Origin of the sequence: Paraburkholderia sp. BR10954, assembly GCF_040965775.1 — a bacterium.
GTDB lineage: Bacteria > Pseudomonadota > Gammaproteobacteria > Burkholderiales > Burkholderiaceae > Paraburkholderia > Paraburkholderia youngii.
Genome location: NZ_JBFRCK010000030.1, coordinates 1 through 57,538, shown reverse-complemented (window position 1 = coordinate 57,538; position 57,538 = coordinate 1). Strand labels below are relative to the sequence as shown.

Sequence of the window (57,538 nt, the reverse complement as noted above, 5' to 3'; positions counted from 1 at the left end):
TGTCTGCTAGTGATTGCAGTTGGCGTCGCAGATTGGCAGATGGGATGGCATGTGGCGGGCCCGGACTGTCGCGCGGTGCAATTGCCGCAGGCAGACGGCAGGCCCTGAAAGGCGCTGTCGTCTGCTGTGCCGCGTTTGCGGCTCAGGGGCGGAAGTTACGCGACGCTCGGGTCAGCTTGCGCCACGTTTAGCTTAGCGGCGGTCGGGAAGGGCCACGGCGGCTGTGCGGTGTGGGGACCTGTAGGCGCCTCAGCGTCGCGAGATGTGTTGTTGAATTCCTGATCGTCGTTGCTGGAACTCGATCCGGCGTCCTCGTCGTCGGCTGTCTCCCCGCCGTCTTCTCCAGCTTCGTCCTCGTCCTCGTCATCCTCGCGGGTAGCCCACGAGGGCATCGCCGGAATCTCGCGGTCGGTGAGGATTTCCGGAACCCATGCAACGTTGGCGAGGCGCAGTTCGGCTGCGGCAGCTGCGTCGGCCTTGTTCATCTTTGTGAGATCGGCGGCGACCTTCTGCGATACGGCAGCGGACACGACTTCCGCAATGCGCGCCTTGCTGACGTGATCAAAATACGTGGCGCGGGTCGGCGTCCAGTACCGGGCCATGTCGAGGTTCAGCGCATCTGTGAGCGCGTTGATCGCATGTGGCGTTTCCTCGCCTTCGATGCCGTCGAGCAGCGTGCCGGTGCAGAACGCGAGTAGCTCGAGCAACGTGGTGTCGAGGTCCTGACGGATCAACCACGGGAGCAGGTCGGATCGTTTCGCCGGCAGTTCCGCAATCCATCGCGCGCGTTGGGTTTCGATGGCGTTCCATGCGGGGCTGGTGGGCAGGTCGTCGGCCGCGTGCAGCAGACTGTCGTGATTGTTCGTGCCGGACAGCCTCAGATAATCGCGCGCCGTCGTAAAGGCAAAGTGCCCGGGCAGTGCGTGCGGGATCAGGTGTTGCAGCAGGGCCGCCAGCGCGACGGTGGGCTGCGTGATCAGTTCCGCATGGATGGCTGCGGTGCGGTGCGCGGTCAGCCGCTGGCAGAGCTTCGCGCTGTGGACGGGCTTTACCCTCGGAGCCAGTGATCCCTTTGTGTCAGGGGTTTCGGCTGCCGGTGTACCGGAAACGGTCGCGCCCGCCGCGTCGAGTGCAGCCGTGTTGTCCCGTCGCACGAGGCCGCGCTCGATAGCCAGTTCGCCCTGTGAACCGACGATCACGTACGCGCCAGCCTCAGCCATCTGTGACGCTTCCCAGACCGTGGCGCGGCCTTCGAGCGCCATGATTTCGGTGTTGATCCGCCCGATTTCGTTGTCGAGGCGTTCGGCTTCCTCATAGGCGCTTTCGTCGTCCTCCGAGAGGGCTTCGAGGCTGTCGGCCAGTTCGTCGTGCTGTGCCGTGAGCGCGTCGACTTCGCGCTGCTCCTCGTCGGTGTACGGGCGCTGGCCCGGGTTCAACTTGCCGAAACGGTTCAGTTCCAGCATGTCGCGCTCGATACGGGTTTCGACCCAGCCCCAGCCCTCGGCGCGGACTTCCTCGGCGGCTGCGTCGAGCTTCTGCGCGACGAGGTGTTGAAGCAGATCGGCATCGGCAATGTAGCCCGCGTTTTCCTCGTCACTGAACAGGTCCCGCCGGACATAACCGCCCGCTGCCTCGTAGGCGGCGAGCCCAACGAAGCGCACGAGACGGCTGCGGCTCGCGTCGATCTCCGCGCGCGTGATCGCCTGCCGCACATAGTGCGGCTGACGCTGCCACTCGTTTGCCTCAAACCAGAGGCGTTCCTGGGTGTCGTGGTCGTCCGCCAGGGCGAGCGCGGCAAGCTGGTCGAGTGTGATTGCGTCCTCGCGCAGCAGCGCCAGCAGTTTGGGAGACACATTGGCGAGCTTCATGCGCCGCTTGACCGTGATGGGCGACGCGGAAAAAAGCGCGGCGATGTAATCGACGCTGTGGCCTTCCTCAGCCAGCATCCGGTAGGCACGCAGCACGTCGAAAGGATCGAGTCCCTCGCGTTCACTGTTCTCGATCAGTGAAATGGCGAGCGCTTCGCCCTCGCGAACCACGCGCACGGGCACCGGATAGTCGGCGCTGATGTGCTTCTGCTCGAACAGCAGGTCGAGCGCGGCTTCCCGTCGCTGGCCCGCGCAAACGCCATATTTGCGCTGTTTCCCCCGCGAACCCTTGATCTCATGGACGACGAGGTTTTGAAGCAACCCTTTCGCGCGGATGTTGGCGGCAAGTCCGGGGATACCTGCCAGAGGTTTGGTGCGGGCGTTCAGTGGCGAGTGCCGCAGGCTGGAGTAAGGCACGGTCAGGACCGGCCGCTCGTTGCCGAAATCGGTCTCGGGTGAGGTTGCGGATTCGACGACGTCAACGGAGACGGTGGCTGCTTCAACAGTTTGGGCTTGCATGATGGACTCCATAAACTTGGAAACAAGGTGCCGGGCCAGTGCTGTGTGAATGCGCGGGGACGTGACCCGGAGGGCGTCGTGGCGCAAGGGCTGGCAACGGGGCGGCGTGTGTGCGTCGCCCCCCGGTCGTCAAGACTTCAGTTGACGCATGGCATCCGCGAGCATCCAGAGGGCGCGGTTGAGCTTCACGTTCTGGTCGATGCCGGTGATGGGTCGCGTGGACATCGCGCGGCCCGAGCGCGAGCTGCCATGGATGCCGCCCTTCGTGAGGTTCTCCTGCACGCGATTGAAAACGGTCCAGAGGTCATCGCGGCGATCCTCGAAGCGTCGTGGGGTGAGCAACTGGCCCTCGGTAATGGGCGCGGGCGCTTCGGCGTCGCTCGGGTCATAACGCAATGCGAGTGCGGAACGGGCGAACGCCTGTTGTTCGTCCCGGTCGAGCGTCGCGGCGCGCATGCCTTCCTTCTGCTCGCGGATCAGGTCGAAGCCGTCGAGCACGTCGAATGCGCCATTGATCACGTTCTGGATGACCTTGCCTTTGTGTGGGACGCGGATGTCGGCGATGTTCTCGCCCGCGACCATGCCGTTCTGGCAGACAAACCGGAATATGCCCGCCAGCATCTGGTAACTGCTGGTGCCGTCGTGCGAGTTCAGCAGCACGATTTCGTCGGCTTCCTCGCCGGAGATCTGGTCGGCATAGCGAAGCCGCAGCATGTGTTTTGTGAATTCGCGCTTGCCCTGATCGCGAACACGAGTTTGGCAGATCATGAACGGCTGAAAGCCTTCGTTGCGCAGGCCGCGCAAAACGTCGATGGTGGGAATGTAGGTGTAGCGTTCGGAACGGCTTTCGTGCTTGCCGTCCGCGAAGATGGAGGGAGCAACCCGGCGAATCTGATCGTCTGAGAGGGGCGAGTCAGCGCGAAGCATCGGGGAGCCGTAATGGAAAGAGGAAGCGAGTTGCATGGCAATCTCCACAGTCAAGGTTGAGGACCTGAACCGGGCGAGGGGAGGTGCCTTGCCATTGCGACTAGACACTTCCCGGTGGAACTCGGGGTTGGCGTTGCGGCCGCCTGGCTCCCGGGTTCCCGCCCGTGCGACTTGAGGAGCCGATAGCGGGCGGGCGTCAAGGAAATAGGCGAGGGAGGGGTGCGGGCAACACGGTCCCTCGCCCCTTGATGCGCGCCCGCTATCGGCTACTGTCGCGGGTCAAGGGCGGGAAGCTGGGAGCCGGGTGCAATGCCATGCCGCGGGTTGAGTGGGGATGCAGGTGCGGTCCTATGGTCGCGGTCGCGTAGGCCCTCCTCGCTAAAAAGCGACGCGGTTGACTGCTGTGCCTGAAGTTGATGACCGACAACCGGCGCCATCAGGTGATTTACAAACGTGCGCGGCGGCAGGCCAGGATGCGACTCGAGTGGCCGGATTGATGGCGGTCGTGCGGCCCGCGACTCCACGGCCGCGCGGCCGCCGGCCTCTCATAGCGAAGGGATTGGGAACTTGCCGACACCGCGACGCGGGGCCGGTTTTCGGCCACAGCTGACGGTCGTGTATCAACGGTGGCATGCCTGCTTACGGCTGGTCACCGGTCGTTCGGCGAGGAGCAGCGACGAACGGCCGCCAGAGAGTTCAGCGTATGCGTGCTGTCGTTTAGGTTTATCCAACGCCTGCCCGCACGCACTGTCGTTCACTCACGAGCCCGCGCTTGAGGGCAGGCATCGAATAAACGCACTCGCCCATTCGCTATCGTCGCTGATCGGCCGCAGTCGCACCTCGTGGTCAGTCAGTTCGCCACGGTCCGCTGAGGAGAGCGGAGCATCGCACTCATGCTTCATGCCGCACCGTACCGGCTATCTTGAGTGGCGGACCATGTGCGGTGGTACTCCGAAGCGCTGACGCGAGGACGCGTGCGCTGTCACGCGGGATTGCGTGTGGCAGCGATGCCGTATCATTTCTGCATCAGGTGCATGTGCAGTATCGTTAGCAGCGGAATGCTGGCTGACCGCCTTATTCCTACATGTAGTGCGGTTCGATCAGGCATGCGTAGGCCTGTGGGACAGGGCGAACTTCAAACGCGGGCACGGGCCCCACGTGAACCTGTGGGTAGGGGTCATTGATTTCCGGAGAGATCGCTAATGACCAGGCTTTTTGAAATCAGCCATTGTCAAAAGAATGGGATTCGTGTCACTGGATCCGACCTTCGTTTCGGCGATCTCCAAAATCTCAAACTGCGCATCCTCAAACGCTGCGAGCAAATCTTCCCGGCGATCGCTGGGAGCATCACAGTATTCCTGGAGCGCTTCTGCGCTTACCTCGAAGACTTGATGGCGATCGTCGAAAATTACCCGAAAGGCGACTGTCGCACGCTCCGTCACTCTCGGTTTGAAGCCTTCGTCGATGTACGTAGCCATGGCCATCTTCGCTCTCTTTGCCGAAACATCGTAGCGCGCTGCCTAAGCGCCGTGTTCGTCGCACCACTGGATCTCCCAGCGCTGTGCTGCCTCGAACGCGTCTGCGCCGGAAGGATAGTCCCCGAGGTTACCCGAGTACTTCACCTCGACCGCCTCGCCGCCCGCCGCGGTGCGGCGGTAAATCTTTGCGCGACCGTAGTATCGACCCCCTTCATCAAGCGGCGACGCGTCGATGTGGAACTGCTTGTAGTCGAATTGCATGACCGCCTCCGAAAGAGTGCTCTATTCATCGTCGCGTTGAACAAGCTGCAAGTTCCCATTCGCGTCTCGGCCGAGGCTCACAAGCTTATTTCTGTAGTCACAGGCCGGACAGAGGAAAAAGAATCCCTGGTCATCGACTTCCGGCGCGATCTGATCAAAGTCAAACCGAGCATCGCAGTTTCGGCAGGTCCACATGTCGGCCTCCGTCCGTATCCTGAAGGAATCCTGGCACCATGATACGAGACTACATCGCATCGATGCGGCGCTCCGCGTGGAGACGAGCCTCTTCGATCGCTTGCTCCGGGGTTTCTGCAGCTGCCTCTGGGTTTTTCCAGTAGACGGGCGGCGTGGTCAACGTGTATGCCCAGTTCCACCTTCCGGTTTTTTGTTGGGTCACGTAAACGCTGTAGTTGACTTCCTTGTACGAGAAATTGTGGGCGGCCATGAAGGTCTCTCTCAGGGTATTCGAGAAATCCTAGCATGAGCGACACTAAATCCCTCAGCGAGGCGCTGCCGGACGAAATCAAGCGCGTGACTGAAGTCCTCGGCCATTGCGTCTAACTCGGCCTGGTAGGTACTTTCGGCACGATGATGACCCGTGCTAGGCCTCGATTCTGCGACGCGCGATCGCGAGTGGCGACGTCGTCGCAATGCTGACTGCGTGCGAGAACCTCAAGGGCTACAAGTCATGAAAGACGGCATGGTCAATATCTGCCTGGTCGCCGTGCCCGGCACACCGATTACGGATTAAGATCTCCGGCTCGCGGGAGACGTGGGCTGCACTGTGGCGATTCATCGGCCCTTCTGCTCAGTGCAACCTCGCACGAAACCCTTTGTGGGTCGCTATCGCGGCGGCCTACTACGAAGGTCTGCAGCACGGCGCGTCTCTTGCGCTTGACATGGCAAAGCCAGAAGAATCGGAAACGATCATCCTCAACGGACAGACCTACCGAAAGGTTGCTGTTTGAGCGAGAACGGATCAACAAAGAGGGCGCCCGGACTCCCATTCAAGCCACCTGCAGTTTGGTATCACTTGTCCATTGAACCGGATGAATTGCACCGGATGCGTCGAGTTGGATCGGAATACTTCCATTTCAATGGGACAGCCTGCTTGTTGTATTGGCGGACGTAGCGCATGAGCTTTTTGTCGAGATCTTTTGTGCTGGTGAATACGCCGCGTGTAATGACGTCGCGCTGGATGCGGGCAAACCAGTTCTCGACCTGATTCAGCCATGACGAATACGTGGGGGTGTATGCATCGAGACGTTCGTATGGTCAGCCAGAAAGGTTTGAACGGCGTCGGTTTTGTGGCTGCTGACGTTGTCACAGATCACGTGAATCTCCTTTCTGGCTGGCTGCGCCGATACCACCTCGGTGAGGAACGCGACGAACTGGGCACTGGTATGGCGTGGTGCTGTCTTGCCCAGCACTTCGCCGGTGGCGACATTCAGCGCTGCAAACAGGCTCAAGGTACCGTTGCGTTTGTATTCGAAGCCGTGACTTTCGGCGCGCCCAGGCGAGAGCGGCAACATCCGGTCTTTGCGATCAAGCGCCTGAATGGCCGTTTTCTCATCCACGCAGAACACCGCCGCGTGCAAAGGCGGGTTCAGGTACAGGCCGATCACATCGGCAGCCTTTGCCTCAAAGTCGGGATCGTTCGACACCATGTGGGTATCGAGACGATGCGGCCGAATCTCGTGTTTGCGCCAGATTCGTTGAACCGTCATGAAGGGCACGCCCAGCTGTGCGGCCAACTTGCGGCTGCTCCAGTGCGTCGAGCCATCGGCCGGTTTGCGTCGCAGCGTGTAGTCGAGTACTCTCGCCTCAAGACGCGCCAGGTCGCGCCGCGGCGCACGACCCGGGTGCCGGCCATAGAGGCCTGCCAGACGCTCACTGGCGAAGCGGTTTTGCCACGTGTGATAAAACGCGAATCGCATCGCAATTCGCTCATGATCGCTCCGCGCGATGCCCCTTCATCAAGCAGCAGGATCAACCGCGCTCGCCTTACCTGGCCAACGGCCATCGTTCGGCTGCGCTGCATCGACAACAGTTCTTCCCGCTCAGCTTCACTCAGATTCATTTTGCCCATGCACCATTAGATCGGTGCAATTCATTGGTTCAATGGACTAGGTGCTTCTGATCGGCCTTGTTTCGCTACGGGCATTTTACTGAACATACCGGCCCGGTTGGCTAACGTGGCCTCCAGATGGAGGCCATGTTGCTTGCATCAGCACAACCAGGGGGCGGATGCGTGCGTCAAAGGATGATCGCGTGACAACAAAAGAATAGACATACACCGAAGCCGCGCCAATTACCTCGCGTGTAATTGCGAATGGTCGCTGACTGAGGCACCGTGATCGGAGAGCTCAGAATTAGACCGGGTCGACCGAACCAGTACCATCTGCCGCATATTACATTGAAAGTAATTGTGTCGGTTTCTGGCATCGATAAAACTCAAACTTTCTTTTGGCGATACGACGCTTCATACGGCTGTCAACAATATGAATTCCTGATACACGGAAATATTCTGAATACTACGAAGGACATCATGGATAAAATTAATAGTACTCGTCGAACAGCGCTGCTTGGCGCAGCTCTTACCGCGGCAGCGGCTCTTCCGCTCCCGAGCGTCTTTGCGCAATCCTCCGGCGACAACATCACGTTCGGGAAAACCGCGACACCCGGCTGGTTGCTTGCGTTTTGGAAGGAAATCGACGACAAGACATGGGGCAAGGGCTTCGACTGCTTTGCCGAGCACGCGCAGGGCACTCTGGGTATCGGCCACTGGGAGGGCTGGGAGGCCATCCGCGCCAATCTTCGCGCATTTGTCGACAAGCAGATGACGACGAAGCACGAAGTTGTCGAGTACTGGGTTGTCGGAAGGCTGAAGGCATTCCGCGGCTTTGTGACGATGAAATTCAACGACCCGAGGCTCGGATCGACGCCGCGGGATGTCGGGCATATCGGGCGCGGCGACCCCCAAGGCTGCCAGACGCTTACCAGCCTGAACACGAACAAACGCCTGCACGAGCCCACCGCGCGAATACAGCTGCGTGGAGTATCCCAGCGGTGCGGCGACCAACTGTACCGACCCGTACTGCCCACCTTCGATGACTGTAGAGACGAAAGGCGGGCAGGACGATCAGTCCGACGACCTGCGGCCCCGCATTCAGTCGGTCGAAATCGGGGCTGAGATTCTGAGAGCACTGGCGAGTTTCGGAAGGCTGGTTCCGTTGCGATCTCTGGCGACGAAATGCGGCATGTCGGTTGGAAAGTTCACCGCTACCTGGTGAACCTCACGAAGGCTGGACTGGTCGAGCAGGACTCAGCGAGCGGCTACTACGGGGTCGGCGGGGGTTCGATTGCGATTGTCCTTTCGGGCCTATGGGCGTCCAAAGGTGCGCGTCTTCGTGGATTACGTGCGCGCCAATTTTTGCAAGCACCTGGTCACCGAAACGAATGACCGCAAGCGAAAAAAAGGTTCAGTCGCCCGCTAAAATGGACTGAAGTGGCCTGCCCGCTCGCTCGCTCTTGAAAGCGTTGACGATGAAATCGACAAAAACACCCGTCTTGGCCGAAATGAGCGTCCGTGACGCGTAGTAGAGTGAAATTGCGCCGATATCGGCGTACCAATCCGGCAGCAGCCGAATCAGATCCCCGCGCTCCAGATCGGGCAGCACATCGAACAGTGCGATCAATGACACCCCCAAGCCGAGACGCGCGGCTTCGCGCATCGCGGCGGGATCGTTCACAATGATGGTTTCGGTGAGCGGTCCCGCTATCTCGGTACCGTTCGCAGTCCGGAGCATCCAGTGACGAATTCGCCCCGTGCGCGGCGAGCGCATGACGATGCCGTTGTAGGCAGCGAGCCCTGAAGGATCGGTCGGCGTCGATCGGCCGGACATATAGGCCGGAGAGGCCACGGCAACGCCATGCACCGGGGCCAGCGTGCGCGATACGAGGCCGGGCGCGAGATCGAAGCCACCGCCGATGGCGGCGTCGTAGTTCTCGGCGATCAGATCCACTGGCCGGTTTTCGAAGTGCCACTCCGGACGGATTCGCGGATACTTTGCCAGAAAGGCCGGCAATAAGGGTAGGACGTGCATGATGCCAAATGTCGGTGGCATGCTGACTTTCAGGACACCCGCCGGCTCGCTGCTTTGCGCTGCCGCTTCGGCAATGGCGGCCTGGAGTGCGTCGAGATTGCCGTCGATCGACATCAGGAACCGTTCGCCGGCTTCCGTGAGCGCGAGTTTGCGGGTCGATCGTTGGAAGAGCCGTACTCCGAGGTTGCGTTCGAGCATCGCCACGTTTCGGCTGGCCGCAGCCGCAGTCAATCCGAGCCTGCGCCCAGCTTCCGCAAAGCTACCGCCTTCAGCAGCTCTCACAAATGATTCGAGGTTCGCCAGAGTTTCCATATACAACGCTGATCCTCAACGTTTGCTTGAAGCCAAAACAAGACAATACCCCCTAATCAAGATGCAATAAAGTGGCTAATCTCACTCCCAAGGACCTCAGAGGAGTGAAATTGATGAAAGCTATTGTCTTGACCCGCTTCGGCGAGCCGGAACAAGTCCTTGAACTGAAGACGCTGGCTGACCCCACGCCACCCGGGCCTGGCGAAGTCGTGGTTCGCGTGGCCAAGCGTCAGCTTCATCCCGGCAACCTCGCCATGGTCCGAGGCAAGTTCAATATCCCGCTGCCGGCGGACGGATTCCTGGTTCGGCGGTGATGGTATGGGCATCGTCGAGGCTGCAGGAGAAGGCGTGGATTCTGCCAGTGTGAAGCCGGGCACACGCGTGATCTTCAATCCAAGCCCGGGCGCCTGGGCAGAGCGTCTCAAAGCGCGCGCAGAGCTTGTGACACCCATCCCGGATGATTTGCCCGATGCTATCGCCGCCCAGATGCTCCCTAACGCTGTGATTGCACTCATGCTGTTGCGGGCAGCACAACGCGCAGTGCCGGACGCCGGTCGTGAGATACCGATTCTATTGAACGCGGCTGGCTCTTCGGTAGCACGCTTTCTGACGATTGCGGCCCGCAGCCGCGGGTTGAACGTGATGGGCACGGTTCGAAGCGGTAATGGGGCGAAGATCCTGTCAACTCGGTTCCCGGATTTGCCGGTGATTTCGACGGCCGATCCGGACTGGCTCGGCCAGGTCCGCCATGCCGCGCGAGGGCGTCCGCTTCAGGTCATCATGGATCCGGTGGGCGGAGCGATGGTGAGCGATCTGGTTCCGCTGCTCGGCGATGGCGGAGCCGTGTTGTTTTACGGCGCAATGTCCCCGGACCTCATCACATTTCGGTCTGGCGGGCTGGCGCATCGCGAAATCATGTTCAAGGTGTATCGTCTTCGCGCTGGGTGCAGACCACGTCGGCCGAACAGCGCCGTGAGGATGTGGCGGAGGCCATCGAGATCGGCCGCAGCGCGCCCGAGCATTTCGAGGTGGCGGCCGATTACGATCTGGCCCGGTTCGCCGATGCGATCGAACATATCGAGCGTGCAAATCGCAGCGGGGCAATTCTGCTCAGCTCGGATTCGTAAAGTGGATTTGATGGAATCGACTGGACTCGCCCAGCTGCGCGTTGACTATCGCCGGCGCCATGAAGTCCGGCGTGGCGAGCACCGAATCGGTGTCGCCTTTGCCGTTGATCTCTGCGTCCAGCCGCTCGAACGAGCGGTTCTCTGCATTGCGCTTGCTCGCCGGCCACTCACTCTCTGCGCCGTGTTCCTGCTTCCAGCGCTGCAATGCGCGGCGCAGAAAGCGTAGATTGTTCGGCGAAGGCGTGCGGATATAGGCATCCACCAGGATGTCCAAAGCCTTCAGGTTAGCGCTGCGCACGTGCATTGCGCGGGAGTTGGTGCGCAGCCATTGATCAAACGTGAACTTCAGGCGAGGCAAACCGTTGTGATCGGCGGCCATGGTTCGCGTCTCGGAGGTTCTTACACAGCGGGCTCCGCGCTGATGCCCCTCAGGTAATGCGCGAAGCGGCAGCAGGCGAAGGTTGACGACGGACGCGCCGAGACGGTCGAGTTGGCGGTGGCCGCCGGATCGTCGTACTCCTCCGGCTTGACGACCGACTGCGCACCGATCGAAGCGGCCACATCGGAGTTCTTCCAATGCACGAGCGGTATGAGGCCCACCGTGCGCGCGACAAATTTCTGAATGCTCCGCTGTGCTGGTTTCTATGCGACGTACTGCGCGCCATGTCACACCCAGCAGGGATGCGGCACTGCGAAGTGCAACCGGGTTACGCGCCAACACGGGTCCGATATGGACGTGCGGCACGTGGCAACTGCTGTACACGCATATAGAACAAGGGGGGCGCGATCTATTCCATGTCCGCGCGATTGTCCCGTAAGTGTTTTGATGCGAGGTCGAACGGCCGCCGAGAATCGTTGGTTTAGCGAAGCGGAATGGGCGTGCGGACCCATGCAAGGGCGCTCGCGATATGCGCCGTTGAGGACGACCACGTGCAATCGTGCGCCGGTCCCATCATTGAAGCCGGTTTCGGCGACCGCAGTGCTACATGAAGCGAGTGTGGGGAGCGAGGGTCATCCGGTCCATAACGCTCGAGATGCGACTGTTCTCTCCAGAGTAGTTGAGACTCAGGCTGAATGTCGAAACTGACACGTGCATAAGGGGGCAGACCTCGACGGATTCATATTTCGCGAGTGTTTCCCGTTTGAATAGAAGGTAGCCGGACTAATACCCCATGTCGGTGTCGATGAAGTGTTGCTGGATCAATTGCGCCGTTACGTTGAACAGGCCGTGGCTGCCGACGTTGATGCCAAGCTCAATATATGGACAGACATGCCGCATGGATTCGTCGGCGGCGCGGATCAATTACACGCTGCATCATTGACCTCGAAAGGCATTGGTGCGTTCATTGAGGGGAGACGCAAGGAGAATGAAATGAGAATTGCCGCTCAAATTGCGCATGGTGCTCGCTTTCTCGCCCGAATTCGCACGCTTCGCCGGCCTAAATCTTTCCGCCGGGTCGGCCGCGATCGCCGCCATCTGCGAAGTTTTTCCGAACGTTGCACAATACAGGCGTCGCCGCTCGGCCCGACGCGGTCAGTTTTTCGTCGGCATGCTCGAGCGTCATTCATCCGTTATCAGCCAGTCAATCATGTCAACAGCAGAGGATGAGAGTCTGCCCGGTCTGCTGCCGGGAATGCTGCCGCGATTGTGGGCGTTCTCACTGCGCCTGAGCGGCAACCAGCATGACGCCGAGGACCTTCTACAGCGCGCCTGTGTTCGAGCCCTGGAGCGCGCCCATCAGTTGCAGCCAGGCACGTCAGCGCTTAGCTGGATGTTTTCCATCGTCCACTCTACCTGGATCAACGAACTGAGGTCGCGTAACGTGCGCAAGCGCTCGAGCATGGAGTGGGATGACGAGTTTCTGCAGACAGTCGCCGATCCCGGCGCGCGCACGCCGGAGGAGAACATGCTGCACGGCGAGATCATCGCGGCTGTCGAGCGACTGCCCGAGGCGCAACGAACAGTGATGCTGCTCGTTGCCGTCGAGGGCATGAGCTATGCCGAGGCTGCCGAGACCCTCGGTGTGCCGATAGGCACGATCATGAGCCGGCTGTCGCGCGCACGGCAGACTATTGGCGCGCGATTCGGCAGCCGCGAGGCTTCGACGGCGAGGTCATCCCACAGCGAGCAGGCTGACGATGATCGATGACGCCACCCTGTTAGCCTACGTCGACGGAGCATTGGCGCCGGACGAGTGTGCGCATGTCGAGCGTGCGATCCGCGCATCGGACGACCTGTCGTTGCACCTGTCGACCCTGCGAGCGTCGCAATTGCCGTACGCAGAAGCGTTCGGCAGGCAGGCGTTGCCGCCGCTGCCGGATATTTTGCGCAGCAACGTCGACGAACTGATACACCAGCATCTGGCGGGTGCACGCGCTCCGCAAGCGGCCGATGACGCCACTGCAGTCGCTGCGATTGACCTCCCCGGCGGCGGTCAGTCAGGCGAGTCATGGTTTCCGTCCGGCGCCCACTTCCGTCGACTGAAGCCGCACATCTCGGTGCCGTGGCTCGCGGTCGCTTTCGTCGCGGGCGTCATCTGCTGCGGCTTCGCGTTCCGTCTGTTGCCTCAATTGACGGGCGGCACAGCACTCATCACTGTGTCGAACGATTCGCGCGTGACGCCGTGGATCGCCGTGGCCGCGGGCTACCAGCAGCTTTACACACGCGATACGGTCGCCTCCCTACGGCCCGACCCCCGCGCGACCGCCGCAACCATCGCCGAGATTCGCCGGGACGACGGCCTGGCCATGCAGATCCCCGATCTGCGCGGTCAGGGGCTCTCGTTCAAGCGCGTGCAGCGCCTGAATTTTCGGGGCAAGCCGCTCGTGCAGATCGTCTACCTGCCGGAGCACGGCGCCCCCGTCGCGCTGTGCGTGCTGAAAGAGGCAAAAGCCGATGCTGCGCCCGCGAGCGATCGTGTCGAAGGGATGGACGTCGTGAAGTGGCGGCGTGGCCAACTCGGCTATGCGCTGATTGGCGAGCACGGTGGCCTCAATCTCGAAGCGCTGGGCAAACAACTCTATGACGGCCAGGTGTTGACCACCATCGGCAGCAACGACGCGCATGAAGCCGCCAGCCTGGTCTGATCGGCGGCGCGGCCGCGGTTTGGCGCTGCGCTGGCTCGCGGTGTTCGCGGCGCCCGCGCTGCTCGCCGCGCTGTTCGCCTGGTGCGCGGGGTGGCTCGCGCCGGGCTTGACCGCGCAGCGCATCGTTGATGCATTGGAGGCGACGTCAACGCCGCATCCGGGCTTCCGGCGCAATCATGCGAAAGGCATTTGCGTCACCGGACACTTCGACAGCAACGGCGCAGGCGCACAGCTTTCGCGCGCGAGCGTATTCGACCCGGGCAGCTACGCCATCGTCGGGCGCCTGTCGATACCGGGCAGCAATCCACAAGAGGAGGACAGCGATGGCATGGTGCGTAGCTTCGCGCTGGTCATTGCGCTGCCGCACGGCGAACAGTGGCGCCTCGCGATGAATTCGGCGCCGATCTTCGCGGTACGCACACCCCAGGCGCTATTCGACCAGTTGCGCGCAGAAGCGTCGGATCCACGAACCGGTCATGCCAATCCCGCAAAAATGCAGGCGTTTCTTGATGGCCATCCGGAGACTCGCGCGTTTATAGAGTGGCTCCGTTCGCACCCGCCATCGTCGCGCTTCGGCAACTCAACCTACTACGGTATCAGTTCGTTCCAGACCACCGATGCGCATGGCGTGAAGCGTTTCGTCCGCTGGGACGTTGTACCGGACAGCCCCTGGCGTCCTGTCCAAGCACGCGCCGAAATAGATCGCGATTTCCTGTCGCACGATCTGGTGACGCAACTCGCGAAGGAGCCGTTGCGTTGGCATCTGGTGCTGAGCGTTGCGATGCCCGGCGATCCGATCGACGATTCGACGCAACAATGGAGAGACTCGCCGCAACGCGAGCGGATCGACGCGGGTACGGTCGTGATCGATCGCGCGCAAACCCAGATCGATGGGCCATGTCGCGACATCACGTTCGATCCGACCATTCTGCCCAACGGCATCGCGCCATCCGCCGACCCGTTGCTCGCGGCACGTTCGTCGGCATATGGCGTCTCGTTCGACCGCCGAACGAAAGAAGATGCTGCCGCCGGAGGCACTCGCCACTGAGTGCGGCCTGGGAAGAACGTGCAACCGCGACTATCATAGAGGTTTGACGACGAACGAGCGGTGGTCGTCCTGCCTCGCGCAGACGGCTGCGGACGAAACCCGGTCACGCTCGCTTTCCTTTCAGCCTGGTGACCTATGAGACCCGACGACAGCAGATTGCTCGCGTATGTCGATGGCGAGCTCGGCCCGACCGAGGCGGCATCGATCGAGAAGGAACTCGCCGATTCTCCTGAGTTGCGAGAGAGCGTCAAATTGCTGCGCGCGTCGCAACTCCCTTATCGCGAGGCGTTCGCCACGCAGAAGCTGCCGCCCTTGCCGGTCGAATTGCAACACCAGATCGACGCGATGGCAAACGCCGCGCGGCTCGCGCAATCGAATCACGCTGCAAGCCCGCTGGTACCGGCACGAAGACCGCAGGCACGTCTGTGGCTCGCCGCGGCATTTGTCGCCGGAGCATTTTTCGCGGGCCTCGCGCTGCGGTTCGGCCCCGCATGGCTGGGGATGCCGGGCGGTGGGGGCGGGGGCAGCACGGCCGTAGCATCGGCCGAGGTGTCGCCTTGGATTCGCGCGGCGGTGGACTATCAACGGCTCTTTACGCGTGATACCGTCGCAGACGTCACGCCCGACCTGGAGGCTTCCGCGAAAACCGTCGCGGCGATCCGGCAGGTCGACGGCGTTGCGTTGCGCGTGCCCGATCTGCAAGCGGCGGGGCTGTCGTTCAAGGCAGTCTCGCGCCTGCGGTTCAATGACAAGCCGCTGGTCCAGATTGTCTATCTGCCCGCCCAGGGAGCGCCCGTCGCTCTGTGCGTGATGAAAGACGCGCGACCGGACAAGGCGATTGCGCAACAGCAGGTGAGCGGCATGACCGTCGTATCGTGGCGGCAAAACGATCTCGCCTTTGCGCTGATCGGCAAACCGGACTCTGTCGATCTTCAGTCCATCGCGCAACAGATCACGAACAGCAGCGTGGACGCACTGATCTGATTGGCTTGCGCGCAAGCAGCTTGCCGCCACGTTCGAAGAATCTGATGTGGGAGAGACGCGCTCGCGAAGCACCGCTATTGGCGAGGCGGCATAGTATCTTTCCCGGCTACCCGCGGGTCAAGGCGGCGGATCGTCGAGGGCGCGCAAAAAGGCCGCTCGGTCCGTCTGCGCCGGCAGCGCATCGGCCAATCGCGCGCGGAAGGTCGCCGTGTCCGCGCCACGCGCGGCTTGCTCGGCAATGATGTGCGCAATCGGGCCGACGTGCGATGCGAGCCGCCGTGCAGCGACTTCGACCTGCCGAGGATCGAGCGGCGTGCATGCTGCGGATGCTTTCACCGCAGGCATTGTGCCGCGCATCGAGCCATCGCCCAAAGCGATCACGTGCTGCTCGATCAGCGCATCGAACTCGCGACGCGCCGAGTCGTTGGGAAAATGGCGGGCCAGTTGCGCCGCCAGTTGTGCGGCCACGGTGCGCGAGTCGCTCGCCCGCGATGCGGCGCGCCGCACGATCAGCGATGCAACCGGTCCGACATGGCTCGCGAGGCGCTGCTCCACTTCAGCGAGAAACGCTGGCGGCCAACCAGCCACGGCACTCGCCGCGGGCGCCGCGAGCGCCTCACGTGCCGGCCCTCTACGCACGACGGTACGGTCGGAGTCGAGACGGGCCATCAAGGTGTCTTGCAACGTCAGCAAAGCGTTGCGCCAGCTTTGCGCGGACGCGTACCGGTCCTCAGGCCGCTTGGCCATGGCCTTCAGCACCATGGCATCGAGTTCGACGGGCAGCCACGCGGCATGCGTCGACGGAGCGGGCGGCATCTCGTTCATCACCTGATGCATGACGGCGGCCGGTGCGCCGCTGAACGGGCAAACTCCGCTCAGCATCTCGTACAGCACGACGCCGGCGGAAAACAGATCGCTGCGGGCATCGATCTCGCCGCCCGCATACTGTTCCGGTGACATATAGCTTGGCGTGCCGATCATCATGCCGGTCTGCGTCAGACGTCCCGTATCGAGCTGCGCGATGCCGAAGTCCGTCACCTTGCATTCGCCGCGTGAAGCGATCAGCAGGTTCGCGGGCTTGATGTCACGATGGATCACTCCAAGTTCGTGCGCGTACGCTAGCGCATCGAGCAATTGCGCGAACCACGTGAGCGCATCCATCAACGGTATCGTGCCGCCGTTGCGGGCATGCTGCGCGAGTCGTTGCGCGAGATTTGCGCCGCGCACATATTCGAGCGCGATGAAAGCAATGCCTTGCGCCTCTCCATAGTCGAATACGCCGACAACGTGAGGATGCACGAGTCGTCCTGCCGCGCGCGCCTCGTTGAGAAAGCGGACGGTCAGCTCCGTGCCGGTTGGCTCCGCCGCGCCTTGTCCGTCGTTGAGCAGCGTGGCGTGGATCGTTTTGAGCGCCACCTGGCGCTGGATATGCGGATCGGTCGCAAGATAGACCGTGCCCATGGCGCCGCGTCCGAGCACGCGCTCGATCCGGTACCGGCCGATCTGTGCGGGTGTCGTGGCGGGAGGCGAAGTCATGGCGTCGTTCACGATGGGCGGCCCGCTCACTCCTGGCGCTCCTCGAGAATGTCGAACGCGGTGACGAGGCTCGTTCGCATCCGTCCAAACGACACCGCGAGCGACGCTATTTCGTCACTGCCTCCTGCCGGCAATTCGACGTCGCTGAGCCTGCCGAGACTCACTTCGCCCGCGGCGCGCGACAACATCTGCAAACGCCGCGTGACGAGAAAATGCACCATTGCGTTCAGCACCACGAGCACCACCGCGAACACCGCGGTTAGCGAGAGCATCAGACTGCGCCATACGGCGTGGCCGCGCGCAATCGATTCCGACATTGGCACCGACACGAACTCCGCGCCGATCACGTCATTCATGGGCCAGCCGAAACCGTTGGCCGGTCCGTACTTGTCGAGCATCGTGCTCGGCGCGGCGGACGGCGTGCTGTGGCATTTCATGCAAGTGGTGTCGGTAATGCGGCTCGGATGCGCGAGAAACATCAACTGGTCACCGCCCGGCGTGCGGCGCTCCCCGGTCGCCTCCTTCAATTCCGGATGATCGTGCAGATGTGCGATGACTTCGTTTTCCCAGTCGGTTGGCCGGTCGCGCGGGTTGGTGGGATTGAGCATCGTCGACTTGTACGAGAAGTTCGGAAACGCACTCTGTAATGAGTTCAGCATTTCGATCGCCGAATACGCCGGCACGGACTCCGGCACAAACGAATACCTGATCTGCGTCGCGAGCAGGGGCGTGATGTGCTGGGCCGTGTAGTTCTGCATCGCGGCGGCGGCGCTGAGCAGCACGTCCGCATCGTGACGCGTTTCGTTGAGCGCCTGCTGTTGCAGCACCCGATCCGCGACGACTCCGATGGCCGTCAGGCCGATCGCGAAGACCGCGATGAACACGAGATTGAACTTGATAGCGAGCGAGAGCTTCATGGGCGTACCGAACCGGATGAGTAGCTGGAATGGCTGACGGGTACAAGAACAGCCGCGTCGCCGGATTATTCCCGCTTTCCGACGTACACCGCGGTCTAGCGCATCCCAGATAGTGACGACAGTGGGGCAACGCACGCGAAACACAGCTGCGACCAGCAACACGCACGGAATATCGAGCCGGGCTCGGCTGTTCTGGTGTGTGCAGACGACGGCGAGCGTGATCCGAAGCCCATGCGCAATCCGCACGAAGGATATGGAATAGATCGCGAAGCTGCGCTGTTATGAATGCGTAAATGACGCGCCGCCAACCCGCCGAGTCTATCGAAGGCGCCTCGCGCATCGGCGATCCCTTGTAACTGTACGGACACCTGAGGAAGCGAAGCATGGCTACGAAGCAGAGCAGTCAGAAATTTATTGGACGATATCGGGCTCCACGCGTACAGATCGAGTACGACGTTGAGTTGTACGGTGCGCAGAAGAAGGTGCAGATACCGTTCGTGATGGGCGTGCTGTCAGACCTGTCGGGCGCCAATTCCGCCGATCTTCCGCCGATCGAAGCGCGCAAGGCGCTGGAAGTGGACGTCGATAACTTCGACAGCCGCATGCAGTCGATCAAACCGCGCGTGAATTTCAGCGTGCCCAATACGCTCACAGGCGAGGGCCAGCTCGGCGTCGATATCAGCTTCGAAAGCATGGACGATTTTTCGCCCGCCGAAGTGGTGCGCAAGGTGGACGCGCTCGCGAAACTGCTGGAGGCGCGCACACAGCTCGCCAACCTGGGCACTTACCTGGACGGCAAGGCGGGCGCGGAAAAGCTGATCGCGCAGGCGATCAAGGACCCCGCACTGCTGCAATCGCTCGGCGCGGCGCCGAAACCCGCAGATGCCGATACCAACGCCGCAGCCGCCACCGAAGCCGGACAGGAGTGAGCGTAATCATGGAGATCCAGAAGCAGATCGAGCAGGATGTTGGAGGCGCGGTGAGCCAAGCCAGCGATTTCGCCGCGCTGCTCAGCAAGGAGTTCAAGCCAAAGAACGAGCGCGCGAGGGAAGAAGTCGAATCAGCGGTACGCACCCTGGCCGCACAGGTTCTGCAAGACTCGCACATCGTTTCGGACGATTTGATGCAGACGATCAACGCGTACGTTGCCGAGATCGACCGCAAGCTCAGTGAGCAGTTGAACGCCATCATGCACCACGCGGATTTCCAGAAGCTGGAAGGTTCTTGGCGCGGGCTGCATCACCTCGTCACCAACACCGAGACGGACCCGATGCTGAAGATCCGTGTGGTGAACGTTTCGAAAAGGGAACTGGGGAAGAACCTGAAGCGCTTCAAGGGCGTTGCGTGGGACCAGAGTCCCGTGTTCAAGCGCATCTATGAAGAGGAATATGGCCAGCTCGGCGGCGAGCCGTATGGTTGCCTCGTCGGCGACTACTATTTCGACCACAGTCCTCAGGATGTCGAGATGCTGCGCGGCATTTCGCAGATCGCGGCCGCCGCGCATGCGCCCTTCATCTCGGCGGCGGATTCGACGTTGCTGGGCATGGAAAGCTGGACCGAACTCTCGGGCAAGCGCGATCTCTCGATGATCTTCACGACGCCGGATTACGCTGGCTGGCGTTCGCTGAGAGAAATGGACGATGCGCGCTATCTCGCGCTGACGATGCCACGCACGCTCGCGCGCCTTCCATACGGCGCGAAGACCGACCCGGTCGAAGCGTTCGACTTCGAGGAAGACACGGCAGGCGCGGATTCGTCGAAGTACACGTGGCAAAACGCGGCATTTTCGATGGCGGTCAACATCAACCGTTCATTCAAGTACTACGGCTGGTGCACGCGCATTCGCGGCGTGGAGTCGGGCGGAGCGGTCGACAGTCTGCCGGTGCATACCTTCCCGAGCGACGACGGCGGCATCGACATGAAGTGTCCGACTGAAATCGCGATCACCGACCGCCGTTCGGCGGAACTCGACAAGATGGGGCTGATGCCGCTCGTGCATCGCAAGAATTCGGACATCGCGGCTTTCATCGGCGCGCAATCGGTCGCGAAGCCGGAAGAGTACGACGATCCTGCGGCCACGGCGAATTCGAATCTGTCGGCGCGCTTGCCCTATATGTTCGCGTGCTGCCGCTTCGCGCACTACCTGAAGTGCATCGTGCGCGACAAGATCGGCTCGTTCAGCACGCGCGAACAGATGGAAAGCTGGCTGTCGAACTGGGTCATGAATTACGTCGACGGTGATCCGGTGAATTCGAGCGAAGAAAGCAAGGCACGCAAGCCGTTGGCTGCCGCGCAGGTCGTCGTCGAAGAAGTCGAAGGCAATCCCGGCTACTACACGTCGAAGTTTTTCCTCAAACCGCATTACCAGCTCGAAGGACTGACCGTATCGCTGCGCCTCGTGTCGCGTCTGCCGTCCGCACAGGCGGCTTGAGGCGTCTGCCGCATCCTGGCTTGCAAGCAGGCTCCGGATGCGGGAGCGTTGCGGTACTGATCGTTCGCCGCTACGGCGAAAACATTATTTTGGCTCACTCATAGAGGTCACTATGGCATTCGACATGCACCTGAAATTCGGTTCTGGAACGGTCACGATCCAGGGTGCTTCCAACCATTCGAAGCACAAGAACCAGGTTCCGATCATCGCGTGGTCGTGGGGAGCCAGCAACACCGGCAACCTGCACACCGGCGCGGGGTATGCGGCGGGAGGCAAAGCGAACATTCAGGACATCACCGTCACGAAGTACATCGACAGTTGCTCGAACGCACTCCTGAACGCTTGCTGCACGGGTGCGCGCGTCGACGACGCGTATCTGTACGTCACCAACGCAACCGGCCAGCAGACCGATTTCCTCACCATCGAGATGAGCGAGGGCGTACTGATCACGTCGGTATCGACGGGCGGCAGCGGCGGCGACGAGCGGCTCACCGAGAGCGTCACGTTGCACTTCGGCAAGTTCAAGTATTCGTTCCAGCCGCAGGACGACGAAGGCAAGGCCAATGGCGGCACAAAGGACTTCACCTTCGATATCCAGCAGGTCGCCAAGCAGTAAGCAGGCCGCGGCGCCGGGCCGTTTGCCCGTGCCCGGCTTTCCTGCAGTCGAGAAACCTCGGAAAGGGAGCGCACGTCATGGCAGAACTGCTGCCCCAGGAGCGTCTGCAGCCGTCGCTGCTCGACCGTCTGTCCGATCTCGATCCCGCGCAGCGCGAGGAGAGTCGCGAGCAGCGCATCATTACCGCTGCGCGTTTGCGCGAATACGTGACGCGCGACATCGCCTGGCTGCTCAACTGCACGCGGCAATGGAGCGGCGAAGAGCTGGCCGGATTCCCCCACGTGCGCCGTTCGGTGCTGAACTTTGGAATTCCCGATCTTGCCGGCGCAGCGCTTTCGGGTATCGACGTCGCCGCGTTGCAGAACCGCATCCGCTCGGCGCTGCTCGACTTCGAGCCACGCCTGATTGGCAGCACTGTTCAGGTCAGCGTCGAGATCGATGACACCCGCATGGACAGCCGTTCTCTGCGGTTTGTGGTCGAAGCCGACATGTGGGCCCAGCCGATGCCACTCGCCCTTTATCTGCGCACTGACTTCGATCTCGAAACCGGCGAGTTTCAGGTCTCGCAACACTTGCGTTGAACGTCATGGATCCACGACTCCTGCCTTACTACAATCGCGAGCTGCAACACGTCCGGGAAATGGGCGCGGAGTTTGCGAGCGAGTATCCGAAGATCGCCGGCCGCCTCGGCATGGACGGCCTCGATTGCGCGGACCCCTATGTCGAGCGTCTACTCGAAGGCTTCGCGTTCCTCGCGGCGCGCGTGCAACTGAAGCTCGATGCGCAGTATCCGGTGTTCACGCAGCATCTTCTCGAAATGATCTACCCGCATTACCTGACGCCGGTTCCATCGATGACGGTCGTGCAGCTGCATCCTGATCAGGCGGAGGACCTGCCCGCGGCCGGACACCTGGTCGCGCGGCACACGGTCTTGCGCAGTCTCACCGGCTTCGGCGAGCCTACCACATGCGAATACCGCACCGCGCAGGACGTGACCCTGTGGCCGCTGGCCATGGCGGAGGCGAGCTACTTCGACACGCCCGCGGCGCTTGCCGCCGCGGAGCTCGTGCCGCCGGCGCAAGCGAGCCAGGTACGCGCGGGTCTGCGCCTGAAGTTCAGAACGCTGTCCGGTGTGGCGGTGAACACGCTCGCGCTCGACAGTCTGCCGGTCTTTCTCGCCGGCGCCGGCGAGCTGCCGCGTTTGCTGTACGAGCAGCTGATCGCGAACCGTACCGGCTATACGGTGCGCACGGCGGCGCACGATGGGCACACCGTCGAGATGCACCATGACGCGTCAGCGCTGCGCGCCAAGGGCTTCGACGAACACGATGCGATGCTGCCCTACGGCGGCCGCTCGTTCAGCGGCTACCGGCTGTTGCAGGAATACTTCGCCTGTCCGGAGCGCTTCCTGTTTGCGGAGTTCACCGGCTTGCGAGCGGCGCTCGCGCGTTCGCGGAGCAATGAGTTCGAGATCGTGGTGTGGCTCGACCGCAGTGCGGCGCGATTGCGCCAGGCGATCGATGCGGCCAGCTTTCGGCTGTTTTGCACGCCGGCTGTCAACCTGTTCGAGCTACGCTCCGACCGCATTCATCTGCTGCAGGGCGCAACCGAATATCATGTGCTCGGCGACCGCACCCGGCCGATGGATTTTGAAGTGCATAGCGTACTGGAAGTGCAGGGCTACGGGGACCGCCAGGAGCCGGAGCAAAGCTTCCTGCCGTTCTACGACAGCACCGCGCGCAGCTGGCACAGTCCGCATGCGGCGTTCTATACGTTGCGCCGCGAGCCGCGCCTGCTGTCCCGTCGCCAGAAGCAGCGCGGCGCGCGTTCCAGCTACGTCGGCAGCGAGACGTTTATCGCACTCGTGGATGCCGACGACGCGCCCTATGCGACCACACTGCGCCAGCTAGGGCTGCGGCTCTTGTGCACGAACCGTGATTTACCTCTGCATATGCCGGTGGGCAAGTCGCACACCGATTTCACGCTCGACACCGACGCGCCCGTTTCGTCGATTCGGTGCGTAGCCGGACCGACCCGGCCTCGCGCGCCGGTGGCGAATGGCGAATCCGCGTGGCGCCTGATCAGTCATTTGCAGTTGAATTACCTGTCACTGCTCGACGAAGAGGGAGAAACGGGAGCTGCGGCGCTGCGCGAGATGCTCAGCCTGTATCACGACCCGTTCGACACCGCGACACGGCGGCAGATCGAAGGTATCAAGCATGTCGCCGCGAAGCCGGTCACACGACGCGTGCCGGTGGCTGGACCGGTCACATACGGACGCGGGCTGGAGATTACGCTGACCTGCGACGACGCTGCGTTCGAAGGCAGCGGTGCATTCCTGTTCGCATCGGTGATGCAGCATTTCTTTGCACGCTACGTTTCGCTGAATTCGTTCGCCGAAACGGTGTTGCGCACGCTCGAACGAAATGAGGTGGCCCGATGGCCCGCGAAACCCGGCAAGCGCCCGATCCTGTAACGCTCGCAGCGGCGTTGCATACGAGCCCCCGGGATTTCGAGTTTTTCGAGGCGATGCGCCGCCTCGAATGCGAGTATCCCGAACGGCCGCGGTTCGGTCATTCGACCCGGCCGGCCGAGGATCCCGTGCGTCTCGCGCATGCCGCGACGCTGGAGTTTCCATCGCGCAGCATCGCGCGTTTCGAGCCGGAACAAAACGGCCGGTCGGCGCGCGTGGTCGGGCTGTTTCTTGGCTTGTTCGGGCCGAACGGACCGTTGCCGTTGCATCTCACGGAATACGCGATCGAGCGCGAGCAGAACGCGCGAGACCCAACGCTGGTTGCGTTCGCCGACGTGTTTCATCACCGGATGCTGAGCCTTTTCTATCGCGCGTGGGCCGATGCGCAGCCCACTGTGCAGCTGGACCGCCCGCAAGACGACCGGTTTCGCACGTGGATCGGCGCGCTGATCGGCATCGCTACGCCGCATCTCGACGGGCGCGATGCGCTGCCGGATCAGTACAAGCGTTTCTTCGCCGGGCGGCTCGTGCCGCAGGCGCGCAATGCCGAAGGGCTCAAATGTTTCCTCGAGCATTACTTCGGGGTGCGGATGGGCGTGATCGAGTTCGTCGCCGGGTGGATGAAGTTGCCGCGCGACGCACATTTGCACATGGGAAAGAGCATGGCGGCAATGGGCCGCGATGCATTGCTCGGTGCACACGTGCATGGCGCGCAGCAGCGCTTCCGGCTGCGTGTCGGGCCGCTGACCCTCAACGAGTTCAATCGCTTCCTTCCGGGTGGCGACACGCTCGCGCAACTGGTGGCGGCGGTCAAGCTGTACGTGGGCGACGAGCAGGGCTGGGACGTGCAACTCGTGCTGAAGAAAGAGGAAGTTCCGCTGACGCATCTGGGGCGAGCCTGCAGGATGGGCTTCAACACCTGGATGGGCCGCTATCCGAAACCGGGCGATGCGGACGAGGTCGTGTTCAGTCCGGTCGAATGAAGGCCTTCGTGCGTGGACTCGCGCATTGTTCAACTGAACCGGCGGCGGCCTTGCGGCCGCCTCACGGTCACACAGGATCGAAATCATGGCAGACATCAGTCGCGGCGCCTTGTTCGGCAAGCTCAATGCGCTGGCCTACAGGGGCATCGAAAGCGCTACCGTGTTTTGCAGGCTGCGCGGCAACCCATACGTCGAACTGGTGCACTGGATTCATCAGATCCTGCAGTTGCAGGATTCGGATCTGCATCGCATCGTGGGGCATTTTGGCCTCGATGCTTCGCATCTCGCGCGAGACGTCACGGCCGCCCTCGATCGTTTGCCGCGTGGCAGTACCAGCATCTCCGATCTGTCCGCCGAAGTGGAAGAAGCAGTCGAACGTGGCTGGGTATTCGCCACGCTGCTGTTCGGCGAGAGCCAGGTGCGCACCGGTTATCTGATCGTCGGCTTGTTGCGCACGCGGCATTTGCGCCGCGCATTGCTGGAGGTGTCGGGAGAATTCGCCGCGCTTCGGGTCGAGAGCCTCGTCGACGATTTCGCGCGGATCGTCGAAGGCTCGCCCGAAAACGGTCAGCACGCCACGGACGGATTTCAAGCGAGCGCGGACATACCAGCCGAAAGTGGCGCCGCGATCGCGCCTGCCCAGTTGGGCAAGCAGCAGGCGCTGCGGCAATTCACGGTCGATCTGACCGCGCAGGCACGCGACGGCAAGATCGATCCCGTGGTTGGCCGCGACGGCGAGATTCGCCAACTGGTCGACGTGCTGATGCGCCGGCGCCAGAACAACCCGATGCTTGTCGGCGAGGCGGGTGTCGGCAAGACAGCCGTGATCGAAGGATTCGCACTTCGCATCGCGCATGGCGACGTGCCGCCGCCGTTGCAGAACGTGCAGGTGCGCACGCTCGATATCGGCCTGCTGCAAGCCGGCGCGAGCATGAAGGGCGAATTCGAGAACCGTCTGCGCCAGGTGATCGACGAAGTGCAGTCGTCGCCGAAGCCGATCATCCTTTTCATCGATGAAGCGCACACGCTGGTCGGCGCAGGCGGCGCGACGGGCACCGGCGACGGGGCGAACCTGCTCAAGCCCGCGCTTGCGCGCGGCAATCTGCGCACGATCGGCGCGACCACGTGGGCCGAATATCGAAAGCACATCGAAAAGGACCCGGCATTGACGCGGCGTTTCCAACCCGTGCAGGTTGACGAGCCCAGCGAAGCAAAGGCCATCCTGATGCTGCGCGGCACCGCGAGCGTCATGGAACAGCATCATCGTGTGCAGATTCTCGATGAGGCGCTCGAAGCCGCTGTGAAGCTTTCGCATCGCTACATTCCTGCGCGTCAATTGCCGGACAAGGCCGTGAGTCTGCTCGATACCGCGTGCGCGCGCGTTGCGATCAGCCAGCATGCAGTACCGGCGGAAATTGACGACGCCCGCAAGCGGATCGAGGCGCTACAGATCGAACAGGGAATCATTGCCCGAGAGAAATGTATCGGCATCGAAGTTCAGGCGCGCGAGTCGCAGGCTTCAACAGCGCTCGATACGGAAAGACAGCGTTTGCTGGAACTCGAAGCCGCGTTGAGCGACGAGAAGTTGCTGGTCCAGCAGATTCTCGCGTTACGCTCCCTCCTGCGAAGCGAGGCAGCGCCGCCCACGCTCGATGATCACACCAGGGCGGAGGCGCTAGCCGAGTTGAAACAGCTGCAATCGCAGCTTACCGGGCGGCAGGGCGAAAACCCGCTGATCCTGCCGAACGTCGACTATCAGGCGGTTGCCTCGGTGGTCGCCGACTGGACCGGCATCCCGGTCGGCCGGATGGTCCGCAGCGAACTTCAGACGGTGATGAACCTTGCTCGTCTGATGGGCGAGCGCGTCATCGGGCAGGACCACGCGATGGAGATGATCGCAAAGCGCATCCAGACATCGCGGGCCGGGCTCGACAACCCCGATCGACCCGTCGGCGTATTCCTGCTGGCCGGCACGTCGGGTGTCGGCAAGACCGAGACCGCGCTGGCGCTGGCCGAAGCGCTGTACGGCGGCGAGCACAACCTCATCACGATCAACATGAGCGAGTTTCAGGAAGCGCACACGGTCTCCACGCTCAAGGGTGCGCCGCCTGGTTATGTCGGCTATGGCGAAGGCGGCGTACTGACCGAGGCCGTGCGACGTAAGCCCTACTCGGTCGTGCTGCTCGACGAAGTCGAGAAAGCGCACCCCGATGTCCACGAAATCTTCTTTCAGGTGTTCGACAAGGGCGTGATGGATGATGGCGAAGGCCGCTCGATCAATTTCAGGAATACGCTGATCCTGTTGACGACCAACGTGGGCACCGATCTGATCGCCCGGTTGTGCAGTGACCCTGAGCGGACGCCGGATGCCGGCGCGCTCGCCAAGGCGTTGCGCGAACCGCTGCTCGATGTGTTCCCGCCCGCATTGCTGGGCCGCCTCGTGCCGGTCCCTTACTTCCCGCTCAGCCCCGTGATGCTCGCGAAGATCGTGAAGCTGCAACTGGAGCACATCAAGCGGCGTGTCGAGGATCGCTACAACGTGCCTTTCGCCTATGACGACGCCGTGGTGCAACTCGTCGTGAGCCGCTGCACGGAGAGCGAATCGGGCGGCCGGATGATCGACGCGATTCTGACCAACACCATGTTGCCCGCGATCAGCCACGAGTTTCTCGATCGCATGATACGTGGCGAGGCTGTGGCGCGCGTGGACGTCGGCGTGGCGGACGGCGAATTCGCGTATCGCTTCGTGGCGAATGTTCAACCCGCCTCGCAGCTATCCTCAGTGGAGTAAACCGACGCGACGACGAAATTGACGCTCGAATTGAAACCTCACGCTTGCTCGCGGTTCTTGACCGAGTTTCGCCAGGTGGTCATCAAAGGCGAGCTCACCGGGCTTGTCAGAAAGTGGCTTCTCGCGATAAGGCAGGACCTTCAGGAGCGGATTAAAAAGGTCTCTTACCAGCCGGACAACCTCCTCGCGTGGAAGAACCAGCTGAACGCCAACGTCTTTCCTCAATGAGCCAGCGGGATCGTCGTTGCGTATCCGGAGGGAATAGGTCGGGCACGTCGGGTGTTCTGTTTGTTGAAAGGCAACAGCAACCCATCGACAGAGCACCTCATGGCCCACGCAATTACGCTCGCTTCGAATCTCGGCAGCAGTCTGCTATTCGCCAACATGACCGCGACCGAATCGCTCGGCAGGCTCTTTTGCTGGCGACTCGAAGCGATCAGCAAGAACGCGCAAGTGGATCTGCGCTCGCTGCTGGGTACGCCGATGACGGTGAAGCTCGTCACGCCGCAAGGCTACACGCGTTATTTCAATGCGATTGTCTGCGAAGGCGAGCAGGGCGGCTTCGTCAATATCGAGAACGTGCGCTATGCGGTCTACACGTTCACGCTCGTGCCGAAACCGTGGCTTGCCACGCGTAGGCGCGATTGCCGCATCTATCGAAGCATGAGTGTGCCGCAGATCATCCAGTCGGTGCTGAACGACATCGGCTATAGCGATGTGAAGCTCGGCTTGAGCGGCAACTATACGCCGCGCGACTATTGCGTGCAGTACCGCGAAAGCGACTTCGACTTCATCAGCCGGCTGATGGAGCAGGAGGGCATCTATTACTTCTTCACGCATACGCAGAGCACGCATACGATGGTGCTGGCCGACGCGCTCGGCGCACACTCGACGGTGCCGGGATTCGAGCAGATTCCCTATGCGCCGCCTGTCGAGCGCGGCAAGCGCATGAAGGCCTCGATCAGCGACTGGACAAGCTCGCGGACTGTCAATACAACGAAGGTGCAGCTCGACGACTACGACTATCTGAAGCCAAAAGCGTCGCTGCTCGCCACTGAAGAACTCACCGACAGGGAGGACGCGCATGGCGTAAGCGGCCTCGACATCTACGACTACGGGTACGACTACGTCGGCTACGACGAGCGTCTGTCCGACGGGCAGCGCTATGCGCAGGTGCGCGCGGACGCGTTGAACGTGCCGCTCGCGATGAGCGTTGGACGCACCGATGCCTGCGGTCTCGCGACGGGTGCGCTGTTCACGCTCAAGGATTTTCCGCTTGCCGATGCAAACCAGGAGTACCTGGTGATCGAGACGGTCACGCGCCTCGTCGAGCCCGACTATTCGGCGGGTGGCGGCGGCGACGACGGTGAAGCGCCGTTCGGCTGCGACTTCAAGGTACTCCGCAGCCGTCAGCCGTTTCGCACGATGTCGACCACACCGCGTCCGCTCATTGTTGGCCTGCAGACGGCCGTGGTCTACGGCACGACGCCCGAGGATATCGCCGTGGACAAGTACGGCCGCGTGCAGGTCACATTCTTCTGGAGCCGTCCGGACAAACCCAACGCGCAAAACTCCTGCCCCGTGCGCGTCGCGCAGCTGTGGGCCGGCAAGCGTTGGGGCGCGCAATTCATTCCGCGCGTCGGGCAGGAGGTGGTGGTCAGCTTTCTGGACGGCAATCCGGACCGGCCGCTCATCATCGGCAGTGTCTACAACGCCGACAACATGCCGCCGTACGACCTGCCCGAGAACAAGACCAGGAGCGGCGTGAAAAGCCGAAGTCACGAGGGCGGCGGCAGCGACGACCACAACGAGATCCGCTTCGAAGACCGGATGGGCAGCGAGCAGGTGCTGATTCATGCGCAAAAGGATCTGCGCGAAGAATCGGAGCACGACCATGACGTGCAGGTCGCGCACAACTACACACTGACCGCAGGCAACCAGATCAAGCTCGTCACTGGGCTCGCAAGCATCACGATGAACAGCACCGGCGAGATCGCGATTCAGGGCACCAACATCACGCTCAGCGGCGAGATGAACGTGACGATGGCATCGGGTCTCGCGATGGAGATCAACTCGAAAGCCAATCTGAACATGAGCTCGATTGCGGCGATGGAAATCGAGTCCGAGGCCGACTGTCTCGTGCAGTCCACCAACCTGCAGTTGATCGGAACCGCGACGGCAATATTGGGCGGCGCGGCGCCGATGATCCTATGAGCGCGCCGCCCATTCTCGAAGCCGCGAGCCAGATGCGGCTTTCCGCGCGCGCTCAGGCCTGCCTGCGGCCTTCAATGGCGGCACGCGCGGCCGTACAGGCGCTGCTCGACGCCAGCTATTGCGCCGATGCTTTGAGCCTGCTCAGCCGTCTGCTGCCGCACCGCTATGCGGTGGCCTGGGCCTGCCAGTGCGGCCGCCGTCAAACGCTCGACGAACACGACCGCGCGGGTCTTGCGCTGGCGGAGGCGTGGGTACGCGATCCCGTGGAGGCGCAACGCGCCGCGGCGCTCGCGTTCGCGAAGGCGCACCGTTACCGGACGATCGGAGCGTGGGCCGCTGCAGCCGCGGGCTGGTCGGGCGGCAACCTGAATCCGGATCACGAGCGGCCAACGCCGCCGCCGGAACACCTGAGCGCGATTGCGGCGACAGCGGCGGTGAACTACATGGCCGCGCTGGTTCCCGCGCAGCTCGATGCGCGCCGTGCCGCCTTCGCGCGCGATGCGCTGGGCCTCCTCGATGTTCCCGAGGGGATCGACGGAGGGTTGCGATGAGTGCTGCACAACGGCTGATTCTGTCGATAGAAGCCAGGCAGGCCACCCAGTCCGGCGCACGGATCGAGCAGGTGTTCGACTGCCGCGACGGCAGCATCGGCCGCTCCGACGAGTGCGACTGGATGCTGGGCGCGGAGGGCGTCTCGCGGCTGCATGCGGTGGTGCGCTACCTGAACGGCATGTATTTCATCGAGGATCGCAGCACCAATGGCATGTCGCTGAATGGGACACCGCTGCGCAAGGGCGATCCGGCAGCGCTCGAGCAAGGCGATCGGTTGCTGATCGATACGTTCGAGATCAGCGTCCGCTTGAGCGGAAACGATGAAACCGAAGCGAAGCGGCGCGGCGATCCGGAAGGTCCGCACGATCCGGCGCGAACGTCACCCGCCGTTCCGGCCGCGCCGATGGCGGCTCGCGCGAGTGCGCCTGCACCTGAACCTGCACCTGCGCGCAACGAGGATCCGCTGGACCTGAGCCTGCTGCTCGCGCCGCGACGCACTACGCCGGCGGAGCACATAGGCGAATCCGCAGGCCTGATTCTAGGTGTTGCCGATGGGTCGGGGCCGGGCGCGAGTCTCGATCCGCTCGCGTTGTTCGACGCGCCGTCGTCCTACGCCGACGAACCGCCGCCGCGCGTGTCCGCCGCGCCCCGATGGAATCACACGCCTGCGGCCGCCGACCGCTTCCGGCCGCCCCGCGCCGAGGCCGCGCCGCTGGCAGGACCCGTGCTCCCGGAAGATTGGGACGCGGTCGCGAGTCTGGTCCCGGTGCCTCGCGAGCCGGCTCAGTCCGAACCTGTCGAGGTCGCATCCACGACGGGCGGCGGGCATCGTGTGGAGGCGCAAGTGCCATCGCCACCGGATCCGCCCGCGGCCCCGGACACGACCGCCGAGCTGAAGGAGATGTTTCACATCGCCGTCGAGGCAATGATGGACGTGCTGCACGCGCGGGCCGAATTGAAGAACAGCTTCCGCTTGCCAGCCACACTGATCCAGCGTGCCGAAAACAACCCGCTGAAGTTCGCGCCGACCGCGCAGGACGCCGTTCAGCGCTTGCTTGCGCCGCCTGACGGCGGATTCCTGGCGGGCCGCGCCGCACTCAACGATGCCGCCGACGACATTCGCAATCACCAGATGGCGATGCTCGCCGGAGTGCGCTCCGCGTTCCGGTCGATGCTCACGCATTTCGATCCGGCCCGCATCGAACAGGAAACTGGAGGCGGTAAGCGTCGCTTTTCACTTGGCGCACGGCCGCGCTATTGGGAACGCTACAAGCAGCACTTCGAGACAGTCACGAGGAACCCTGACGAGTGCTTCCAGCGGCTGTTCGGCGATGAATTCGCGCGCGCCTACGAGGAACAGCTCGCAAGCCTGAAAAAGCGGCGCGACGCGTGACAACCCTTAACCGGTTCATCGACATGACCCAGAGCAACAAAGTGATTTGGAGTGAAGGCCTGTTTCTCAGGCCACAGCACATGCAGCAGCAGGAACGCTATTTCGAGCGTTACGTGGAGCTGCGCGCGGGCAACCTGCGTCCGCACGCATGGGGCTTCCACGAACTCGAACTGGAGAGCGACCTGCTCGCCATCGGCAAGCTCGGCATCAAGCGTGCACGCGGCGTGTTTCCCGACGGCACGCCGTTCGCGATGCCCGGTGACGATCCGCTGCCGTCACCGCTCGATATCGATCCGAACTGGCGCGACCAGATCGTGCATCTGACCTTGCCGTTGCGCTCGCCGAACCAGGCGGACAGCGCATGGCCCGACACCGGCGGCGATCAGCTGTTTCGCTATCGCGTGCGCGAGACCGAAGTGCACGATGCGTCGGGCAGCATGGATGGCGTGACCGCGCTCGAAGTGGCCGGCATGAGCACGCGGCTCTTGCCCGAATCGCAGCCGATGGAAGGTCTGATGCGGATTCCGCTGGCGCGCGTCGTCGAATGCCGTGCTGACCGGCGCGTGATGCTCGACGAGGGCTTCATGCCGACTGCGCAGAGCAGCGAAGCGGCCGCGCGGCTCGTGACGTTCATGTCCGAACTGCTCGGGCTGCTGCATCAGCGCGGCGAGGCTCTCGCGGGACGTGTGGCCGAGACCGACCGGGGCGGCGCCGCGGAAATCGCGGACTTTCTGATGCTGCAGGTGATCAACCGCTATCAGCCGCTCGTCGCGCATCTCGCGCAAGCACCGCTGCTGCATCCCGAAGCGCTATACAGGCTACTGCTGGAACTGGCAGGAGAGCTGGCCACGTTCACGGCGCCGGGCAAGCGCGCACGAGCTTTCCCGCCGTATCGGCACGAACTGCTGCGCGAAAGCTTCGAACCGGTGATTGCGGCGTTGCGTTTCGCGTTGAGCGCGGTGCTCGAACAGAGCGCAGTCGCGATTGCGTTGCAGCAGCGCAAGTACGGCGTGTGGGTCGGCATGGTGCCCGACGTCACGCTGTTCGACACGGCCACCTTCGTACTTGCGGCGAAGGCGGATCTGAAATCGGAGGACATGCGCCGGCAATTGCCCGCGCAATCGAAGATCGGTCCCGTGGAGAAAATCCGCGATCTCGTGAACCTGCAACTACCGGGCATCGGCGTGTCGCCGATGGCGGTCGCGCCGCGTCAGTTGCCGTACACATCGGGATTCCTCTATTTCGAGTGCGACAGAAACTCGCCGATGTGGCGTCTGTTGAAGACGTCGGGCGGCATCGCGATGCACTTCGGCAGCGGCTTCGCCGGTCTTGACCTGCAACTGTGGGCCGTACGCGCATGAACGCCGCCAACGATCGTGCCGGCAACGCGGCCCAGAATAGCGATGCCACGATGGTGCGGGCGCGGCGCGCGGCGAGCGCCGACGCCGACGACGTCACTCGTACCGTCTCGCCCACAGCGCCGCTCTCGCGCGTCATACAGGGAACGCGCTCATCACAGTCATCTGGCGAGGTGCCGCTGCGCCGCGAACTGAGCGACTTCCAGAGCGGCGTCGCCCATCCGCTCGTGCGCGCAGCCAATCCGCTGCTGCAATTGACCGTGCAGTTGCGGCACAGCGTATCGCCGCCGGCCGATGTCGGCCGTCTGCGCGAACAGGCGGTCGCCCAGGTTCGCAGTTTCGAGCAACACGCTCAGAACGCGGGCATCGACACGCAAACCATCATGGCGGCGCGCTATGTGCTCTGCACGATGCTCGACGAGTCGGTCAACAACGCGCCGTGGGGCGACATGAGCGGCTGGGCGCAAAAGACCTTGCTCGTGACCTTTCACGGCGAGGCCTACGGCGGCGCAAAGTTCTTTCAGATCCTCGATCGCCTGAGCGTCGACTTCTCGCGCCATCTCGATCTGATCGAGCTGATGTACATCTGTCTCGCGCTGGGCTTTGGCGGTCGCTATCTCGTGGAGCCAGGCGGCCTCGGGCGTCTCGCCGACATTCAGGACGATCTGTATCGGCGTATTCGCGGACTGCGCGAAGCGCCGGCCACCGAGCTCGCGCCGCATTGGCGCGGTGTCGAAGACCGCCGCAATCCTGTGATGCGGCACGTGCCGCTGTGGGTGGCCGCATCGGCGGCAGCTGTCATGCTGCTCGGTGCGTTCCTCGTGTTCTTCACGAAGCTCAACGCGATCGCCGCGCCGGTCAACGCGCAGCTTGCCGCGATCGGCCTGGAAAACACGCCGCCGCCGCAACGTAACGCGCCCGCGCCCGCACCCGCGGCTGCACGCCTGACGCTCAAGCAGCTGCTCGCGCCGCAGGAGCAGGCCGGACAGTTGAGCGTCGACGAACAGTCCGACGGCCGCGACACCGTGCGTCTGGCCGCCGCCGAACTGTTTCCGTCCGGGGGCGCCGACATCGCGCCCGACGTCGTGCCGTTGCTGCACCGGATCACGTGGGCGCTGAACCAGTTGAAGGGCCGGGTGATCGTGGTCGGCCACACGGACGACCAGCCCGTGCGTTCGCTGTCCTTCAAGGACAACTACGCGCTCTCCACGGCGCGCGCGCAAAACACGCAGGGCATTCTCGCGCAAGGACTCGACGATCCCAACCGCCTCGAAGCGAGCGGCGCCGGTTCGTCGCAGCCGATCGCGACGCCGGTCGATTTGCCGGCCAATCGCGCGCGCAACCGGCGCGTGGAAATCCTGTTTATCCCGGAGCACTGAGCCCATGAATACACTGAAGAACTGGGTGACGTCCCGGTGGTTTCCCATCGCGATCGGCCTGCTGCTGATCGCTGCGCTGATCTGGCTGGGCGGTCCTTATCTGGGCATCGGCGCACGCCAGCCGCTTGCGAGCGGCGCAGCGCGGCTCGCGCTGATCTTCGCGCTCTTCCTGGCCTGGCTGCTTTACGAGCAGGTCATGCAATGGCGCGCGCGGCGCAAGACCTCGCAATTGTCCGGCGAGCTTGCCGGGCAGGACGCCCAGCTTCGCGTCGACGATTCCGCGAGCGCCGAGCGCGAGCAGTTGCAGCAGCGCTTTCGCGAAGCGATCGACACGTTGCGCAAAACACGCAAGAACGGCAGCAACCTCTATGCGCTACCGTGGTATGTCGTGATCGGTCCGCCGGGCTCGGGCAAGAGCACGCTGGTGCAGAATTCCGGCCTGGAGTTTCCGCTCTCGGAGCGCTTCGGCAAAGAGGCGCTGCGCGGCATCGGCGGCACGCGCAACTGCGATTGGTGGTTCACCGACGAGGCCGTGTTTCTGGACACAGCGGGTCGCTATACCACCCAGGACTCCGATGCAGCCGCCGATGCTTCGGCATGGCAGTCGTTTCTGTCGCTGTTGCGCCGATACCGGCGACGCCGTCCGTTGAACGGCGTGATCGTGACGATGAGCGTGTCCGATCTGCTGACGCTCGACGAAGCGGCGCGTCAACAGCACGTGCGCGCCGTGCGCCGGCGCCTGGACGAACTCGCGCAGCATCTGAAGGTGGCGGTGCCGGTGTACCTCGTGTTCACCAAGTGCGATCTCGTGGCGGGTTTCACCGAGTTCTTCGACGACCTCGGATCAGATCTGCGCAGCCAGGTCTGGGGCATGACGTTTCCCGTCGTGGCGGGTATCGAAGGCAGCGCCTGCGCGGGCTTCGCAGGCGAGTTCGACCTGTTGCTGGAGCGCCTCAATACGCGGGTGATCGAACGTTTGCATGGCGAGCGCGATCGCAGCCGGCGCGCCGCCGTGCTCGGCTTTCCGCAGCAGCTCGGGGCGTTTCGCGAGATCGCGCGACAGTTCGTCGAGGGTGTGTTCGGGCGGCATCAATATGGCGCGACGCCGCTGCTGCGCGGCGTCTATCTGACCTCCGGCACCCAGCAGGGCGCGCCCATCGACCGTATGCTGAGCGCCGTCGCGCGCACCTTCGGTGTGGACGCCGCGCGCGTGCAGGGCGGCGCCACGCAAGCGCGGACCTTTTTCGTCGAGCGGTTGCTGAAAGAAGTGCTGTTCCGCGAGTCGGGCCTCGTCGGCACCAATCCTCGGCTTGAACGGCAGAAGCTTTTGATGCAGACCGGCGCGTACCTGGGCATCGCGCTCGTCACGACGCTATTGATCGGCGGCTTCGCCACCAGCTACACGCGCAACCGCCTTTACGTCGCGCAGGTGCAGGACTCGCTGGAAGGCTTGCCGCCCGCCAGCAGCCTCGCCGGGGCACCGGACCTCACGACCTACTTCGCGCGTGCGCTGGCTCGCCTCGACGTCATCTCCAGCGCGCAGGACGTCGCGGGACGATATCAGGGCCACGTGCCCTGGCTGATGCGCTTCGGACTGTTCCAGGGGCGCGCGCTATTCGGGCAGGTGCATCGCGCGTATCTGCGCGAACTGGACGGCACCTTGCTGCCCGGTATGGGCGTGCGCTTTCGCGAGGGACTCAGCGCCAGCGCGAACGATCCGCAGTCGCTCTACGACTACCTGAAGGGCTATCTGATGCTGGGCCAGCCTCAGCATTTCGATGCTGACGAGCTGGCCGCGCTCGCGCGTATCGAATGGCAACGCCTGTTCCCGCGGGACCCGACGATCCAGAAGGCGCTCGACAAGCACTTTTCCGCCCGGGTCGACGATCCGGTAAAGCCGCGCGCCCTGACACTCGACAATGCGCTGATCGACCAGGCACGGGCGACGCTGAAGACGGCCGATCTCGCCACGCTGATCTACGGGAGCGTCCAGCTCGACGGCAATCGTTCGGGTGCGCCGCCGCTGCGTCTCGATCAGTCTCTAGGATTGCTTGACAATGTATTCAGCCGAAAAAGCGGCGTGCCGCTTTCGCAGCCGTTGCCCGCACTATTCACGCGGCCGGTATTCGCCGCCGAGGCGAACGGCGGAATCGAGCGCTCGGTGGACGACTTCGTCAAGGACTACTGGGTGTTCAACGCCAGCCGCATCGATCCGCTCGCGCGCTCGCGCTATGAGCAGCAGGTGCTGACGCTGTACGAGCAGGATTACATCAAGACATGGGACGCATTGCTGGCCGACCTGCAGCTTCAGCCGGTGTCCGATATCCAGGGCGCGAGTGCACTGGCTGCGAAACTGTCGGGTCCGAGTTCGCCGCTGAAGGCGCTGCTGCATCTCGTGCGTGACAACACCAGCGATATGTTGCGCGGCGCCACGGCCGACGGGGCAACGCAGGCTTCGTCGGTGTCGGCGGCGGTGGGTACGCAGGCAGCGACAGTAGGCGAGAACCTGGTCACGCGACGCGCGGCGAACACGCGTCTCGCACGCGAGCTGCGCGGTGCGGGTGCCACGCTGCCGAACGGGACGCCGGGCGGCGGCGGTACGAATGCCGCAAACGCTGACGCGGGTTCGGGTGAGGCGCCGGCCAGCCAGCCGGGCGCCGCCATCGAGGCGCATTTCGCACCGTTGAATCAGATGGGCGTCGGCACGCCCGGTTCGACGCCGCTCGATCAGATAAGCACCGTGCTCGACCAGCTCGGCAAGAACCTGCTCACGATGACCGACCTGAGCGCGCCCGGCGCGCAGAACAACCCGGCCGTGCTCGCGGCGCGCCAGGAGAGCGACCAGTTGCCGCCGCAGGTGGCTTCGCTGATCTCGGGCTTGACAGGCAAGAGCGCGGAACTCGTCGCAAGCGGCAGCAGCGCAGCGCTCGCCAGCCAGTTTCGCGAAGCGGCGGGCAACGACTGCGCGAGTTTCGTCGATGGACGCTATCCGTTCGCGTCGAACGGCGCATCGGATATTCCCTTGCAGAATTTCGCGGAGCTGTTCGGCAGCGGCGGACGCTTCGACAGCTTCTTCAAGTCGACGCTTGCGAGGTCCGTCGATACAAGCGGCCGCAACTGGCGCTGGAAACCCGGCGCTCCTGCCGGTCGTGATGCCGTGCTCAGCGATGCGCAGAACGCCGATGCGATCCGCCAGATCTATTTCCGCAATGGTGCGCAGCCGCAGGTCGGTTTTACGCTGCTGGCGCCGCAACTCGACCCGCCGATCGCGAGGCTGACTGTCGAGGTCGACGGGCAGAAGTACGACTACACGGGCGGTGCCGGTTATGCTCCCGCCAGCATGCAGATGAGCTGGCCCGGTCCGCAGCCGGGGCATGTGGTCGTCAGTGCGTTCGATGCGTCGGGGAGAGCGGTCGGCGCGCCGCTGAAGTTCGACGGCGAGTGGGCGTTCTTTCACGCTCTTGATGCGGGCCATCTGCAAAAGCAGAGCGAACTGCGCTATCTGGCGACTTTCGATTTCGGCGGCCATGCCGCGAAACTGTCCGTCGCGCCGGCGAGTCTGAAGAGCCCGTTCGGGAGCGATGCGGTGCGGCGTTTCAGGTGCCCGCGATGACCGGCGGCATCGGCTTCTTCGGCAAGTTGCCCGGTGCGGGCGATTTCGTGCAGCGGCGGCTGCCGCCCGCGTTCGTCCAAAGCTGGGACCGTCACTTCCAGCGTGCGATCGAAACCGGACGCCGCGAGTTCGGCGCGCACTGGCACGCCGCGTGGCGGCAGGGCGCGGCATGGCGTTTCGTGCTGCCCGCGGCGGTGTGCGGCAACCTCACATGGTGTGGGCTGGTCGGGCCGGCTCACGACCGGCTCGGCCGGGCTTTTCCCATGGTGCTGGCTGCGCCCTGCGGCGGCGATATCGCCACGCTGCTCTGCAATCACGCATGGTTCGATGCGCTCGAGCGCGTTTATCGCGGCGCACAGGACGAAGCCCTGAGCGTCGAAACGTTCGACGCGCGCGTGGCGGCGTTGCCCGGTCCGCAGATGCGCGCGCAACCGGCGACGGACATGGCCGCGCTCTGGCGCGCGTTGCCGTGGAATGGGGGTCAATGGCAATTGGCGCTGCCCGAAGGATCAGCCGTCGCGATGATGCTGGCTGAAGCCTGGTCGCAGCTCGGCAGGCGGCCGGGGCCCTGGTGCCTGTGGTGGACCGAAGGCTCCGCGCGCCTCGTTGCGACACGCGGCTTGCCGCCGAGCTATGCGGCGTTGCTGGAGCCGCCGGCGAGGCAAGACACGTGCAATTCGTTGGCCGTCGCGGGTTTGGCATTCGCCGGGGCAGACTCGGCTGAGCAATCGACGGATGTGCCGATGACTGACACGGCATGCAGCGCGTGCACCGCGCACGCGCTGCATATCGATGATCGAACGTTGCCCGAAGCCGTCCCGGCAGCCCATCGCGCTGCGAACCTCGACGCCCCCTTGCTGCTGCTCGACGAGGGCCGCACGCTGGTGCTGAGCGCCGACGACGGGCCGTCCCACCCGCAGCAAAGCGCGGCGCGCGCCATTCGCGAGACGGCGCAGCGCTGCGCGGCGGATCTGCCCAGTTTGCGCTCCGGCCTGCTGTCGCTGCACGCGCAATTGCGCGCGGCCCGCCACGATGTCCACGACGTGCACGATGCACGCGACGCAGCACCAGAAAACGGCGCCGCCCTTGTCGCGCGTTTCGACGCAGCGCAGGTGCGATTGCTGCGCTTCGGTGCGGTGTCCGCCTGGCATTACCGGCGCGGCCAGCTACAACCGCTGTTCGTCGAGCGGGCGGCCGGCGCGGGCGGCGAATTTGACGATCTGTTGTTTGGCAACGGCTGGCTTACGATGCCGGGCATCGGCGCCGCCGAAGAGCCCGATTGCGACGAAGCGTGCGTCACGCTCGAGGACGGTGACCGGCTGCTGCTGCTCGTCACGCGCGCGCTCACCGGGCTTTCGCGCGCCTGTCTGAGCGATGCGCTGGCCTCGCCTACGAACGAGGACGTTCGCCTCCATCTCGCGGCGTGCGCGGGGCTAGCCGGGCGACCCGCGCAATGGCCGCTGGCCGTGATCGGAGTCGGCGCATGACGACGCGGTGCCGTTCCGCCGGCCACACCGAAACAGGCAAGGTGCGCAGCCGCAATGAAGACGCGATTCTCGTTCGCGAGGATCTCGGACTGTGGGCGGTCGCCGACGGGATGGGCGGCCATTGTGCGGGCGACTACGCGGGCGCGCTGATCGTGGAGCGGCTCGGCGCGCTGACGCGCAAAGGAAGCGTGTTCGACTTCATTGCCGCGATCGACGACTGTCTGCAGCAGGTGAACACCGAACTGCGCGAAGCCGCTGCCGCGCAACGGACCGACGTGATCGGCTCGACCGTCGCGCTGCTGGTGCATGACCCGCAGTTCGTGCTGTGCGGCTGGGTCGGCGATAGCCGCGTGTACGTGCAGGAAAACGGCGTGCTGACGCAACTCACCCGCGACCACGAGGCAAGCCGGCCGATCGACGCCATGGATTCCGGACGCAGCACGCGGGCCAGCGCCGGCGCGGGCGTGCTGACCCGGGCGGTGGGCGCCGACGAAATGCTCCACGTTGACTGGGCCGTCGCCGGCAGCCGTCCCGGCATGCAATTCCTGCTGTGCTCGGATGGCGTCAACAAGGAATTGAGCGACGGCGAATTGACGGCGACTTTACGTGAGCCGGATAGTCCAGACCGGCAGATCGAGCGCCTGTTCGCGCTCGCCCTTGCGCGCCCGGCGCGCGACAACATCTCCGCCGTCATCGTGCGGATCGAGGCATCGTGATGCGCTCAACGAGGACACGCCCGGAAGTGCCGGCGACGGAAAGAGGAGGCGGCAGGAATGAGTGTGGACGAACAACAGGTCAACGAGGCATTGAGGGCGCTCGACGCAGCTCATCGCTTGCGGCGGATTCAGCGCAACGAATATCGGCAGCGCCGGCGCGTCTTGCTCGAATCGATGGTTCGGGATACTGCGGATGCCCGCGATAGCGAGCGGCGGGCGGCCGACGGCGTGCGCAGTGCCGAAGGGGCGTCACCGCGCCGGGGCTTCGGTATCCGGCTGCTCGCCGCGTGCGCGTTGCTGCTCTGCGTCGTCGGGGTGAGCACCGTGCTGGTTTGCTGGTCGGCCTTTGCTCAATAGCGGCCTGCGGGATTCATTCTTCCTCGGGTCCGGCAAGGGTCTGCAGTTCCGCAAGGCCGCCAGGTGCGACGTTTTTGATGACCTCCGCGAAGCTCTTGCCGACCAGGCGCCGGGCTCGCTTGAGCAGAACCGGAAGCGGACTGGACGGTTCGTGATGTTCATAGTATTCGCAGATCTCATCGAGACGCAGGACGATGTCGTCAGGTCCCTGAATTCGCTCGCCATTTCGTGCTTCATCACGCTGGGGGCCCGGGTTCGCGAGCGGATGCTCGCCGCGCGCGTCCTCGACGGCCGACGCCAATCCTGAGATGTGCGCTTCGCCGCGTTCTGGAAAGCGCCTCGACAATTGCGTATCGACAAACTTCTTCAGTTCTTCGATATCGCCGCATAGCGGGTTCAGGTCGGGGCCAGCCGCACCCAGCTTTTCGCTCGCGATCGCAGCGATGGCGCGCGCATGATCCTGCGCGCGGGCAAGCGTTGCCGACGCATCGGGTAACTGGTCGGCGGGGCAATCCATGCAGCACGCTTCGAGCTCGGGCAGCGTCGGCGGCGGCACGCCTTCGGCGGATGGCGTCGGATTGATTGCGCCTGTCGCGATGCGCAGATCGCGCAACGAAAAGCGGCCGAGCCGAGGCGAGGTAACGAAGGGTGCGTTGCGGAAATATCCGAGCACACTGCGGGAATCGCCGAGTGGCCTGATCGCGTTGGAGCGCGCCGTCACGTCGTTGTCGTCGTCGGCATCCAACCGGGGGTGCACCTCATCCCAGTAGCGCTCCAGCAGACCACGAACCAGCCCCAGACCGGCGCACCAGCCTGCAATGCCGTGTATGCGGGTCGAGGCGGTCATCAGATGGATCGCTACGCGCAAATCGTTGGTACGACTGAATAATGACTCGGCGGCGCTTGCCACCCTGTCCCAGTCGGGTTCTACGGCGGCCTTCAGGCTGTCGCCTATCGCCCGCTCTGATGTCGGCGTTGCGATCTGCTCAAGCGTGATGAATTCCGGGTCGTATTCGAGGTTCTCTCCTGTCGCCGAGTGGTCATCGACAGGACGTAGCAGGTTGTCTGGATCGAATAGTTTCATGACTGGAAGGCTAAGAAGTCGAGGCCGCAGATAACAACCACATAACAGCTGACACTCAGTGTTTATTCCGTCTCATGCGATCTGCGATCCGCGAGCACGAGCCATTACAGAAAGGCGCATGTCTACCGGACGCGCCTACCAGACTCTGCGGAAAAGCACATAGCGTCTGACGAATCAAGGGAATTGTCGATGTCTGGAATATGCGGGCAGGCGGGGAATAATGTTCATTGGCACAGTGTTCTGGTGATGCGAACAGGCAATTTGCCATTCATCAGGAGGTCGTGGTCGCCACTTGAGTTGGCGCGTTGCGGGAAAGATTCCCGTAGCGAGACCAGGCCGATCCGGTACACCGTAGTACGTCTTCCAAAGGAAAAAGCCATGGAAAATCGATCGACCGCCTTGCCATCGGAAACCGGAAATGCATCGGCCCCTTCTGCTGAAAAGCTGCTTCAGCTGGCGATGGGATTTTGGGGGTCAAAGGCGCTGCTTTCCGCGGTCGAACTCGACCTGTTTACGGTTCTTGGGCGCGGACCTCGCAATGCAACGCAATTGATGGAGGAATTACGGTTGCATCCGAGATCGACGCTTGACTTTCTCGATGCTCTGGTCGCGTTAGGGGTCCTTGATCGAGACGACGGCTTCTACCGAAACACCGCTGAGACAGGCGCGTTTCTGGACAAAGCAAAGCCGGGATTCATGGGCGGATTGTTGGTCATGGCTAACAACCGTCTATACCCGTTCTGGGGATCGCTGACCGAAGCGTTGCGCACGGGGCAACCACAGAACGAAGCAAAGCAGGGCGGAAATCCATTCGACGCGATCTATCGGGACGAACCCGTGCTCCGTGAGTTCCTCGGCGCGATGAGCGGCGTCAGCCTAGGCGCGGCCAAAGCGATTGCACAAAAATTCCCGTGGCAGAACTATCGCTCGTTCGTCGACGTCGGTGCCGCGCAGGGTGCCCTGGTGGCGGAGATTGCGCGTACGCACGAGCATCTCGAGGGCATTGGGTTCGATCTGCCCGTGGTCGGTCCCGTGTTCAACGACTACATTGCGGCGAACGGTCTTAAGGATCGGATTCACTTTCATCCAGGCGACTTCTTCAATGACGCGTTGCCTTCAGCCGACGTGCTGGTGATGGGACACATCCTTCACGACTGGAATCTCGAACAGAAGCGCGAGTTGCTCGCGAAGAGTTACGAGGCGCTCCCTGACGGCGGATGTTTGATTGTCTACGACGCGGTGATCGACGACGAGCGCAGACGGAACGCTTTCGGTTTGCTGATGAGTTTGAACATGCTGATCGAGACCCCCGGTGGCTTCGACTATACCGCCAGCCAGTGCCGTGAATGGATGACCGAGGCAGGTTTCAGGGAGGTTAGGGTTGAACCGCTGGTCGGGCCGGACTCGATGGTGATCGGAGTCCGGTAGCTGGTGTTGGCCCTTCCACCATGAGAGAGCAGCTATGGACTCAGAGAGCAACCAGACTGGCTGAACTGATCCGCACCCGCGAAATTTCGCCGGTCGAGGTCGTTCAGGCCCACCTTGATACCACAACCTGCCGGTTCGACCGGCTCACGGAGACAACGATGCAAGAAACGGGAACGCCAACGCCAACACCTCCGAGCAAGCTGGCGCATTTTGTACTGCTCACGTCTCGCTGATGAGCCGTCATTCCGATGGCCGGTTCACTTCGTAACCAACCTGCTGTTCGATGGAGCCTTATCGGCCATCGCGGTCATTGTTCCCTCTATGTGGCATCCGCTGGTATGGGTTTCTCAGCTGATAATGGGCGGCCAGTCTGGGCGAACGCCAGCCCTGCGACTGTCGTCGGGCGGCGCTGCATGCACCGCTGTTGAATTTCCCGCCTCAATGAATGGTCAGCGATGCGTCGGCGGCAGCTGATCGGAGATTGAGGTGGATTGTGAGGCCGCCAAAGGGAAATGCGGCCTTGATCAACATGACATGCGGCTCTGGCAGCGCTGACACCGTCCTCCGAACCAGTTACGCCAAACCTCGGTATTCGTCACGATTGTCACGATCGTTGTCGTGAAGATGGTAGCGGCGTTCGTCCCGGCAATCCGGGTAGCCCACTAATCTTGCGGATCCGGAAGGCATCGGCGACATACAGGGCTCCGTCACGCCCGAACGCGAGTCCGGTTGGCCTCTCAAGCATGGCCTGCATGGCGAGGCCGCCGTCACCGGAAAAGCCAGACGTACCCGTCCCCGCGATAGTCTCGATGTTGCCGGTCTCGTGGTCCACCTGTAGCACCTCGGCAGCCCCCGAATCGCTGATGGTCAGATTGCCTGCACAATCGGTTGCGATACGCAGGGGCGTGCACAGCACCACCTGTGTCGCTGGCTGCCCAGGCACACCCGCCGTCCCCGGATACTCCTCCGCGACCGTTGTGTAGGTCTTGCCCTGCCTGTCCGGTTCACGCACGGTGTTCAAGCCAGAATCGGCAAAGAACATTTCGTTGCGTCGGCTAAACGCAGTGGAGAGAAAGGAGTTGAAGCCCGCTGCAGTCGCGGGACCGCTCTGCGGACCTGCTCCATCTATGCCGTCGCCCACCAACGTTGTGATAATGCCCGTGCGACGGTCGACACGGCGAATGCGCTTGTTGCCCGAATCACTGATGACCAGGTTTCCTTCGCGGTCGAAAACGATAGCCGTTGCGTTGATCAAAGCAGCGTTGGCCGGTCCACCGTCCCCACCAAAACCGGGTGCGGGTTCCCCAACGACCGTCTGGATTTTCAGCGTGTCGTGATCCACGCGCATGACTTCGGGGCCGTTGACGAGGTACAGATCACCGTCAGGGCCGATGGCGACGTCCGACACCTGACCAACGTTTTGGACGTACGTGGTGATGATTCCTGTAGCGTGATCGATGCGCCTGACGACGCCGAACACGGGATCGGCAAAAAAGAGGTTGTCCTGGCGATCGAGCGCTAACCCATAGGGATCGATAGGCGCGGACAGGGCGGGTCCGCCGTCGCCGGCATAACCAAACACCCCAGTGCCAGCGATGGTCGATATTGTTTGCGATTGCGGCCATGCCGCGCAAGGCAAGGCCAGGATAAGGGTCCAGACAGCCTGAACAAGCCATGCACGAGTAGAAAATTTCATCACGCACCTCGTAGGATGTCCTGGCGCAAGTGATAGAAAGCGTCGAAGGAAAACTGAGCCACTTCGGAGGCTCCGGAATTGCTTCCCATCGTCAATACCAGCATGCCGATGACGAGCCACATGCGTGCGTTTAACTGTCGACGATGCAGTGCGTGTAGCGCGCGCCGAGGTACTTTTGGACGTGACATACCTTCCCATTCCGCGCGGGGCGCGGAATGGGGCCGACGACCCGCAAAGCCGACCGGAAAAAGCGTGAGTCACCGCGTCTGAAGAATAGCTGCTGGCATCGCGGATGCGTGCCGATATCTCTGCGTTTAGCGACTTTTTCTCGTTTTTAGCTATGTGATTGTGGCCGCTTACCGTGTAGCGGCTCTACCGATGCGTTTGCAAATCGCCGTAAAGCTGCGCCACGACGTTATCGAGGAGCTGCCCGACGCGAATCCGTTTCGCGATGTTTGCCTCAATCAGAAGTTTGTCTGCGCTGTTCGTCATCCTTCTGACATTGCGCAAAAGCAAGAATGCTGGGAATGGCCGAACCACATAGGAGGACAAAATGTCTTTTGTGGCGTCATTCAAGCGTATGGCTGGCCTGCTCGCGACGCTGGCACTTCTGGCAAACCCCACGGTGTCGTTCCCGCAAGACGATGGACAGCAACACGGCTTCAGGCATGACGAGGGGCAGCACGACGACCATGACCTTGACACGCTGTCGCTTAAAGAGAAGATCGAACTGTTGCGCCGGAAGGTGAAGTACGTCATCGTGATTTTTCACGAGAACGAGTCGTTCGACCATTACTTCGGCACCTTCCCGGGCGCCAACGGCCTCTTCAGCGCACCGCGCGGCGCGACTCCAGCAAGGGCGACGCCCAGCTTCTCCCAACAATACCTCGATACTTCGCTCAAGCCAGCGACGATCTCCCCGTTTCTGATGCCGCAAGCGGTCAAGACCGCTGCCGGACAGATCGTGCCGATCTATCCCGCCGACGAGATTTCGGTCGATCACAGCCATCAGGGCATGTCGAACAGCCTCAATGTCGATCCAACCACGGGTGTCGCGGCCAATGACCGTTTCGCCATGGATCAGGAGGGCCTGACCACTGACTCGCACGGCAACCTCGTCACCAATGGGCGTGCCGGCGACCGCGATCTCGCTTGCGCAAAAGCAGAAAGCCGAGGCGGATATTGGCCACATCGATTGCGACACGATCCCCTTCATGGGCATTGGGCGAAGAATTTCGTGCTGTTCGATAACTTCCACCAGACCATCGTCGGACCTTCGACCCCGAATGCGATCGCTCTGATCGCGGGCCAGTCCGGTCAGACGCAATGGGCGCGCCACAACGATCAAGGCCCGACGGTGACCTATGCGAATTCCGCCTTCCAGAATCCGCTTGGCGCCAGCTATGGCTCACAGATCATGCCGACCACCAGCAATGCGTATGTGCCGGTCGTCGGCGATCCGGGCCCGTTCCCGGGTTCAAACCTCGACACCAACGCGGTCAAGCCTCCGTATATAATAACTTCGACGAGGATCCAACCAGCCCGGCTCTGAATCTGACCTTCGCCACCCAGCCGTTGTCGTTCATGGGCAAGAACATCAGGAAAGTCATCAAGACCGATCAGAATCCCGCTGCGGACCTCGTGGACATCCAGGAGGACATCAAGGTTGTCGCGGACCTCAACCCGGCGGTCAACTGGGGTCGGTACCAGCAGGGCTCCAATAGCCATGACGCGCCCGATCCGTATGAGCCGCAAAACTCGGCCACGCCGAACCCGACCCACGACCCGGGCCTGAACACTGGCTATGTGTTGCACCACAACGGTCCGCAGTATTTCGGGTATCTCGCCGACAATCCGCAGGTGCTGAACAATAATCTGCACGGTGCCAGGGACTTTTTCGACGCCGTTGAAAACAGAACGCTGCCGGCTGACGGCGGCGTGTTTTATCTGCGCGGCGGCTACGACAACAATGACGGGCTCGTGCCGGTCAATCCAACGCCAGCCATTCAGCAGGCATTCCTCGGTAACGGCGATCATCCGGCCTACTCGGATCAACAGATATCCGAAGCGTTCGCCGCCAGGGCGATCAACGACATTGCCAATAGTCCCTATTGGTCGGAAAGCGCGATCATCATCACGTACGATGAGACCGACGGGTTCTACGACGATGTTTCACCACAACGGCGCAGCACCTTTGCCGACGGCTCGCCGCTTGCGGCCGGTCCACGGATTCCGACGATCCTGATTTCGCCCTATGCAAAGGCCGGCAAGATCTCACACCACTACAGCGAGCACGGGTCGGTGATCAAATTCATCAACGAGCTATACGGTCTCGTGCCGCTCGCCTCCCTGCCAGACGAGAAGCAGGGGCGCGAGTTGGGCGCCAAGACATTGGGGCAGCCCAATCTCGGTCCTTCCGATAATCCGGACAACGAAGTCGGCGACCTGACGGAAGCATTCGACTTCGCGATCCTGCGTGGGGAAAAGGATCCAATTCCTCCTGCGCGAGCGACTTTCCCGCAGAACGTCGTCGCAAGGTTGCCTCACCTGGCGACGCCATACTATTCGCAGTCCGGCTATACCAATGGTGCGTGCGAGGCGGTCGGCATCTTGCCGACCGACTTTCTGTCTCCGGCGGCCTACAAGGCGGGCGAACCGATCGATCCCTATCCGGTCGACGTCAACCCGCGTCCGACCCAGTCGCCCGGCACCCCCACTTCCGGAACCGGGACGCCCTGATTTGGTGTTTGAGATGTTGTATGTGGCCTGAAGATCGCTCGCGAGGGATGGAGGTCTCGACCTCCATCTTTTTTTGCCTTCGGACTAGATTGAACTTCTGGATGATCCGCTTACACTCTCGTCTCTTGTTCCCGGGTCTCCTGGCCGTCGGGATGATGGCGCTCGCCGGCGCCGCGCACGCTCAGACTCTGGATTCAATCCGCGCTGCTCACCAACTGGAGTGCGGCATAGTCCTCTGTGCCGACGAGTGGAATGGTGAGGACATTCACGGCAATCTCTCGGCCATGGAGGCTGAGGTTTGCCGAGCGGTGGCCACCGCCATCTTCAACAACGAAAACAGTCTCACGATCCGGTCCTTTCCCGCAGAGCCGGGGGTGTTGAGTGCGCTGAAGGACGGCACGATCCAGGTTGCCGTCGGTGTATCGCCTTCGGTATCGACAGCGATGCACTTCGGCGTCGGGTTCGGACCGTCGATCTTTTATGACGCGCAGCGCGTGTTGGTCTCGAAGCGAAGCGGCATAACGGATCTGCCGGGCTTGCGTGACAAGCTCATTTGCGCAATTGACATGAGCCCGACAGAACAGGTTCTGCGCGACGAAATGGCCGCGCGAGGGATTCCCTACGGGCTCATGACTCACTCCGAGCAGGGCGAAATGGACTCGGCCATGGCTGTTCGTCGATGTGTTGCGGGCACGGGCACGGAGTCCCGGCTCGCGCAGTCGCGCGCGAATTTTCATGGACCCAACGATTTCGTATTCCTGCCTGAGCGATTCGGAGTTAATCCGGTTGTCCCCGCATACCGCTTTGGCGACGAGAAACTCGCACTGCTGATCGAATGGACGGTCAGCGCGTTGATCGAGGCGGAGGCGTTAGGGATCACGCAACACAACGTAGCACAGGCGTCGAAACGCAATGACAGGCGGGCCGAACAGTTGCTTGGCGATGACTTCGCGATTGCTCAGGCGCTGGGACTGCCGCATGATTGGGCGGCCAAAGTTATCGCTGCTACGGGCAATTATGGCGAGATATTCCAGCGTACGACGGGTCGGCCCTATCATCTGGATCGTGGTTTAAATGCGCTTTGGACCACGGACGGGTTGATGCGTCCGCTGCCAATGGAATAGTGCGGCAAAGGTCGCTCACCTATTCGCGCTCACACTGGCTTATCCCGCTGCAACTGGTTGAGCGCCAGCTTCAGACATCGGTTGGCCGATGTTGCCGGGATGGTTGCTGATGGCAGCGACGCGGCCGCAGTGCCCGGCACTGCGGCACGTCCGCACCAGTAGGTCGCGATTGCCTTTACGTCGTGTCGACTCCACGCTTGTTGAAAGCGAGTCCTCAGCGCCGTGTTTCGTCAACAGCCCGTTGATGCGGACGTCTGACTGGTTGTCCGCCATGAGCGGCCTCGTTCAGCTCACCATGGGCGTGCGTCACCAGTGGGTCGACAGCAGCAACTACGTGGTATCGGACGCGACGACTTACCGTTATTACCAGTCGGCGGTGACACCTTCGTTCGCGCTCGTGATTCGACCGATGGACCAAGTGTCGTTCTACGCGAACTATATCGAAGCGCTAACACCGGGGTCCTCGCCGCCTACTGATGCCGCCAATCCGAATGCTGCCTTCGCGCCGTACAAGTCGAAACGGGTCGAAGTTGGACTCACTGACATAGCAAGTCGGTTCGATAGTTACCACCGGCGGGATAGTTGACGTACAGCCGCCATTGCTCACCACGCTTGATACCGAATACGCGTGCCCGGTCGCCGTACTGCTGCGCGCTCAATAGCGTGCCACCGGTGATGCCCGGATGTGAAGCAACAATATCCTGTGCCAGGTTTAGCAGAGTCTGTGTCCGAACATCAGAAACGTGAGCGGCATGGCGCTGTTGCCGCGCTGCGGCACTTTCAAATATCCACTGCCAAAAGGTTGGAGGAACAGGTGGGACCTGGACATTGTGATGAACTACGATTGTCTTATTTGGTGCCCTAAGGACCATGATTCCGCAACCGGTAAGTTCGGCAGTGAAAAACAACTGCGCATCGAAACTCAGATCGACCGCATAGGCGCAATCAGGCGCCCACTGCAGATAATAAGCGCGATCCCGCTGATGTTCACCGGTCGGCGGAATACGGCTGATCCACACCGCCGACGTAGCCGAAATCCCGGTGTCGTCATAGCGGAGTGTGACTGGTGTTACGCGAGCTGCGGAATATTGGTAATGCAAAGGAACCGCGCCAGGGTTTTGAACCGTTCGGGAAACGCTGTTCGGGATCTCCCGCGTCATGTCGCTTTCGAGCCGGATCTGACGTACGTTTCCCGGACCGTTGAGCAAGACCGCCGGATTGGCAAGAAACTGCCTATATTGCTGTGGATTCATGCTTAGTCTCCGACCAAAGATGAAATGGATGCCCTTCCTCATCCGGTAAGGCGATTGGTGTGGTAGCTATCCGATAGCCCCCGCTACTACCGGGCTGCCTAACCATAACAATTCTCCACGCGACATTATTCCATGAAGCTCACCAGATTGGTCCTGGCTGCGTTGGTCGTAATGATGGACAAGTCCGCGTACCCACAATTGCGCGAAGGTCCCTGCGGCCCAGGGCGCTGAAATTGAAGGGAAGCGGAGCGAGATCACGTCCGGTTGAATCCGCAACCCTTCTCGGGCGCTCGTTGCGTCGGTCGATGGCGCCGGCTCTTTAATGGATCACGGCCATTGCGATCAAACGTCGGCGGTGGCCAGGCATGGCGTCATGAAGAGAAACTGCCGGACTCCGTTAGCTGACCAGTCACGCAGGGCACAGACATTAGTCGAAATCGAAGGTCGTCCGGACGACGCAATCAAAAGATCTTTATATGGGCGTCGAAGCCGCGTGGGCCACTGTGAGGACGTTTTATCAGGTCCACTTCCGGCTCTCCGGCACGGAGGCGGCGGGCCAGTTCCTCGGGGTCGAAATCCACGCCGATCGGGTTTTCGGCAAACTCAGGCGAATGAAAGAACTCGATGGACTCTTCCACCGTGGCGAAATTTTCGACTTGAAGTTCAAGCTGATTGCCGTCCGGATCGCGGTAGTAGAAGGAAGTGGTCGGTCCGTGATTCGTGCACCAGACAGGCTCGATACTCTGCAGTTTGGCGCGCTCATAGTTCGCGATCAGATCGGCCAGCGAGTCGTAGGTGAAGGCGACGTGGTGTACGCCCGCAGTCCCCCGTTGCTGATCCTGAAGACCCGAAACGTTCAGTACTGCAATCCGGTGATGTTCCTCGTCATAGGTGAGAAAACTCAGGATGTCGTTGGAAAAAGTCGAATGTGCACAAAGCAGGGCTTTGTAGAAGTCGACGACCTCGTGATAGCGTGACGTGCGCAGAACAAAATGAGCGAACTTACGCGGAGGCGTTGGCGTTCCCGTTACTTGCATCGTTTTCTCCGTGAGCCGGCCGAACCGACAGGTTGTTGTGAATAAAAGAGGCATACGCGACCATAACGCCCAGGTCACCGGGAACATTCCATCGTTGCGAAGCGGCAGTTCTAAATATTCGAACCATGTGGGCTTGCTGTCGTGCTCAAGCGCTTCTCGCGCCTGCGCCCGACGGTGGACGTCGGCCACCCGCCGCCTGCGGTCGCCCGGATGACCGACATCCTGCTCGATACGCACCGCAGTGAGTCCGGCTTTGTCCGATGAGAGGCCGGAAACTGCCTGGAGCCAACCGTTTGAATGACTGTTGTTTATAGGTTGCTCTGCAGTCGTTGGACCACCGGTCGTCGGTACAAGACTGCGGTCGCCATGCTTCGGTTTTCTCATCGGTGAGAATATGTGTGTCAGCCTCCGTACCTGTGTCCCAACGCGCTGTTGTTCTCGCCCGCGTTCGCGATCATCGGGAAATCGAAGAACGACGCCGTTGCTGACGACATCGTCACTTCTATCCAGCGATCGATTCTCTTCGGGACTGAGTCTTATGAAAGACCTGCTGATCTCGTTTCCGCGGGCAGCCATTACTCTATTGATGTCATTCATCAACAGACGGAAGTTTCCAGCTTGCGTGTGAGCGGACGCCAACTGGCGATCTCCGATCCTGCAGGGCAGTGTCAGGCGTTAATGGCTGGTTTGATTTTTATCGTGAGTCAACCTGATGCGCTGAGGAATTCAAATGATTTCCCATATTTTGAGGCGTCGCAGCGTGAAACGCTGAAGCATCTATGGAATCCCAGACAAAGACTCGACCAGCTTCAACATAATACGGTGCCAGAGAGATTGGGACAGTAACCATCGTCCTGATAGCGGCAAATCCGGAATAGATTGTCCACTTCGACTGTTCTCCGTTAGAGACCCGCTATGTACGAGGTCTCAGGGCATGAATGAACCCGTGCATAGAGTCACGGAAGCCATATTTTCCAGGAGAGTGTCCCATGGCAAAACTGACCAACAAGACCGCCTTCGTCACCGGCGGTTCGCGCGGCATTGGCGCCGCGATCGCCAAGCGGCTGGCCGCCGACGGCGCCAGGGTGGCGATCACCTACATCCGGGGAGCGGTCGCCGCCGCCCGGGTGGTGAACGAGATCGAAAGTGCCGGAGGCGAGGCGATCGCGATCCAGGCGGACGCCGCCGAAGCGAATGCCGTCACGGCCGCGGTCGAACAGACGGTCTCCACCTTCGGCGGGCTCGACATCCTGGTGAACAACGCCGGCATACTCATCCCCAAGCCGTTCGAGGAGACCACGCTGGAGGAGATGGACCGCGTGATCGCCATCAATCTGCGCGGGGTGTTCGTCGCCACCCAGGCCGCGCTCAAGCACCTGAAGGCGGGCGGCCGCATCATCACGATCGGCTCCTGCGTCGGCGAGCGGAACATGATCCCGGTCCTGGCGACCTACGCCGCAACCAAGGGCGCTGTGAAGATGTTCACCCAGAGCCTGTCTCGCGAGGTCGGCCCCCGCGAGATCACGGTCAACAACATCCAGCCGGGGCCGATCGACACCGATAACAACCCCGGGACCGGCGACTGGGCGGCGCCGCAGATCGCGATCACGGCGCTCAAGCGGTTCGGCCACGTCGACGACATCGCCGCGATGGCGGCGTTCGTCGCCGGCCCCGAGGCCAGCTACATCACCGGCGCAAGCCTCACCGTCGACGGCGGCACCAACGCCTGAGGGGCACGACTGCCATATCCGCTGGGGCCTGGTCGTGCAACGTCCGCAATGGGGCGGCTACGGCCGAGCGCATCAAACAGTAGTCGGCCAGGAACTAACGTTCAACAGCGACTCGCCGGTCCTGGAATTTCCGTTCGGACGAGACGCGCTGCTGCAATGGAGCCCTGCCTTTCCAGGTCTCTAGCAAACAGCACCGCATAACCACGCTCCCCGGAGCTGTTCACCAGATCGGGGAAAGCGGTCAGTCATGCCCAGATGTTGGGTCCGTTGGTACGAGTTACATTGAGGAAGAGATCATGAGTAAGCTTTCAGGTAAGGTGGCCGTCGTCACGGGCGCGTCCAAGGGTATGGGAGCCGCAATCGCCAAGGCACTTGCAGCGGAGGGTGCCTGCGTAGTCGTCAACTATGCGAGCAGCAGGGCGGGCGCCGATGCCGTGGTTGCTGCCATTACCGCGGCGAACGGCAAGGCCGTTGCCGTCGGTGGCGATGTTTCAAAGGCAGCGGACGCGCGAGGCATCGTCAATGCGGCGGTCGAAACCTATGGACGCCTCGACATCCTCGTCAACAATGCCGGTATCTTCGAGATGTCGCCGATCGAAGAAGTGACCGAAGACCACTTCCACAGGCAGTTCAACACGAACGTGTTAGGCGTTCTGCTCGCGACGCAAGCCGCCGTGAAGCACCTCCGGGAGGGGGCGTCCATCATCAACATCGGATCGTTCGTGAGCCGCACCACGCCGGCGATGACGGCCGTTTATACCGGTACAAAAAGTGCCGTCGATGCAATCACGGGCGTGCTTGCGCGCGAACTTGGTCCACGAAAGATTCGCGTGAACGCCATCAATCCAGGCGTGGTGATGACTGAGGGATTGCGCAAAGCAGGGTGGGTCACGCCTGAGGTTGAACAGTTGGTCCTTAGCCAGACGCCGCTCGGCCGTCTGGGCCAACCGAATGACATCGCGTCGATTGCAGTCTTTCTCGCATCGGACGACGCACGATGCTTGACGGGCGAACACACTATTGCCAGCGGCGGCATGCGTTGATCCCGAAAGCAGGCGCCCCGTAACGTGGTGATGGAACGGACGTACGGTTGCGCGGAGACGTGACCGTACATGTCGCTCCCGTCAATGGTGGCGGCCCGCTCGTTTGCGGAGATGAGACCTGCTGTTCCGGGCTGGAAGTTCGGACAACGCGGTCTCGTACTGATGGAGTGCGTGGAATGGACGGCGAATACGAAATCGCAAACATCGATCAGACTGACTGGGCTGCGTTGAAGGGCAGGCTCATCGAGGCTGGCTGCCAGGTGCTGATGATGCCCGCAGTTGGCGGGAAAATTGCGCATTGGAACGGCGCTTTGGATTCCCGTCCGAAAATGCTGGTCCGATGCAGCACCGTTGCTCAGGTCTCGAGTGCGACGCGCGCGGCGAGCGGCTTCGACGCTCCGCTCGCCGTCTACAACAGCGGCCAGGACTGGAACGGTCGGTCTATGCGCGACGGCAGTCTGCTGCTAGACCTTTGCGACTTGAGGACCATTGAGATCGACACCGGGCGCCGCGAAGCGACGATCGGCGCGGGCGTGACGAGCGCTCAGTTCAATCGCGCTGCGGGCGAGCGAGGTCTTGCCGCGGTGATCGGCAACGACGGGGCGGTGAGCATGGCCGGCCTCACGCTCGGCGGCGGCTATGGACCGCTCATGACTCGCTTCGGATTGGCATGCGACAACCTCCTGTCGGCCGAGGTCGTGCTGCTCGATGGAAGCATCGTGACCTGCGACGGAGAACGCGAGCCTGACCTGTTCTGGGCGCTGCGCGGCGGCGGTGGGAACTTCGGGGTCGTCACGTCGATGCGCCTGCGTCTTCACAGGCTGGATGACGCGCTAGTCGGTACCATCGTGTTCCCCTGGACTGACGGGCGTGCTGCCCTCGCGCACTATGCCGGGTTGATGCTCCGGGCACCAAACGAGCTGTTCGGCGCCGCCGCCCTTTCAACCGGATCAGGCGGTAAGCCGGTGATCGTGATCTCGCTTGTCTGGACTGGAGAGCAGGCAGCCGGCGAGGCAATCATCGGCGAGGTGGCGGCAGCCGGTCATCCCATTGTTGTCAGGTCCGACCCGACGGTTGCGCGCGACCTCCTCTCCCTGACCGATGGAAAGCTCGCCCAAGGTCTCGGCTACGAGGTTGCGACGCGGTGGTTCAGCGCCCTTACGGGCGCGACGATCGACGTACTCCTTGCAGCGTTCGAGGCGCGCACGTCGCCCTTGACCTCGATCATCGTCCATCATTGCCATGGAGCCGCTACGCAGGTCGCGGCCGACGTGACCGCGTTTGGCATGAGAGATCCGCACTTCACTGCTCTGATCTACGCAGCATGGGAGCCTGCGCTGGTCGACGCGGAACTGCATCGGATCTGGGCGGCGTCCCTGGATGCGGAACTCGCGCCCACCTCGTTGCCGGGGGGATACGCCAACCTCCTGCCCGACCGCGCATCGGACCGGATAGCCCACGCCTATGGCCCCAATGCATTGAGGCTGTCCCGAATCAAAACCCGCTTCGACTCGAGAGGCGTCCTCCATGCCATTCCGCTCCCAGCTTTTTCACGGGTCGCGTGATGCCTATGATGACACCGTTACAGGAGCAGTCAGATGGCAAACCCCTTGTTGAGCGTTGAGTAGCCAATCGCACAGCGAGCGCGTTCACTGGACTGCTCGGCAATCCGCGAGATTCTCAAACTGTCCGCCCTCCCGCAGATGATCACGTTCGCGGCGCGGCCGCAGCGCAAGCATTGGAATAGGTAGCGAGCGTCGAGTGTTGTCAGGATAGTCCCGTCATCGAAAGCTAAACGCCCTTCTGGAGCGATCGCCATGTCTCATCCAGAAACACGCCCGCAACCCGTGCAGACGCCGCGACTGCTTACGGTGCATGAGCGCCTGTTCGAGTCCGCGGAAGTCCGCCCTGATGCAATTGCGCTGATCGCGGGCGACGACACATGGACCTACGGTCCGTCTGGCACAGTATGTCAGAAGGCTTTCACAAGGCCTGAGCGCACAGGGTCTGAAACCAGGCGATCGCGTCGCACTGCACTTGACGAACAAACCGGAAACCGTCATCGCGTATTACGCGTGCACGTTGACAGGCCTGATTGCGGTGCCGCTGAATAACCGGCTTACACGCGCGGAACTCGAGCCGCAATTGCGACGACTGCAGGTTTCGTTGTATCTGGGCCAGACTGATCTGTACGGCGCAATTGCCGGCGTGGATGGTTCGATTCTCGATAAGGACCGGCGCTTTCTTGTCGACGGCGCGTCCAAGGGCACGGGCGCAAAGGCATGGAGCGAGTTGATTGACCACCAGGAATGCGAGGTGCGGTTCGCGCCGGCACGCGTCGATGAACCTGCGCTTCTGCTGTCAACGTCCGGCACTACGGGGGGAACCGAAGTTCGTCACCCACACCCAGTGCACAGTGTGCGCGATAACGCAAGCATGTCAGGCCGTCGCGTCGAGGCCGTACGACGTCGCTCTGATTGCCACGCCCATGATGCATGGGGCAGGGCTCGTTACTGTGCTGGCGACGTTAGCTACAAATGGTATCTGCGTCCTGTTGGACCGATTCGAGCCAGCGGCCGCGCTTGACCTGATAGAACGGCACCGTTGCACGCTGCTGATATGGTTGCCGTTCATGTATGCGGGGGCGATCGCCGGGCAGATTGCGCAGCCACGCAACGTCGCGTCACTGGGCACCTGCCTCGTCGTAGGCGATACGACGCCGCGAAGTCTGCAGGAGGAGTTTTTGCGGGTGTTCGGCGTGAGGATGCGCAACGTGCTTGCAATGAGCGAAAGCGTGGGCACGTTCACCTACGGATTCGATATCGGGCCGGTGTGCCGCGCGGTCGACATGAACCGGGTCCGCCTCGTCGACGCAGAAGGCAACACCGTCAGGCGCGGCGAAGCGGGCGAACTGTTGCTGCGCGGTCCGAACATGTTCGTCGGCTACTGGCAAGGGCCCGGACACATCGACGATGCACGCAAGGATGGCTGGTGGGCCACGGCCGATGTGCTGAGACAGGACGAAGCCGGCGATTTCTGGTACGTCGCCAGAAAGAAAAATCTGATCATCCGTGGCGGGTCGAATATCTCGCCGGTCGAAGTTGAGGACGCCCTTCTTGTCCATCGCGGCGTGCGCGAGGCAGCGATAGTCGGCGTGCCGGATGCCGTCCTCGGTCAGCGCGTAATCGGTTTTGTTGAACTGACCGAAGCCGCGACGCAGGTCGAGGAAGTATTGCTCGACCTGTCCCCCAGGGTTGCGAGCTACAAGATGCCGGAGCGGCTCATCGTCGTTGACCGGTTGCCGCGCAATTCGTTAGGCAAAGTGGACCGGGCAACGCTGAAAGCAATCGGGGAGCATCTGGACAGTCGGCGCGCTACGTAAAGCTCGTTTTTGCCATGCCAGCGGGGAAGGAGGGTAGGTGTCAGAGTAAGAGCCGCGGCGATGAACTGTCCTGTGACGTATCTGGACTATAACATTCGAGTGAGCCGCGCAACGTCCTCGACAGCAACATCGTCCTATTTCTTCCAGTTGGGGAATAGTCACGCCGCTTATCCAAATCGAAGGCCGAATCCTGCACTACCAGATCCGAGACACCGGTTTCCCGGTTCTGCTTGGGCACAGCTACTTATGGGACTCGTCCATGAGGGAGCGGCAAATCGAGGTACTATCGCGCTCGTTTCAGGTGATCGCGCCCGATCTCTGGGGCCATGGCCGATCCGAAAGCGTTCCTGAAAGCACGCGTACCCTAGCAGGCTGTTGAAAAGCGCCCCGTCATGACGACCGAAGCTACGTTCAGGAGACTTGCGCGTGCAATTTCCCGCTGAATTACCGGTTTGCCGCGCGATCCGCGCGGGGCATGCGCACGCATGC

49 protein-coding genes and 5 pseudogenes (1 of these 54 cut by a window edge) are annotated in these 57,538 nt (G+C 62.3%); 36 read left to right on the top strand and 18 right to left on the bottom strand.

From position 1 onward, the window contains the following. A protein-coding gene (locus tag AB4Y34_RS31340; RefSeq protein WP_368718217.1) for a hypothetical protein crosses the window boundary here: on the top strand, positions 1–108 show its final stretch. Its footprint begins 642 nt before the window's first position; only the last 108 of its 750 coding nucleotides appear in the window; its start codon lies off the left edge, out of view; its stop codon occupies positions 106–108. Between the two features lie 47 nt (positions 109–155). Here the strand turns inward: AB4Y34_RS31340 and AB4Y34_RS31335 are convergent, their stop codons facing one another. From AB4Y34_RS31335 to AB4Y34_RS31300, 8 genes and pseudogenes are all read right to left on the bottom strand, one after another. Continuing rightward, positions 156–2,387, bottom strand: coding sequence for a ParB/RepB/Spo0J family partition protein (locus AB4Y34_RS31335; RefSeq protein ID WP_368718216.1), 2,232 nt, complete (start codon positions 2,385–2,387; stop codon positions 156–158). A 129-nt stretch (positions 2,388–2,516) separates the two neighbouring features. Further along, on the bottom strand, positions 2,517–3,350 hold the full coding sequence (locus AB4Y34_RS31330; protein ID WP_368718215.1) for a DUF932 domain-containing protein: 834 nt from the start codon (positions 3,348–3,350) through the stop codon (positions 2,517–2,519). 1,163 nt (positions 3,351–4,513) lie between these two features. Then, positions 4,514–4,792 (bottom strand): DUF1488 family protein, encoded by a 279-nt coding sequence (locus AB4Y34_RS31325; protein ID WP_368718214.1) that lies wholly within the window; start codon positions 4,790–4,792, stop codon positions 4,514–4,516. A 42-nt stretch (positions 4,793–4,834) separates the two neighbouring features. Further along, positions 4,835–5,053, bottom strand: a complete 219-nt coding sequence (locus AB4Y34_RS31320) for a hypothetical protein (protein ID WP_368718213.1) — start codon at positions 5,051–5,053, stop codon at positions 4,835–4,837. 244 nt (positions 5,054–5,297) lie between these two features. Next, complete coding sequence (locus AB4Y34_RS31315) at positions 5,298–5,498, bottom strand: hypothetical protein (protein WP_368718212.1); 201 nt, start codon at positions 5,496–5,498, stop codon at positions 5,298–5,300. A gap of 584 nt (positions 5,499–6,082) precedes the next feature. Next, positions 6,083–7,142, bottom strand: a pseudogene (locus AB4Y34_RS31310) (IS630 family transposase). Positions 7,143–7,985: 843 nt separating this feature from the next. Further along, positions 7,986–8,081, bottom strand: a pseudogene (locus tag AB4Y34_RS31305) (type II toxin-antitoxin system VapB family antitoxin); the annotation flags it as partial. Between the two features lie 454 nt (positions 8,082–8,535). After that, complete coding sequence (locus tag AB4Y34_RS31300) at positions 8,536–9,471, bottom strand: LysR substrate-binding domain-containing protein (protein WP_368718211.1); 936 nt, start codon at positions 9,469–9,471, stop codon at positions 8,536–8,538. A gap of 113 nt (positions 9,472–9,584) precedes the next feature. Between AB4Y34_RS31300 and AB4Y34_RS31295 the strand changes: the two genes are divergently transcribed. Then, on the top strand, positions 9,585–9,785 hold the full coding sequence (locus AB4Y34_RS31295; protein WP_368718210.1) for a hypothetical protein: 201 nt from the start codon (positions 9,585–9,587) through the stop codon (positions 9,783–9,785). A 630-nt stretch (positions 9,786–10,415) separates the two neighbouring features. Beyond that, positions 10,416–10,598, top strand: a complete 183-nt coding sequence (locus AB4Y34_RS31290) for a hypothetical protein (RefSeq protein ID WP_368718209.1) — start codon at positions 10,416–10,418, stop codon at positions 10,596–10,598. On the opposite strand, the gene AB4Y34_RS31285 is transcribed toward AB4Y34_RS31290, so the two are convergent. The 3 genes and pseudogenes from AB4Y34_RS31285 to AB4Y34_RS31275 all read right to left on the bottom strand — a co-directional run bounded on the left by AB4Y34_RS31285 (position 10,582) and on the right by AB4Y34_RS31275 (position 11,901). Continuing rightward, a complete protein-coding gene (locus AB4Y34_RS31285; protein WP_368718208.1) occupies positions 10,582–10,977 on the bottom strand; it encodes a hypothetical protein in 396 nt (131 codons plus the stop codon). The two genes, AB4Y34_RS31290 and AB4Y34_RS31285, sit on opposite strands and share 17 nt — an antisense overlap. A gap of 41 nt (positions 10,978–11,018) precedes the next feature. Then, positions 11,019–11,210, bottom strand: a pseudogene (locus AB4Y34_RS31280) (type VI secretion system contractile sheath large subunit); the annotation flags it as partial. A gap of 550 nt (positions 11,211–11,760) precedes the next feature. Further along, entirely contained in the window at positions 11,761–11,901 is a 141-nt protein-coding gene (locus AB4Y34_RS31275; RefSeq protein ID WP_368718207.1) for a hypothetical protein, read from the bottom strand. A 286-nt stretch (positions 11,902–12,187) separates the two neighbouring features. Here AB4Y34_RS31275 and AB4Y34_RS31270 point away from each other — a divergent pair, with 286 nt between their 5' ends. From AB4Y34_RS31270 to AB4Y34_RS31255, 4 genes are all read left to right on the top strand, one after another. Beyond that, positions 12,188–12,748, top strand: coding sequence for an RNA polymerase sigma factor (locus tag AB4Y34_RS31270; RefSeq protein ID WP_368718255.1), 561 nt, complete (start codon positions 12,188–12,190; stop codon positions 12,746–12,748). Beyond that, positions 12,738–13,685: an anti-sigma factor gene (locus tag AB4Y34_RS31265; protein ID WP_368718206.1), complete on the top strand. Its 948-nt coding sequence runs from the start codon at positions 12,738–12,740 to the stop codon at positions 13,683–13,685. The genes AB4Y34_RS31270 and AB4Y34_RS31265 overlap by 11 nt, the downstream gene beginning before the upstream one ends. After that, positions 13,663–14,733 (top strand): catalase family peroxidase, encoded by a 1,071-nt coding sequence (locus AB4Y34_RS31260; protein WP_368718205.1) that lies wholly within the window; start codon positions 13,663–13,665, stop codon positions 14,731–14,733. The genes AB4Y34_RS31265 and AB4Y34_RS31260 overlap by 23 nt, the downstream gene beginning before the upstream one ends. Positions 14,734–14,868: 135 nt before the next feature. Next, on the top strand, positions 14,869–15,717 hold the full coding sequence (locus AB4Y34_RS31255; protein ID WP_368718204.1) for an anti-sigma factor: 849 nt from the start codon (positions 14,869–14,871) through the stop codon (positions 15,715–15,717). A gap of 117 nt (positions 15,718–15,834) precedes the next feature. Here AB4Y34_RS31255 and AB4Y34_RS31250 read toward each other — a convergent pair whose 3' ends face one another. Next, complete coding sequence (locus tag AB4Y34_RS31250) at positions 15,835–17,253, bottom strand: serine/threonine-protein kinase (RefSeq protein ID WP_368718203.1); 1,419 nt, start codon at positions 17,251–17,253, stop codon at positions 15,835–15,837. Positions 17,254–17,279: 26 nt separating this feature from the next. Then, positions 17,280–18,170, bottom strand: coding sequence for a DUF3365 domain-containing protein (locus tag AB4Y34_RS31245; protein WP_368718202.1), 891 nt, complete (start codon positions 18,168–18,170; stop codon positions 17,280–17,282). Positions 18,171–18,553: 383 nt separating this feature from the next. Between AB4Y34_RS31245 and tssB the strand changes: the two genes are divergently transcribed. The 17 genes from tssB (at position 18,554) to AB4Y34_RS31160 (ending at position 40,533) form a co-directional block, all read left to right on the top strand. Then, positions 18,554–19,099: a type VI secretion system contractile sheath small subunit gene (gene tssB / locus AB4Y34_RS31240; protein WP_368718201.1), complete on the top strand. Its 546-nt coding sequence runs from the start codon at positions 18,554–18,556 to the stop codon at positions 19,097–19,099. Positions 19,100–19,107: 8 nt separating this feature from the next. After that, entirely contained in the window at positions 19,108–20,601 is a 1,494-nt protein-coding gene (gene tssC / locus AB4Y34_RS31235) for a type VI secretion system contractile sheath large subunit (RefSeq protein ID WP_368718200.1), read from the top strand. Positions 20,602–20,713: 112 nt separating this feature from the next. Further along, positions 20,714–21,217, top strand: coding sequence for an Hcp family type VI secretion system effector (locus AB4Y34_RS31230; RefSeq protein ID WP_368718199.1), 504 nt, complete (start codon positions 20,714–20,716; stop codon positions 21,215–21,217). Between the two features lie 77 nt (positions 21,218–21,294). Continuing rightward, positions 21,295–21,798 carry a type VI secretion system baseplate subunit TssE gene (gene tssE / locus AB4Y34_RS31225; RefSeq protein WP_368718198.1) on the top strand — a complete coding sequence of 168 codons (504 nt, stop codon included), beginning with the start codon at positions 21,295–21,297 and terminating at the stop codon, positions 21,796–21,798. 5 nt (positions 21,799–21,803) lie between these two features. Next, the gene (gene tssF / locus AB4Y34_RS31220; protein WP_368718197.1) at positions 21,804–23,693 is read left to right on the top strand and encodes a type VI secretion system baseplate subunit TssF; all 1,890 of its coding nucleotides are present in this window, start codon (positions 21,804–21,806) and stop codon (positions 23,691–23,693) included. Further along, entirely contained in the window at positions 23,657–24,673 is a 1,017-nt protein-coding gene (tssG, locus tag AB4Y34_RS31215; RefSeq protein WP_368718196.1) for a type VI secretion system baseplate subunit TssG, read from the top strand. Before tssF ends, tssG begins: the two co-directional genes overlap by 37 nt. A gap of 85 nt (positions 24,674–24,758) precedes the next feature. Next, positions 24,759–27,464, top strand: a complete 2,706-nt coding sequence (tssH, locus tag AB4Y34_RS31210; protein WP_368718195.1) for a type VI secretion system ATPase TssH — start codon at positions 24,759–24,761, stop codon at positions 27,462–27,464. 18 nt (positions 27,465–27,482) lie between these two features. Next, positions 27,483–27,692 carry a hypothetical protein gene (locus tag AB4Y34_RS31205; protein ID WP_368718194.1) on the top strand — a complete coding sequence of 70 codons (210 nt, stop codon included), beginning with the start codon at positions 27,483–27,485 and terminating at the stop codon, positions 27,690–27,692. 99 nt (positions 27,693–27,791) lie between these two features. Beyond that, positions 27,792–29,678 (top strand): type VI secretion system tip protein TssI/VgrG, encoded by a 1,887-nt coding sequence (gene tssI / locus AB4Y34_RS31200; protein ID WP_368718193.1) that lies wholly within the window; start codon positions 27,792–27,794, stop codon positions 29,676–29,678. Next, the gene (locus AB4Y34_RS31195) at positions 29,675–30,229 is read left to right on the top strand and encodes a hypothetical protein (protein ID WP_368718192.1); all 555 of its coding nucleotides are present in this window, start codon (positions 29,675–29,677) and stop codon (positions 30,227–30,229) included. The genes tssI and AB4Y34_RS31195 overlap by 4 nt, the downstream gene beginning before the upstream one ends. Beyond that, positions 30,226–31,623 (top strand): type VI secretion system-associated FHA domain protein TagH, encoded by a 1,398-nt coding sequence (gene tagH / locus AB4Y34_RS31190; protein WP_368718191.1) that lies wholly within the window; start codon positions 30,226–30,228, stop codon positions 31,621–31,623. Before AB4Y34_RS31195 ends, tagH begins: the two co-directional genes overlap by 4 nt. Positions 31,624–31,646: 23 nt before the next feature. Further along, on the top strand, positions 31,647–32,984 hold the full coding sequence (gene tssK, locus AB4Y34_RS31185; RefSeq protein WP_368718190.1) for a type VI secretion system baseplate subunit TssK: 1,338 nt from the start codon (positions 31,647–31,649) through the stop codon (positions 32,982–32,984). Beyond that, positions 32,981–34,360 (top strand): type IVB secretion system protein IcmH/DotU, encoded by a 1,380-nt coding sequence (gene icmH, locus AB4Y34_RS31180; RefSeq protein WP_368718189.1) that lies wholly within the window; start codon positions 32,981–32,983, stop codon positions 34,358–34,360. Before tssK ends, icmH begins: the two co-directional genes overlap by 4 nt. A gap of 4 nt (positions 34,361–34,364) precedes the next feature. Further along, positions 34,365–37,973 (top strand): type VI secretion system membrane subunit TssM, encoded by a 3,609-nt coding sequence (tssM, locus tag AB4Y34_RS31175; protein WP_368718188.1) that lies wholly within the window; start codon positions 34,365–34,367, stop codon positions 37,971–37,973. Then, positions 37,970–39,460, top strand: a complete 1,491-nt coding sequence (gene tagF / locus AB4Y34_RS31170; protein WP_368718187.1) for a type VI secretion system-associated protein TagF — start codon at positions 37,970–37,972, stop codon at positions 39,458–39,460. Before tssM ends, tagF begins: the two co-directional genes overlap by 4 nt. After that, positions 39,457–40,176, top strand: coding sequence for a PP2C family serine/threonine-protein phosphatase (locus AB4Y34_RS31165; protein ID WP_368718186.1), 720 nt, complete (start codon positions 39,457–39,459; stop codon positions 40,174–40,176). Before tagF ends, AB4Y34_RS31165 begins: the two co-directional genes overlap by 4 nt. A 63-nt stretch (positions 40,177–40,239) precedes the next feature. Next, on the top strand, positions 40,240–40,533 hold the full coding sequence (locus tag AB4Y34_RS31160) for a hypothetical protein (RefSeq protein WP_368718185.1): 294 nt from the start codon (positions 40,240–40,242) through the stop codon (positions 40,531–40,533). A 13-nt stretch (positions 40,534–40,546) separates the two neighbouring features. Here the strand turns inward: AB4Y34_RS31160 and tssA are convergent, their stop codons facing one another. After that, positions 40,547–41,617, bottom strand: a complete 1,071-nt coding sequence (gene tssA / locus AB4Y34_RS31155; RefSeq protein ID WP_368718184.1) for a type VI secretion system protein TssA — start codon at positions 41,615–41,617, stop codon at positions 40,547–40,549. Between the two features lie 378 nt (positions 41,618–41,995). Between tssA and AB4Y34_RS31150 the strand changes: the two genes are divergently transcribed. Next, entirely contained in the window at positions 41,996–43,045 is a 1,050-nt protein-coding gene (locus tag AB4Y34_RS31150) for a methyltransferase (protein WP_368718183.1), read from the top strand. 604 nt (positions 43,046–43,649) lie between these two features. Here the strand turns inward: AB4Y34_RS31150 and AB4Y34_RS31145 are convergent. Beyond that, positions 43,650–44,741 carry a sugar ABC transporter ATP-binding protein gene (locus AB4Y34_RS31145; RefSeq protein ID WP_368718182.1) on the bottom strand — a complete coding sequence of 364 codons (1,092 nt, stop codon included), beginning with the start codon at positions 44,739–44,741 and terminating at the stop codon, positions 43,650–43,652. 553 nt (positions 44,742–45,294) lie between these two features. Between AB4Y34_RS31145 and AB4Y34_RS31140 the strand changes: the two genes are divergently transcribed. The 4 genes from AB4Y34_RS31140 to AB4Y34_RS31125 all read left to right on the top strand — a co-directional run bounded on the left by AB4Y34_RS31140 (position 45,295) and on the right by AB4Y34_RS31125 (position 49,190). After that, positions 45,295–46,293, top strand: coding sequence for an alkaline phosphatase family protein (locus tag AB4Y34_RS31140; protein ID WP_368718181.1), 999 nt, complete (start codon positions 45,295–45,297; stop codon positions 46,291–46,293). A gap of 32 nt (positions 46,294–46,325) precedes the next feature. After that, positions 46,326–47,480, top strand: a complete 1,155-nt coding sequence (locus tag AB4Y34_RS31135) for an alkaline phosphatase family protein (protein ID WP_368718180.1) — start codon at positions 46,326–46,328, stop codon at positions 47,478–47,480. Positions 47,481–47,632: 152 nt separating this feature from the next. Then, entirely contained in the window at positions 47,633–48,604 is a 972-nt protein-coding gene (locus AB4Y34_RS31130; RefSeq protein WP_368718179.1) for a hypothetical protein, read from the top strand. 88 nt (positions 48,605–48,692) lie between these two features. Next, positions 48,693–49,190, top strand: coding sequence for a TonB-dependent receptor (locus AB4Y34_RS31125; protein ID WP_368718178.1), 498 nt, complete (start codon positions 48,693–48,695; stop codon positions 49,188–49,190). On the opposite strand, the gene AB4Y34_RS31120 is transcribed toward AB4Y34_RS31125, so the two are convergent. Continuing rightward, positions 49,141–49,857 carry a hypothetical protein gene (locus tag AB4Y34_RS31120; protein WP_368718177.1) on the bottom strand — a complete coding sequence of 239 codons (717 nt, stop codon included), beginning with the start codon at positions 49,855–49,857 and terminating at the stop codon, positions 49,141–49,143. The two genes, AB4Y34_RS31125 and AB4Y34_RS31120, sit on opposite strands and share 50 nt — an antisense overlap. Before the next feature lie 461 nt (positions 49,858–50,318). After that, positions 50,319–51,131: a VOC family protein gene (locus tag AB4Y34_RS31115; protein WP_368718176.1), complete on the bottom strand. Its 813-nt coding sequence runs from the start codon at positions 51,129–51,131 to the stop codon at positions 50,319–50,321. A 195-nt stretch (positions 51,132–51,326) separates the two neighbouring features. Between AB4Y34_RS31115 and AB4Y34_RS31110 the strand changes: the two genes are divergently transcribed. The 4 genes from AB4Y34_RS31110 (at position 51,327) to AB4Y34_RS31095 (ending at position 55,232) form a co-directional block, all read left to right on the top strand. Next, the gene (locus AB4Y34_RS31110; RefSeq protein ID WP_368718175.1) at positions 51,327–51,740 is read left to right on the top strand and encodes a hypothetical protein; all 414 of its coding nucleotides are present in this window, start codon (positions 51,327–51,329) and stop codon (positions 51,738–51,740) included. A gap of 143 nt (positions 51,741–51,883) precedes the next feature. Continuing rightward, complete coding sequence (locus AB4Y34_RS31105) at positions 51,884–52,624, top strand: SDR family NAD(P)-dependent oxidoreductase (RefSeq protein ID WP_368718174.1); 741 nt, start codon at positions 51,884–51,886, stop codon at positions 52,622–52,624. 296 nt (positions 52,625–52,920) lie between these two features. Then, positions 52,921–53,667, top strand: coding sequence for an SDR family NAD(P)-dependent oxidoreductase (locus tag AB4Y34_RS31100; RefSeq protein ID WP_368718173.1), 747 nt, complete (start codon positions 52,921–52,923; stop codon positions 53,665–53,667). Between the two features lie 176 nt (positions 53,668–53,843). Beyond that, entirely contained in the window at positions 53,844–55,232 is a 1,389-nt protein-coding gene (locus AB4Y34_RS31095; protein WP_368718172.1) for an FAD-binding oxidoreductase, read from the top strand. 29 nt (positions 55,233–55,261) lie between these two features. Here AB4Y34_RS31095 and AB4Y34_RS31090 read toward each other — a convergent pair whose 3' ends face one another. Beyond that, positions 55,262–55,486 carry a hypothetical protein gene (locus AB4Y34_RS31090; protein WP_368718171.1) on the bottom strand — a complete coding sequence of 75 codons (225 nt, stop codon included), beginning with the start codon at positions 55,484–55,486 and terminating at the stop codon, positions 55,262–55,264. A 140-nt stretch (positions 55,487–55,626) separates the two neighbouring features. On the opposite strand from AB4Y34_RS31090, the pseudogene AB4Y34_RS31085 reads away from it, so the two are divergent. From AB4Y34_RS31085 to AB4Y34_RS31075, 3 genes and pseudogenes are all read left to right on the top strand, one after another. Next, positions 55,627–55,989 (top strand): annotated as a pseudogene (locus AB4Y34_RS31085) (AMP-binding protein); the annotation flags it as partial. A gap of 19 nt (positions 55,990–56,008) precedes the next feature. Continuing rightward, entirely contained in the window at positions 56,009–57,049 is a 1,041-nt protein-coding gene (locus tag AB4Y34_RS31080) for a class I adenylate-forming enzyme family protein (protein WP_368718170.1), read from the top strand. 154 nt (positions 57,050–57,203) lie between these two features. After that, positions 57,204–57,416 (top strand): annotated as a pseudogene (locus tag AB4Y34_RS31075) (alpha/beta fold hydrolase); the annotation flags it as partial. Positions 57,417–57,538 lie beyond the last annotated feature (122 nt).

Excerpts from the sequence above, each read along its gene's own strand:
- AB4Y34_RS31095 (WP_368718172.1), top strand. The coding sequence starts at position 53,844 with ATGGACGGCGAATACGAAATCGCAAACATCGATCAGACTGACTGGGCT.
- AB4Y34_RS31195 (WP_368718192.1), top strand. The coding sequence starts at position 29,675 with ATGAGCGCGCCGCCCATTCTCGAAGCCGCGAGCCAGATGCGGCTTTCC.
- tssC (WP_368718200.1), top strand. The coding sequence starts at position 19,108 with ATGGAGATCCAGAAGCAGATCGAGCAGGATGTTGGAGGCGCGGTGAGC.
- tagF (WP_368718187.1), top strand. The coding sequence starts at position 37,970 with ATGACCGGCGGCATCGGCTTCTTCGGCAAGTTGCCCGGTGCGGGCGAT.
- AB4Y34_RS31335 (WP_368718216.1), bottom strand. The coding sequence starts at position 2,387 with ATGCAAGCCCAAACTGTTGAAGCAGCCACCGTCTCCGTTGACGTCGTC.
- tagH (WP_368718191.1), top strand. The coding sequence starts at position 30,226 with ATGAGTGCTGCACAACGGCTGATTCTGTCGATAGAAGCCAGGCAGGCC.
- tssE (WP_368718198.1), top strand. The coding sequence starts at position 21,295 with ATGGCAGAACTGCTGCCCCAGGAGCGTCTGCAGCCGTCGCTGCTCGAC.
- AB4Y34_RS31125 (WP_368718178.1), top strand. The coding sequence starts at position 48,693 with ATGTTGCCGGGATGGTTGCTGATGGCAGCGACGCGGCCGCAGTGCCCG.
- AB4Y34_RS31295 (WP_368718210.1), top strand. The coding sequence starts at position 9,585 with ATGAAAGCTATTGTCTTGACCCGCTTCGGCGAGCCGGAACAAGTCCTT.
- AB4Y34_RS31255 (WP_368718204.1), top strand. The coding sequence starts at position 14,869 with ATGAGACCCGACGACAGCAGATTGCTCGCGTATGTCGATGGCGAGCTC.
- AB4Y34_RS31140 (WP_368718181.1), top strand. The coding sequence starts at position 45,295 with ATGTCTTTTGTGGCGTCATTCAAGCGTATGGCTGGCCTGCTCGCGACG.
- AB4Y34_RS31245 (WP_368718202.1), bottom strand. The coding sequence starts at position 18,170 with ATGAAGCTCTCGCTCGCTATCAAGTTCAATCTCGTGTTCATCGCGGTC.
- AB4Y34_RS31250 (WP_368718203.1), bottom strand. The coding sequence starts at position 17,253 with ATGACTTCGCCTCCCGCCACGACACCCGCACAGATCGGCCGGTACCGG.
- AB4Y34_RS31260 (WP_368718205.1), top strand. The coding sequence starts at position 13,663 with ATGAAGCCGCCAGCCTGGTCTGATCGGCGGCGCGGCCGCGGTTTGGCG.
- AB4Y34_RS31145 (WP_368718182.1), bottom strand. The coding sequence starts at position 44,741 with ATGAAATTTTCTACTCGTGCATGGCTTGTTCAGGCTGTCTGGACCCTT.
- tssH (WP_368718195.1), top strand. The coding sequence starts at position 24,759 with ATGGCAGACATCAGTCGCGGCGCCTTGTTCGGCAAGCTCAATGCGCTG.
- tssG (WP_368718196.1), top strand. The coding sequence starts at position 23,657 with ATGGCCCGCGAAACCCGGCAAGCGCCCGATCCTGTAACGCTCGCAGCG.
- AB4Y34_RS31265 (WP_368718206.1), top strand. The coding sequence starts at position 12,738 with ATGATCGATGACGCCACCCTGTTAGCCTACGTCGACGGAGCATTGGCG.
- AB4Y34_RS31315 (WP_368718212.1), bottom strand. The coding sequence starts at position 5,498 with ATGGCCGCCCACAATTTCTCGTACAAGGAAGTCAACTACAGCGTTTAC.
- AB4Y34_RS31285 (WP_368718208.1), bottom strand. The coding sequence starts at position 10,977 with ATGGCCGCCGATCACAACGGTTTGCCTCGCCTGAAGTTCACGTTTGAT.
- AB4Y34_RS31165 (WP_368718186.1), top strand. The coding sequence starts at position 39,457 with ATGACGACGCGGTGCCGTTCCGCCGGCCACACCGAAACAGGCAAGGTG.
- AB4Y34_RS31080 (WP_368718170.1), top strand. The coding sequence starts at position 56,009 with ATGAACCTGCGCTTCTGCTGTCAACGTCCGGCACTACGGGGGGAACCG.
- tssF (WP_368718197.1), top strand. The coding sequence starts at position 21,804 with ATGGATCCACGACTCCTGCCTTACTACAATCGCGAGCTGCAACACGTC.
- tssM (WP_368718188.1), top strand. The coding sequence starts at position 34,365 with ATGAATACACTGAAGAACTGGGTGACGTCCCGGTGGTTTCCCATCGCG.
- AB4Y34_RS31230 (WP_368718199.1), top strand. The coding sequence starts at position 20,714 with ATGGCATTCGACATGCACCTGAAATTCGGTTCTGGAACGGTCACGATC.
- AB4Y34_RS31120 (WP_368718177.1), bottom strand. The coding sequence starts at position 49,857 with ATGAATCCACAGCAATATAGGCAGTTTCTTGCCAATCCGGCGGTCTTG.
- tssB (WP_368718201.1), top strand. The coding sequence starts at position 18,554 with ATGGCTACGAAGCAGAGCAGTCAGAAATTTATTGGACGATATCGGGCT.
- AB4Y34_RS31130 (WP_368718179.1), top strand. The coding sequence starts at position 47,633 with ATGATGGCGCTCGCCGGCGCCGCGCACGCTCAGACTCTGGATTCAATC.
- AB4Y34_RS31320 (WP_368718213.1), bottom strand. The coding sequence starts at position 5,053 with ATGCAATTCGACTACAAGCAGTTCCACATCGACGCGTCGCCGCTTGAT.
- AB4Y34_RS31150 (WP_368718183.1), top strand. The coding sequence starts at position 41,996 with ATGGAAAATCGATCGACCGCCTTGCCATCGGAAACCGGAAATGCATCG.
- AB4Y34_RS31105 (WP_368718174.1), top strand. The coding sequence starts at position 51,884 with ATGGCAAAACTGACCAACAAGACCGCCTTCGTCACCGGCGGTTCGCGC.
- AB4Y34_RS31100 (WP_368718173.1), top strand. The coding sequence starts at position 52,921 with ATGAGTAAGCTTTCAGGTAAGGTGGCCGTCGTCACGGGCGCGTCCAAG.
- AB4Y34_RS31270 (WP_368718255.1), top strand. The coding sequence starts at position 12,188 with ATGTCAACAGCAGAGGATGAGAGTCTGCCCGGTCTGCTGCCGGGAATG.
- tssA (WP_368718184.1), bottom strand. The coding sequence starts at position 41,617 with ATGAAACTATTCGATCCAGACAACCTGCTACGTCCTGTCGATGACCAC.
- AB4Y34_RS31325 (WP_368718214.1), bottom strand. The coding sequence starts at position 4,792 with ATGGCTACGTACATCGACGAAGGCTTCAAACCGAGAGTGACGGAGCGT.
- AB4Y34_RS31300 (WP_368718211.1), bottom strand. The coding sequence starts at position 9,471 with ATGGAAACTCTGGCGAACCTCGAATCATTTGTGAGAGCTGCTGAAGGC.
- AB4Y34_RS31135 (WP_368718180.1), top strand. The coding sequence starts at position 46,326 with ATGGGCAAGAACATCAGGAAAGTCATCAAGACCGATCAGAATCCCGCT.
- tssI (WP_368718193.1), top strand. The coding sequence starts at position 27,792 with ATGGCCCACGCAATTACGCTCGCTTCGAATCTCGGCAGCAGTCTGCTA.
- tssK (WP_368718190.1), top strand. The coding sequence starts at position 31,647 with ATGACCCAGAGCAACAAAGTGATTTGGAGTGAAGGCCTGTTTCTCAGG.
- AB4Y34_RS31330 (WP_368718215.1), bottom strand. The coding sequence starts at position 3,350 with ATGCAACTCGCTTCCTCTTTCCATTACGGCTCCCCGATGCTTCGCGCT.
- icmH (WP_368718189.1), top strand. The coding sequence starts at position 32,981 with ATGAACGCCGCCAACGATCGTGCCGGCAACGCGGCCCAGAATAGCGAT.
- AB4Y34_RS31090 (WP_368718171.1), bottom strand. The coding sequence starts at position 55,486 with ATGGCGATCGCTCCAGAAGGGCGTTTAGCTTTCGATGACGGGACTATC.